The sequence below is a fragment of the Salinivibrio sp. IB282 genome (genome assembly GCF_001995685.1).
Taxonomy (GTDB): domain Bacteria; phylum Pseudomonadota; class Gammaproteobacteria; order Enterobacterales; family Vibrionaceae; genus Salinivibrio; species Salinivibrio kushneri.
This window is the reverse complement of record NZ_MUET01000034.1, coordinates 1-51,920: the sequence shown is the minus strand read 5'-3', so window position 1 is coordinate 51,920 and position 51,920 is coordinate 1. Positions and strand designations below refer to the sequence as shown.

The 51,920-nt window shown below is 48.4% G+C and carries 45 protein-coding genes and 1 pseudogene; 27 read left to right on the top strand and 19 right to left on the bottom strand.

Translation table 11 applies throughout. The annotated features are described in order from the left end of the window. Positions 1 to 273: alpha amylase C-terminal domain-containing protein (locus BZG14_RS08800; RefSeq protein WP_198532040.1), on the top strand; the 273-nt coding region annotated here is incomplete at its 5' end. A 129-nt stretch (positions 274 to 402) separates the two neighbouring features. Here the strand turns inward: BZG14_RS08800 and malK are convergent. Further along, complete coding sequence (gene malK, locus BZG14_RS08795) at positions 403 to 1,542, bottom strand: maltose/maltodextrin ABC transporter ATP-binding protein MalK (protein ID WP_077608545.1); 1,140 nt, start codon at positions 1,540 to 1,542, stop codon at positions 403 to 405. Between the two features lie 500 nt (positions 1,543 to 2,042). Between malK and malE the strand changes: the two genes are divergently transcribed. The 3 genes from malE to malG all read left to right on the top strand — a co-directional run bounded on the left by malE (position 2,043) and on the right by malG (position 5,765). Next, entirely contained in the window at positions 2,043 to 3,224 is a 1,182-nt protein-coding gene (malE, locus tag BZG14_RS08790) for a maltose/maltodextrin ABC transporter substrate-binding protein MalE (RefSeq protein WP_077608544.1), read from the top strand. 64 nt (positions 3,225 to 3,288) lie between these two features. Further along, on the top strand, positions 3,289 to 4,863 hold the full coding sequence (malF, locus tag BZG14_RS08785; protein WP_077608543.1) for a maltose ABC transporter permease MalF: 1,575 nt from the start codon (positions 3,289 to 3,291) through the stop codon (positions 4,861 to 4,863). Positions 4,864 to 4,874: 11 nt separating this feature from the next. Beyond that, positions 4,875 to 5,765 (top strand): maltose ABC transporter permease MalG, encoded by an 891-nt coding sequence (gene malG, locus BZG14_RS08780; RefSeq protein ID WP_077608542.1) that lies wholly within the window; start codon positions 4,875 to 4,877, stop codon positions 5,763 to 5,765. Between the two features lie 83 nt (positions 5,766 to 5,848). On the opposite strand, the gene BZG14_RS08775 is transcribed toward malG, so the two are convergent. Further along, positions 5,849 to 7,813, bottom strand: a complete 1,965-nt coding sequence (locus BZG14_RS08775; RefSeq protein ID WP_198532039.1) for a glycogen debranching protein — start codon at positions 7,811 to 7,813, stop codon at positions 5,849 to 5,851. Positions 7,814 to 8,225: 412 nt separating this feature from the next. Here BZG14_RS08775 and BZG14_RS08770 point away from each other — a divergent pair, with 412 nt between their 5' ends. Both BZG14_RS08770 and BZG14_RS08765 read left to right on the top strand, forming a co-directional pair. Further along, the gene (locus BZG14_RS08770) at positions 8,226 to 9,653 is read left to right on the top strand and encodes a carbohydrate porin (protein WP_077608540.1); all 1,428 of its coding nucleotides are present in this window, start codon (positions 8,226 to 8,228) and stop codon (positions 9,651 to 9,653) included. 63 nt (positions 9,654 to 9,716) lie between these two features. Continuing rightward, positions 9,717 to 10,544 (top strand): MalM family protein, encoded by an 828-nt coding sequence (locus BZG14_RS08765; RefSeq protein WP_077608539.1) that lies wholly within the window; start codon positions 9,717 to 9,719, stop codon positions 10,542 to 10,544. Positions 10,545 to 10,647: 103 nt separating this feature from the next. Here BZG14_RS08765 and BZG14_RS08760 read toward each other — a convergent pair whose 3' ends face one another. From BZG14_RS08760 to BZG14_RS08750, 3 genes are all read right to left on the bottom strand, one after another. Beyond that, positions 10,648 to 12,735, bottom strand: coding sequence for a methyl-accepting chemotaxis protein (locus BZG14_RS08760; RefSeq protein WP_077608538.1), 2,088 nt, complete (start codon positions 12,733 to 12,735; stop codon positions 10,648 to 10,650). Positions 12,736 to 13,204: 469 nt separating this feature from the next. Continuing rightward, entirely contained in the window at positions 13,205 to 13,768 is a 564-nt protein-coding gene (locus BZG14_RS08755; RefSeq protein ID WP_069362937.1) for a PhnA domain-containing protein, read from the bottom strand. 186 nt (positions 13,769 to 13,954) lie between these two features. Continuing rightward, positions 13,955 to 15,346, bottom strand: a complete 1,392-nt coding sequence (locus BZG14_RS08750) for an L-cystine transporter (protein WP_077608537.1) — start codon at positions 15,344 to 15,346, stop codon at positions 13,955 to 13,957. Between the two features lie 406 nt (positions 15,347 to 15,752). Between BZG14_RS08750 and BZG14_RS08745 the strand changes: the two genes are divergently transcribed. Further along, positions 15,753 to 16,385, top strand: coding sequence for a TetR/AcrR family transcriptional regulator (locus tag BZG14_RS08745; RefSeq protein WP_077608536.1), 633 nt, complete (start codon positions 15,753 to 15,755; stop codon positions 16,383 to 16,385). A gap of 84 nt (positions 16,386 to 16,469) precedes the next feature. Beyond that, positions 16,470 to 17,375, top strand: a complete 906-nt coding sequence (locus BZG14_RS08740) for an alpha/beta hydrolase (protein ID WP_077608548.1) — start codon at positions 16,470 to 16,472, stop codon at positions 17,373 to 17,375. Between the two features lie 25 nt (positions 17,376 to 17,400). On the opposite strand, the gene BZG14_RS08735 is transcribed toward BZG14_RS08740, so the two are convergent. Together BZG14_RS08735 and BZG14_RS08730 are read right to left on the bottom strand one after the other, a co-directional pair. Beyond that, positions 17,401 to 18,753: a TldD/PmbA family protein gene (locus BZG14_RS08735; RefSeq protein ID WP_077608535.1), complete on the bottom strand. Its 1,353-nt coding sequence runs from the start codon at positions 18,751 to 18,753 to the stop codon at positions 17,401 to 17,403. After that, on the bottom strand, positions 18,750 to 20,138 hold the full coding sequence (locus BZG14_RS08730) for a TldD/PmbA family protein (protein ID WP_069362941.1): 1,389 nt from the start codon (positions 20,136 to 20,138) through the stop codon (positions 18,750 to 18,752). Before BZG14_RS08730 ends, BZG14_RS08735 begins: the two co-directional genes overlap by 4 nt. A gap of 212 nt (positions 20,139 to 20,350) precedes the next feature. On the opposite strand from BZG14_RS08730, the gene BZG14_RS08725 reads away from it, so the two are divergent. Then, positions 20,351 to 21,325, top strand: a complete 975-nt coding sequence (locus BZG14_RS08725; RefSeq protein ID WP_077608534.1) for a CobW family GTP-binding protein — start codon at positions 20,351 to 20,353, stop codon at positions 21,323 to 21,325. 95 nt (positions 21,326 to 21,420) lie between these two features. On the opposite strand, the gene BZG14_RS08720 is transcribed toward BZG14_RS08725, so the two are convergent. Then, on the bottom strand, positions 21,421 to 22,569 hold the full coding sequence (locus tag BZG14_RS08720) for a fatty acid desaturase (protein ID WP_077486557.1): 1,149 nt from the start codon (positions 22,567 to 22,569) through the stop codon (positions 21,421 to 21,423). A 292-nt stretch (positions 22,570 to 22,861) separates the two neighbouring features. On the opposite strand from BZG14_RS08720, the gene BZG14_RS08715 reads away from it, so the two are divergent. The 3 genes from BZG14_RS08715 to BZG14_RS08705 all read left to right on the top strand — a co-directional run bounded on the left by BZG14_RS08715 (position 22,862) and on the right by BZG14_RS08705 (position 26,025). Beyond that, complete coding sequence (locus BZG14_RS08715) at positions 22,862 to 24,421, top strand: hypothetical protein (RefSeq protein ID WP_077458875.1); 1,560 nt, start codon at positions 22,862 to 22,864, stop codon at positions 24,419 to 24,421. Positions 24,422 to 24,551: 130 nt separating this feature from the next. Beyond that, entirely contained in the window at positions 24,552 to 25,553 is a 1,002-nt protein-coding gene (locus tag BZG14_RS08710; protein ID WP_077608533.1) for a response regulator, read from the top strand. A 4-nt stretch (positions 25,554 to 25,557) separates the two neighbouring features. After that, the gene (locus BZG14_RS08705; protein WP_077608532.1) at positions 25,558 to 26,025 is read left to right on the top strand and encodes a PAS domain-containing protein; all 468 of its coding nucleotides are present in this window, start codon (positions 25,558 to 25,560) and stop codon (positions 26,023 to 26,025) included. Between the two features lie 28 nt (positions 26,026 to 26,053). Here the strand turns inward: BZG14_RS08705 and BZG14_RS08700 are convergent, their stop codons facing one another. Both BZG14_RS08700 and BZG14_RS08695 read right to left on the bottom strand, forming a co-directional pair. Continuing rightward, the gene (locus BZG14_RS08700) at positions 26,054 to 27,604 is read right to left on the bottom strand and encodes a sensor domain-containing diguanylate cyclase (protein WP_241824645.1); all 1,551 of its coding nucleotides are present in this window, start codon (positions 27,602 to 27,604) and stop codon (positions 26,054 to 26,056) included. 158 nt (positions 27,605 to 27,762) lie between these two features. Further along, positions 27,763 to 28,566: a M48 family metallopeptidase gene (locus BZG14_RS08695; RefSeq protein WP_241824644.1), complete on the bottom strand. Its 804-nt coding sequence runs from the start codon at positions 28,564 to 28,566 to the stop codon at positions 27,763 to 27,765. 391 nt (positions 28,567 to 28,957) lie between these two features. On the opposite strand from BZG14_RS08695, the gene BZG14_RS08690 reads away from it, so the two are divergent. Both BZG14_RS08690 and BZG14_RS08685 read left to right on the top strand, forming a co-directional pair. Next, positions 28,958 to 29,410, top strand: a complete 453-nt coding sequence (locus BZG14_RS08690; RefSeq protein ID WP_077486580.1) for a hotdog fold thioesterase — start codon at positions 28,958 to 28,960, stop codon at positions 29,408 to 29,410. Continuing rightward, positions 29,410 to 29,634 carry a DUF3389 family protein gene (locus BZG14_RS08685; protein ID WP_077608529.1) on the top strand — a complete coding sequence of 75 codons (225 nt, stop codon included), beginning with the start codon at positions 29,410 to 29,412 and terminating at the stop codon, positions 29,632 to 29,634. The genes BZG14_RS08690 and BZG14_RS08685 overlap by 1 nt, the downstream gene beginning before the upstream one ends. Before the next feature lie 70 nt (positions 29,635 to 29,704). Here BZG14_RS08685 and BZG14_RS08680 read toward each other — a convergent pair whose 3' ends face one another. The 4 genes from BZG14_RS08680 to BZG14_RS08670 all read right to left on the bottom strand — a co-directional run bounded on the left by BZG14_RS08680 (position 29,705) and on the right by BZG14_RS08670 (position 32,152). Next, entirely contained in the window at positions 29,705 to 30,532 is an 828-nt protein-coding gene (locus BZG14_RS08680) for a DUF2797 domain-containing protein (RefSeq protein ID WP_077608528.1), read from the bottom strand. 100 nt (positions 30,533 to 30,632) lie between these two features. Further along, complete coding sequence (locus tag BZG14_RS08675; RefSeq protein WP_069362950.1) at positions 30,633 to 30,950, bottom strand: hypothetical protein; 318 nt, start codon at positions 30,948 to 30,950, stop codon at positions 30,633 to 30,635. Positions 30,951 to 31,042: 92 nt separating this feature from the next. After that, complete coding sequence (locus BZG14_RS15570) at positions 31,043 to 31,186, bottom strand: hypothetical protein (protein WP_155522534.1); 144 nt, start codon at positions 31,184 to 31,186, stop codon at positions 31,043 to 31,045. Between the two features lie 114 nt (positions 31,187 to 31,300). After that, the gene (locus BZG14_RS08670; protein WP_158011738.1) at positions 31,301 to 32,152 is read right to left on the bottom strand and encodes an endonuclease/exonuclease/phosphatase family protein; all 852 of its coding nucleotides are present in this window, start codon (positions 32,150 to 32,152) and stop codon (positions 31,301 to 31,303) included. 351 nt (positions 32,153 to 32,503) lie between these two features. Here BZG14_RS08670 and nrdD point away from each other — a divergent pair, with 351 nt between their 5' ends. From nrdD to BZG14_RS15680, 5 genes are all read left to right on the top strand, one after another. Continuing rightward, positions 32,504 to 34,645 carry an anaerobic ribonucleoside-triphosphate reductase gene (gene nrdD / locus BZG14_RS08665; RefSeq protein WP_077608526.1) on the top strand — a complete coding sequence of 714 codons (2,142 nt, stop codon included), beginning with the start codon at positions 32,504 to 32,506 and terminating at the stop codon, positions 34,643 to 34,645. 9 nt (positions 34,646 to 34,654) lie between these two features. Beyond that, positions 34,655 to 35,137 (top strand): anaerobic ribonucleoside-triphosphate reductase-activating protein, encoded by a 483-nt coding sequence (gene nrdG / locus BZG14_RS08660; RefSeq protein ID WP_077486566.1) that lies wholly within the window; start codon positions 34,655 to 34,657, stop codon positions 35,135 to 35,137. A gap of 89 nt (positions 35,138 to 35,226) precedes the next feature. Next, positions 35,227 to 36,411, top strand: a complete 1,185-nt coding sequence (locus tag BZG14_RS08655; protein WP_077608525.1) for an amino acid aminotransferase — start codon at positions 35,227 to 35,229, stop codon at positions 36,409 to 36,411. Between the two features lie 169 nt (positions 36,412 to 36,580). Further along, a complete protein-coding gene (locus BZG14_RS08650) occupies positions 36,581 to 38,260 on the top strand; it encodes a methyl-accepting chemotaxis protein (RefSeq protein WP_198532037.1) in 1,680 nt (559 codons plus the stop codon). Continuing rightward, positions 38,257 to 38,466 (top strand): hypothetical protein, encoded by a 210-nt coding sequence (locus BZG14_RS15680; protein WP_198532036.1) that lies wholly within the window; start codon positions 38,257 to 38,259, stop codon positions 38,464 to 38,466. Before BZG14_RS08650 ends, BZG14_RS15680 begins: the two co-directional genes overlap by 4 nt. A gap of 110 nt (positions 38,467 to 38,576) precedes the next feature. Here the strand turns inward: BZG14_RS15680 and BZG14_RS08645 are convergent, their stop codons facing one another. The 3 genes from BZG14_RS08645 to ylqF all read right to left on the bottom strand — a co-directional run bounded on the left by BZG14_RS08645 (position 38,577) and on the right by ylqF (position 40,141). Beyond that, positions 38,577 to 38,852 (bottom strand): type II toxin-antitoxin system RelE/ParE family toxin, encoded by a 276-nt coding sequence (locus BZG14_RS08645; RefSeq protein ID WP_077486569.1) that lies wholly within the window; start codon positions 38,850 to 38,852, stop codon positions 38,577 to 38,579. Beyond that, positions 38,852 to 39,112, bottom strand: a complete 261-nt coding sequence (locus tag BZG14_RS08640) for a CopG family ribbon-helix-helix protein (RefSeq protein WP_077486570.1) — start codon at positions 39,110 to 39,112, stop codon at positions 38,852 to 38,854. Before BZG14_RS08640 ends, BZG14_RS08645 begins: the two co-directional genes overlap by 1 nt. An 84-nt stretch (positions 39,113 to 39,196) precedes the next feature. After that, positions 39,197 to 40,141 (bottom strand): ribosome biogenesis GTPase YlqF, encoded by a 945-nt coding sequence (gene ylqF / locus BZG14_RS08635; protein WP_077608547.1) that lies wholly within the window; start codon positions 40,139 to 40,141, stop codon positions 39,197 to 39,199. Positions 40,142 to 40,458: 317 nt separating this feature from the next. On the opposite strand from ylqF, the gene BZG14_RS08630 reads away from it, so the two are divergent. The 4 genes from BZG14_RS08630 to BZG14_RS08615 are packed head-to-tail and all read left to right on the top strand — an operon-like array spanning position 40,459 to position 45,965. Continuing rightward, a complete protein-coding gene (locus BZG14_RS08630) occupies positions 40,459 to 41,736 on the top strand; it encodes a hypothetical protein (RefSeq protein WP_077608524.1) in 1,278 nt (425 codons plus the stop codon). Beyond that, complete coding sequence (locus tag BZG14_RS08625) at positions 41,726 to 42,301, top strand: condensin complex protein MksE (RefSeq protein ID WP_077608523.1); 576 nt, start codon at positions 41,726 to 41,728, stop codon at positions 42,299 to 42,301. The genes BZG14_RS08630 and BZG14_RS08625 overlap by 11 nt, the downstream gene beginning before the upstream one ends. After that, on the top strand, positions 42,295 to 45,087 hold the full coding sequence (locus BZG14_RS08620; RefSeq protein WP_077608522.1) for a hypothetical protein: 2,793 nt from the start codon (positions 42,295 to 42,297) through the stop codon (positions 45,085 to 45,087). The genes BZG14_RS08625 and BZG14_RS08620 overlap by 7 nt, the downstream gene beginning before the upstream one ends. Then, the gene (locus BZG14_RS08615) at positions 45,084 to 45,965 is read left to right on the top strand and encodes a DUF7281 domain-containing protein (RefSeq protein ID WP_077608521.1); all 882 of its coding nucleotides are present in this window, start codon (positions 45,084 to 45,086) and stop codon (positions 45,963 to 45,965) included. Before BZG14_RS08620 ends, BZG14_RS08615 begins: the two co-directional genes overlap by 4 nt. 99 nt (positions 45,966 to 46,064) lie before the next feature. Here BZG14_RS08615 and BZG14_RS15900 read toward each other — a convergent pair. Continuing rightward, a pseudogene (locus BZG14_RS15900) lies at positions 46,065 to 46,262 on the bottom strand (DDE-type integrase/transposase/recombinase); the annotation flags it as partial. A 369-nt stretch (positions 46,263 to 46,631) separates the two neighbouring features. Between BZG14_RS15900 and BZG14_RS08605 the strand changes: the two are divergent. From BZG14_RS08605 to BZG14_RS08585, 4 genes are all read left to right on the top strand, one after another. Then, the gene (locus tag BZG14_RS08605; protein ID WP_158011737.1) at positions 46,632 to 47,639 is read left to right on the top strand and encodes an OmpA family protein; all 1,008 of its coding nucleotides are present in this window, start codon (positions 46,632 to 46,634) and stop codon (positions 47,637 to 47,639) included. Between the two features lie 13 nt (positions 47,640 to 47,652). Next, positions 47,653 to 48,975 (top strand): hypothetical protein, encoded by a 1,323-nt coding sequence (locus tag BZG14_RS08600; protein WP_077486577.1) that lies wholly within the window; start codon positions 47,653 to 47,655, stop codon positions 48,973 to 48,975. Further along, positions 48,972 to 50,138, top strand: a complete 1,167-nt coding sequence (locus BZG14_RS08595) for a hypothetical protein (protein ID WP_131825175.1) — start codon at positions 48,972 to 48,974, stop codon at positions 50,136 to 50,138. Before BZG14_RS08600 ends, BZG14_RS08595 begins: the two co-directional genes overlap by 4 nt. 341 nt (positions 50,139 to 50,479) lie before the next feature. After that, on the top strand, positions 50,480 to 50,794 hold the full coding sequence (locus tag BZG14_RS08585; protein WP_077608517.1) for a hypothetical protein: 315 nt from the start codon (positions 50,480 to 50,482) through the stop codon (positions 50,792 to 50,794). 908 nt (positions 50,795 to 51,702) lie between these two features. Here the strand turns inward: BZG14_RS08585 and BZG14_RS15770 are convergent. Next, positions 51,703 to 51,920: hypothetical protein (locus BZG14_RS15770; RefSeq protein WP_206744419.1), on the bottom strand; the 218-nt coding region annotated here is incomplete at its 5' end.

The window sequence follows — 51,920 nt, the reverse complement described above, 5'->3', positions numbered from 1 at the left end:
GTCATGGCACACGAACGGCTTGGCGATGACGGCTCGCGGATGCTGGTGGTGAGTAATTTCACCCCGGTACCCCGGGACGGTTTTCAGCTGGGTGTGCCGATGAGTGGTGATTACCAATTGGTATTAAATTCGGATGATGAGGCGTTTTGGGGCAGCGGGTACCCCGTTTACGTAGCGCTTAGCACTGATAAAAGCGCGGCGCACGACCAGCCCCAATCGCTGACACTGAATCTCCCCCCATTAGCCACTGTGTTTTATCGCTGGCAAGGGTGAAAGCAATGACGCCCTTTGGGCGACAAAGTGAAGATTGCGCCAAGTTAATCCTTGGCGTTTTTTCTGTCTGAGCCGATACAGTAAAAAGGCCGCGAATGCGGCCTAGTCGTTGTCTCTTACAAGGTGATATTAGGCGGCATCTTCTTCATCAACGAAGGTGACGCCATTTTCACGATGCAGGCGCTTGCACGCTCGACCGTCACTGTGGAACAGATGGCAGCGGTGAGCGGGAATACCAATGGCGTATTTGTCGCCGGGTTCAATCTCAACGGTATCGAGCTGGCGATAGATCACGTCTGCGTCTGCGCTTTCAAGGTTGAGATAAATTTGCGTCTCGTTGCCCAGCTTCTCAACAATGGTCGCTTCCCCTTCAATTTGCGCATCACCGTCTTTGGCGGCCACCAAATGCTCAGGACGAATGCCGAGAGACATACGATCGCCGCGCGTGACGGTTTTACCATCGACTGGCATCCAGAAACTGGCCCCCTCACTTAGCTGCACTTTGACCCGAGTCGGCTCAACATCTGCGATGAATACGCTCATGAAATTCATTTTTGGTGAGCCAATAAACGAGGCCACAAAGCGGTTTTGTGGGTAGTGGTATAGCTCAAGCGGTTTGCCCACTTGCGCGACACGGCCCTCATCTAGCACCACAATTTTATCGGCCATGGTCATGGCTTCAATCTGATCGTGGGTGACATAAATCATGGTACAGCCAAGCTGACGTTGTAACTTGGTGATTTGCGCGCGCATCTGCACCCGTAATCCAGCATCGAGGTTGGAAAGTGGCTCATCGAGCAAGAAGACACGAGGCTGAGACACCAGGGTGCGTCCAATCGCAACACGTTGACGTTGTCCGCCAGACAACGACTTAGGTTGTCTGTCGAGTAAGTGACCGAGTTGTAAGATCTCCGCCGCTTGCTGCACGCGCTTATCGACTTCCGCTTTGTTCGTTTTTGCTAGTTTCAAGCCAAACGACATGTTGTCGTAGAGGTTTAGGTGGGGATACAACGCGTAAGATTGGAATACCATCCCGACGCCACGCTTGGATGGCTCAATATCATTTACTCGCTGATCATCAATGTAAAGGTCGCCCGACGTAATATCTTCCAACCCGGCAACGCAGCGTAATAGGGTGGATTTGCCGCAGCCAGATGGACCGACAAAGACAACAAATTCGCCATCTTTTATCTCTAGGTCAACGTTTTTTGAAATCATTACATCGTCGTCATACGCTTTACAAACGTTTTTAAACGTGACACTTGCCATGTCGCTCGCCCTCAATCGCTTTTCATTAATTCGGCTCAATACGCATTATAGGTGGCTGTGCTATTCAATATCGGCCATTTTCGAGCGTTATCGTTTTTGTTGAACGCTGTTTGGTCACTGACTAAGCACATTGGATAGATTCCACCCGATGCTTTTTTGATGTCAGGCAGTGTCGCGTATCTTTGCAAATGGCGCATCCTCCCGTGGACAATTATTACAGGGGGAGTAGGCGGGGAGGAGGATAATCTCCTCCCCAAATTGATTTGAGGGTGTACATCACAAAATTATGAGCAAATTAGTTGAAGTTGATCACGTACCGTTTATTTTTGTGAACCGCATCATTAGCGACGAGCGATATGGATCACGAATTCGCTCGCATAGAGGCAGGGCGTAGAGGCCAGGATGATGAGGAATGCGCGGGAATTACCCATGATAGACCGTGAAATACAGCTCATCCTCCATGGAATCGTGCTACACCTCAGTAGAAGAAGGATAGAAAGATGAAAAAATCACTTAGCGCTGTTGCTCTCGGTACCCTGATTGCACTGGGTTCATTTGGCGCCAATGCCAATATCGAAGAAGGCCAACTGACGATTTGGATTAACGGAGACAAAGGTTATAACGGCCTTGCCGAAGTGGGTGACCGTTTTGAACAAGACACGGGCATTCCTGTCACCGTCGTTCACCCTGATGGTCTGCAAGACAAGTTCGCTCAGACTGCTTCAACGGGCGATGGTCCAGACATTGTATTTTGGGCGCACGATCGCTTTGGTGGCTATGCAGAATCAGGCTTGCTGGCAGAGATTCGTCCATCTGAGCGTCTTAAAGACGGCATGGTCGACTTTGCTTGGGATGCGGTGAAATACAAAGGCAAATACGTCGGTTATCCGGTGGCCGTAGAATCGCTTTCTCTCATCTACAACAAGGATTTGGTGCCTAACCCACCAGAAACGTGGCAAGACGTGGTTGAGATGGATGCCAAGCTCAAAGAGCAGGGCAAGTCAGCCATCATGTGGAACCTGAAAGAACCGTACTTCACATGGCCACTGATGGCAGCTGATGGCGGTTATGCATTTAAGCAAACGGCAAACGGCTATGATGTGAAAGACGCGGGTATCAATAACCAAGGTGTACATGACGCACTGCATTTCATGAAGCAGATGGTGAAAGATGGCGTGATTTCATCTGATATGGACTACTCGGTTTCTGAGTCTTCTTTCAACCAAGGTGATACAGCGATGACCATCAACGGCCCATGGTCGTGGGGCAACATCGAAAAGTCAGGTATCAATTATGGTGTCACCACCTTACCTACCTTCCAAGGTGAAGCCTCTAAACCCTTTGTTGGCGTGTTAAGTGCCGGTATTAGCACCGCGTCGCCAAACAAAGCGCTGGCGGTCGAGTTTTTGGAAAACTATCTGTTGACTAATGACGGCCTCTCGATGGTGAATGCTGATAAACCTCTGGGTGCGGTGGCGTTGAATAGTTATCAGGCGGAACTTGCCAAAGATCCGCGTATTGCGGCAACCATGGAAAACGCCAAACATGGCGAAGTGATGCCGAATATTCCACAAATGAATGGGTTCTGGGCAGCTGCCAAAAACGCCATCATTAATGTGGTCGATGGCCGTCAAAGCGTCGAGGAAGCACTCGACGATGCGGAAACGCAAATGGTCAAATAAGCTCTATCTGCAGGGGGGGCTTGCCTCCCTGCATTTTTTAAAAACTATGTGAGTAGCGTTCCTTATGCAGTCAGTCCAAGGTTCCCAAGCTATGACAACGTCAGGCTCTTCTTTGCCCAGCAGCACAAAAGCGTTCATAAAATGGGCGTTACTGGCTACTGTGGCCATTATCAATGGCTATGCCACCGTCTTGATGTATTCGCGTGGTGAAACCGCCTTTGCCCTGTTAACTGTGGTATTAACCGCATTAGCGCTGTACATTTTTGGCAGTAAAAAAACATACGCCCATCGCTATATCTATCCAGGTATCGCGGGGATGATCCTTTTCATTATTTTTCCGTTGGTTTATACCGTTGGGCTGTCATTCACCAACTACAGCGCCAAAAATCAACTCTCTTTCGAGCGTGCCCAGTCCGTATTATTAGAACGAACCTTTCAAAGTGGCGACAGTTATCCTTTCTCGTTATATCGAACGGATCAAGGCGTTCGCATTGTGGTGGAGGGCGAGAATACACGCTATGCCACCAAGCCATTTGAATTTGCAACCTTGGCTGATGACAACTTGTCACTTAGCCCGATTGACAGTGTTGAGGGACAAAAAGCGTCACTACGCAATGTGATTCAAAACCGCGACGCGCTTGGGGAGTTAGACCTGGCATTGTCTGGTGACAAAACCATTCGTATGAGTGGTTTGCGCAAGTTCGCCGCCATTCAATCGCTTTATAGCTTGCAGGACGATGGCCGCACGCTGATCAACAATAAAACGGGTGAGACGCTCAAACCTAACGATGAGGTAGGTTACTATCAACCGGTTAATGCCTCCGGTGAATTTGTGGGCGATACTGTTTCACCCGGTTATGTGGTGCAAATTGGCACGGATAACTTTGAGCGCGTATGGACGGACGAGGGCATCAAAGAGCCGTTTATTGGCATCTTTATCTGGACGATTGTCTTTTCCGTACTCACCGTGGTATTCACCCTGTTTATTGGCTTGATATTGGCGAGTTTGGTGCAGTGGGAAGAGCTGAAAGGTAAGTCGATCTACCGTTTGTTATTGATCCTTCCTTATGCGGTACCCGCCTTTATTTCAATTTTGATTTTCCGCGGCTTGTTTAACCAGAGTTTTGGCGAAATCAATATGGTCTTGGAAGCGCTGTTTGGCATTAGCCCTAATTGGTTCTCTGATCCGTTCTTGGCGCGGAGCATGGTGCTCACCGTTAATACCTGGCTGGGTTTCCCTTATATGATGATCCTCTGTATGGGCTTGCTTAAAGCGATTCCTGATGATCTCTACGAGGCATCCGCGATTGACGGCGCGAATTTCATTCAGAACTTCACCCGTATTACGCTGCCGATGATGATTAAACCACTGACTCCTCTGCTGATTGCGGCCTTTGCCTTTAACTTCAATAACTTTGTGATGATTATGTTGTTAACAGAAGGTGGGCCAAACCGTATCGGCACCACGGAGCCGGCCGGTTATACCGATTTGCTGGTTAGCTATACCTATCGCATCGCCTTTGAAGGCAGTGGTGGTCAAGACTTCGGCTTGGCAAGTGCCATCGCCACATTGATCTTCTTGATRGTCGGCGCACTGGCGTTAATCAACCTTCGTATGACGCAGAAAAACGAGCACTGAGGAACCTAAATATGGCAATGGTACAAGGTAAATCCTTAAAATATCGCGTCTGGGCAACCCATATTGGCTTGTGCTTGTTCTTGGCGTTGATCCTATTCCCGCTGTTAATGATTATTGCGATTTCATTCCGCGAAGGGAACTTCGCCACTGGGAGCTTGATCCCGGACAACCCATCACTGGAACACTGGAAATTAGCACTGGGCTTCCCGGTGACTAACTCGGATGGCACGGTCACGCCACCGCCATTTCCCGTTCTATTATGGCTGTGGAATTCGGTAAAAGTGGCCGGGATCACCTCGCTGTTTATCGTGGTGCTCTCAACCACTTCGGCGTATGCCTTTGCGCGTATGCGATTTAAAGGCAAGCAGACCATCTTGAACGCGATGATGATCTTCCAGATGTTCCCAGCGGTGTTGGCATTGGTGGCTATCTACGCCTTGTTTGACAAGTTGGGGCAGTACATCCCATTTTTAGGGCTCAACACCCACGGAGGCTTGATCTTTGCGTACTYAGGCGGGATTGCATTACACGTTTGGACCATTAAAGGTTACTTCGAGAGCATTGATGGTTCATTGGAAGAAGCCGCAGCATTGGATGGCGCCACCCCGTGGCAGGCGTTTAGGCTGGTGCTGCTTCCGCTCTCCGTGCCTATCTTGGCTGTGGTCTTTATTCTGTCGTTTATCATGGCGGTAGGTGAAGTGCCAGTTGCTTCGATTCTGTTGTCGGATGTTGATTCGTATACCTTGGCGGTCGGCATGCAGCAGTACTTGTATCCGCAAAACTATCTGTGGGGCGACTTTGCGGCGGCAGCCGTACTGTCAGCGGTACCGATTACCGGGGTTTTCTTACTCGCCCAACGTTGGTTAGTGGGTGGTTTGACCGCAGGGGGCGTGAAAGGTTAAGGCGTTACGCCCTTAGGCGAAGCAAGAGCGCGAACGTAAAGGCAGCTAACATTAGCTGCCTTTTTGATGCGGGTAATATTGGGCTACAGCCAGTCACCGTCGATGCAGACCAAAAAGCTCTTTGCTGCCAAGCGTTGGCATGACGCTGGTGGAGCGACGGTTGTCTCACCGGTCGCGGTGTCACAGACAATGCGCCACTGATGATTTGGTGGAAGCCGTAGGTCGTGCGCGGTGTCGCTGCTGTTGATGGCTATAAGCATTGATTGACCCGCGTCAGGGTGATGCGCGCCGAGCGTGATCTGACAGCTGAGCGCTTGCAGCTTTGACCATTGATGATCGTGAATCGGATCGCCATTCGGGTGCCGCCACGTAATCTGATTGCAATGGCGCTGTGTGCCACTTAACGCATCGATAAAGCGTGGTACGATGGCATTGCGGCGTGCAATCATAGTGGCTAGCCAGTTTGACCAATCGTGATCCTGCGTTTGCCAGTTTAACCAACTGATAGGGTTATCTTGGCAATAGGCATTGTTATTCCCTTGTTGCGAGTGGCCTAACACATCGGCCATTAGAATGTGTGGCGTCCCCAGCGAGAAGAGGATGCTTGCCATCATATTCCGTTTTTGCCGCCTCCTTACCTCAATAATGTCAGGATTGTTTGTCGGCCCCTCGACACCATAATTGGCGGAGCGATTGTCACCATGACCATCCCGGTTATTCTCGCCATTGGCATGGTTATGCCGCTTGGCATAACTGACCACATCCTGCAGGGTAAAACCATCATGGTAGGTTACATAGTTAATCGGCAAATGATCGGGCCAATGCGCTGCGCTGAAAACGTCGCGCGAACCCATCAATCGCGTGGCGAAATCTTGCAGTATGCCTGGATCGCCTCGCCATAAACTGCGGATGGTATCGCGGATTTTATCGTTACATTCAGCCCAGTTAATCGGAAATTGTCCTAGCTGATACCCATCGGGGCCTATATCCCAGGGTTCCGCAATCAACTTGACCTTAGAAAGGATCGGATCCTGGGCAATGGCGAGGAAAAACGCATTTTGGGGGTTAAAGGTATCGCCATTTCGCCCCTGGGTCGCGGCGAGATCGAACCTAAACCCATCCACGTGATAGTCGGTGACCCACATACGCAATGTGTCCAGTACCAGTTTTAGCGCGGCAGGGTGGCGTATATCAATGGTATTGCCACAGCCGGTATAATTGCGCAGTTGTTGGCCATCATGTAAGTACATGGCATGATCAAGCGCTTTATAATGAAGAATCGGCCCACCGTCGCCACCTTCCGCGGTATGATTAAACACCACGTCTAAAATCACCTCAATGTCGTGACGGTGCAGCTCGCGTATTGCTGTTTTCAACTCATTAACCGCATTTTTTTCCGCGTAGCGCGGATCCGGAGCCATCCAAACGTATGGGTTGTAGCCCCAGTAGTTGGTTTTTTGCTGGCTGAGTAAATGCGGCTCCGGTAAGCAAGACGTAATCGGAAGCAGTTGCAGGCAATTAATCTGATGTTGTTGATAAAACGCCAACATCGCTGGTGAGACTAAACCCAAATAACGTCCTTGCTGCGCTGGGGCGACATCTGGATGCTGCTGAGTCAGCCCTTTAACATGGGTTTCGAAAATCACAGTGTCTCGTATGGCGCGCTGAGGCGATGACACGCCTTGCCAATCAAAAGACGCATGATCGACGACTTGGCAACGTGCCAGCAATATGCTTTGCGGTGGTGAATAAGGAGGCTGATAGCGTAAGGGACCAGTCACCGCTTGCGCATACGGATCGGCCAAGTACCATGTTTGACCATCCTGTAAGACCTCAAAACTGTATTCTTGCCCCGCAACCACATCAGCGACATCTCGTGTCCAGTAGCCACGCTTGTATTCGCGCATGGCGAGCCGCTGAGGCTGGTGCCCTTGATGCCACAACAGTAAATGCACGCCGTCCTGATCGGGTGCATACAGCGTAAACCGACAACCTGATGGGTGTAGTTGCGCTCCTAATACATAAGGGATTGGGAAGCAAACCGACATAAATAACACCATTAAATGAGATGAATCGCTATTAGAGCGTTTACCTATAAATAATTCAATCTGACGTCACATTTATGATCATTGTCCCTCATGTAATAAAGTTTCATGTTGCTATGAATAAATCTATTAATAGTGATCGTGTTGACATTTTGTAGGCCTGTTTAGCGAAAAATAATTACCAATTACGCCCTCGTTCAGTGACCCAGCTCGACAAGTTTAGATAATCAGCTCTCACTCCTCCTTTCTCCTCCTCCCCCTGAAATCACACGGTTGGATGACGCGAAAATGACCGCTCAGGGATAGGATAACTCCAGGATAACGAAGAAAGCTAAGCCTTGGACACATTGTCTTTTTCCACTACCCACTGCCGGTGTGAAGAGACACGTAAAAAAGGCGCATTATGGAGTAAGGTATGAGAAAAGTAAGTTTAATTGCGGCGGCTGTCGCGACTGCTGTCACTGCCACCTCAGCATTCGCTGTCGATTTTAACGGTTATATGCGAGCAGGGACCGGTATTAGTGCCTCTAATTATGATGGTTCTGACACTGGTGATTTGGCTATTAATAAACATGGTATTGGTCGCCTCGGTAACGAAAATGACAACTACTCTGAGTTTGGGTTTTCGGAAGAGCTAAAAACCGGTGAACAAACTTGGCGAGTTGAATCAATGATTGCGTCGGGCGCGCCTGGTGAAAGTGGCTGGGAAGATGGTGACTTCAATGTCGCTCAGTTTGCCGTAAAAGCAAAAGGCGTGTTGGCCGACGAAGATGCAACACTTTGGGCGGGTAAAACTTACTATCAACGTAAAGATATCCACATCACTGATTTCTACTTCTTGAATACATCAGGTACCGGTGGTGGTATTGAGAATCTATCTGTTGGTGATCAGAAATTGTCTTTAGCACTGATTCAAGATAACGGCTCCCAGAAAGTTGCTGATGGTGATAAAGCCGTACTTGATCAGGAGAATACCTTTGAGTTTGATGGTGGTCCAGCTCAGTCGCTAGAAGATCATTTAGCTGATTGTGATGACGACGACATAGCATGTAAAACCAATGTAACGGAAGCTGCTAAAGTTGCACCAGGTGCTTATAAAAACGTACCTAAAGAAAAATCAGAAGATGTTAATGGCTATATTGCCGATATTCGCCTAGCCGATATCGATTTATGGTCAGATGCTAAGTTAGAACTGGCAGCAGCTTATAACTTTGGCGTTGAAAAAGCCGATCAAGATCTCAAAGCAGATGATGGTCTATTAGTCACGGGCATTGTCCACCAGGGCATGGATAATGGTTTCAACCAAACTATCCTCCAGTACGGTACCAATGGCTATGGGGTTCAAGCGGCTAACTTCTGGGGGGCTGGGACTTACTACGATCGTTCTGGCGCGCAAAACGAGGCGACAGGTTACCGTTTGATTAACTGGGGGGTCATGAACCTAGGTGAGTCTTGGGAAATGGGCCATCAATTCGCACTTCTCAAAGGCAATGATATCGGCGGTAAAGATAAAGATGGTAATTATACCGGTGAGAACCTCGATATTGACCAATTCTCTGTCGTCGTCCGTCCAATGTACAAATGGAATAATACCATGCGTAGTGTGTTCGAAGCTGGCTATAATGCGGGTGAGAAAATCAATGATGACGGTAACGCGGTCGAAGACTTTGGTAATTCTAAATTGACCGTTGCGCAAGCATGGGCAATGGGTGACAGCTTCTGGGCACGTCCTGAAATCCGTGTATATGGCTCGTACATCTCTGACCTTGAAAACGATGACGCTTTTGGTTCAGGTGAAGATAGTGAGCTCGTAGCTGGCGTACAGGTTGAAGCTTGGTGGTAAGCCTTTTTTAAACTTTATTTTTTCATAGCCGACAATTGTCGGCTATTTTTTTAGGTGTTTTATATGAACAAAAARGTGTTATTTATCTCTGGGTTATTACTGCTTAATGGGTGCTCGACGATCGTTGATAACCAATATCAGATTGCACCTAAGGGAGAGGCAGTGACGCAGATTGAGAAAGCGAAACAACTACCGCTAGAGATGGATAAAGAGATCAAAGTAGCGGTCACCACACAAACACAAGTCCTCGATATCCATAGCATTGATAGCCCTGGCGTTATTTTTGAATTACCGATGGTAAAGAATGGATTAGATATCAATATAGAGGCAGAAATAAACGATAGTGTTTTTGTTCCAAGTGCCAAAGTGATTAATCAATCTGGCGATATTCGCGCTAAACTCGACGACGATGAGCTGGTCTACCTAAAACCTCGCTTAGCCGATGGCAACCGCTTGCAAGGTAATATTAAAGTCCACCCACAAGTAGGTGACAGTGCGCTCTATTTGGTTATTTTTACTGATAAAGATAAACTTGATGAAACGGTGGCGGTCAGCCACCCAGCGAAATTGGACGCAGAGGGAAGAGGGAATTACTTTCCAGAGGTAGGCGATATTCAAGTGCCGCGCGCGTTGACTGGCACGTTTTCCATCGAAGCGGCAGCATTGGGCGCACGCACCAGCGATCAGTCTATCGTCCTGCCAGCACTCTCCGCCACTGAACGTCCGCAACAAGAAAGCGTGAATTTTTACCACCAGGCTATTCGGGCCTCTATTGCAGATAACGATGTCGACAAAGCAATGGGATTACTGCGTGATGCTGAGCAATTGGGTATTGCCGACGCTGACCAAGTCTTTCGTGACGCGATGAAAGCACAGTTAGACAAGCAGTAATCTCATCATTTAATCTACATTTTACATCGCGTCTTTAACAAGACGTAACCTCAAAAGGGCAACGTTGGTTGCCCTTTTTTAATATGAGAGAAAAGGCTGGGGACTAAACGGTAAACGTATCGACCAGTTGGCGAATCGTTTTGGCCTCGTGGTTGAGTGTTTGGTTTGCGCCTTGTGCTTGCTCACTGAGTGACAAGGTTTGTTCTATGCGTTGTGACAGTGCCTGGATGTTTTCAGCCACCTGCTGAGAGACGGCACTTTGCTCTTCCGCCGCGCCTGCGGTTTGGTAATTGATATCGCCTAGCTGCTGCACCAAATCAACAATCTCGGTTAAGGTCTCCTGCACGGAAACACTTGCTTGATAACCCTCCGCCGCACCACGTTCACCTTGTTGGATGACGGCTTCAATATCGGTCAGTAGTTGGTTGAAGGTCTCAAGCGTCGAGACGATTTGGTCGACAGATTTTTGTGAATGCTGGGCCAAGGCGCGCACCTCGTCAGCGACCACCGCAAATCCTCTACCAGCTTCACCGGCGCGTGCCGACTCAATCGCGGCATTGAGCGCTAATAAATTGGTTTGATCTGAAATGCCGCGAATGTCGTCGAGCAATGTGGCAATGTCGGTACCGCTGGTTTTGACTTCGCTAACAAAACTGTTGGCTTTTTGCAGATCCGTGTTGGCGGTTTGGTTGCGTGCCACATTATTAGCAACATTCTCCATGCACTGATTCAGCGATGAGACGACTGCGGCGTTTTTCTCTTTGGAGGCTTCAGAGTTGGTTGCCACATCTTTTGAGGTCGCGGTCAGTTGCTCCATTGCCGTCGCGGCTTGGTGTAATGTCTCGGTATTATCAGACAGGGCTTGGTGGGCATCGGTGATGGCGTTATTGGCGGTCGTTGATGTGTCGGACAAACGTCCACCCGCTTGTTGAATTTGTCCCACCATTGATTGCAGCGCATCCAGCATCTGATTGACTGAGTGTTTAATCCGATCAATCTCGGTTTGACCGTTAACCGACAAGCGTTGAGTTAAGTCACCACCACCTTGGGCTATCGCTTGGATAGAGTGTTCTACGCTGGTCAATGGTGCTAATTGGCGTTTGATAACGACTTGAATGATCCCAAAAGCGAGAATAAGGACGAGGCCACTCACCCAATAAATGGTGTTTTGAATRTCGCTTTCGGCGTTAGTCATCATCTGATTCAGTTGTGTGACGGGTACCATCGCGGCTTGTTTGGGGGTCACAATCATCACTGACCACGTCTGAGACATATTGCCAAACTCGATCGGTTGCGACACATAAAAGTGCGAATCGGTTTGTTTGAATTGGTTTGTTGCGTTCTGGCTTAGAAGGTTAGAAAGTGGTTGGTAAGCAGGAGAGGAAAGTCCCGAGACCGCAGCGCCATGTTGAACGTGCTGATCGGTGCTAGCAACGACTCGTCCATCTTGACTGATAACAAATAGTTCCCCGTTATTATCGGCACGTTTGGCTAAGAGTGATTGGATTTGCGAGGTTTTGAGCGTACTTCCCACCATAGCAACCGTTTTATCAAAGCGAAAAACGGGAGTTGTCACGTCGAACACCGTTTGCGTCTTACCATTAATCTGAGTCGTTCTTGGATCAGTAATACAATCTTTTTGGGTGCTCACTGGGCATTGATACCAAGGATTGGTTTCAGAGAAATTTTGTGCAGCGGTAAGGCGCATTTCCCCGTTTTCATCCACTGACACCGACGGCACATAGCGGCCATCCGCTGCACTGGTTGGATCGCCGTAGTAAAAAGCATCGGCGCCTAAGACGTTTTTTTGCCACTCGGTATAGATGTTGTGCCATTCAGGTTGGCGTTTCAAAATCGAATACATGATCCGAGGAATATCATCTCGGTCGAGGATCCGGGCTGACTTATTCTTTTCCGCTTCAGAGGTATAAATCTGGGCGATAGTTCGCACYGTATCGAGCGGAGAAGCAATGTAAGCATGGATCTCCTCGCTAATCGCAGTCGCGCGATTTTGCATCTTGATCACTTGATCACGCTTTACGTTTTCAGTGACCTGGGATGACATGGCCGACTGGCTGCTATTCAGCGTTGATAAAGAAACCGCACTCACTGCCCCAAGACCGATCAGAACGATGGACGAGGCAGCCAAACTTATCCGTTGACTTATAGAAAGGTTACGCAACTTTTTCATAATCACTATCCGCACAAAGAAAACCGCACAAAGAAATATTCTGAGTCGTCGAGTGGCGAGACAATGGCGTCGTGCGAAATGTGATGGCACAACGGGTAGCGCGCCGACGGAGACGATAATTGACACTAGTGTTACTTAAATAAGAAAAGGGCACATCCTCCTTATTTGACGGCATGAGGGAGGAATGCAATCTCTCGCTGACTTGCGAATGTCCTATGATCTGTCTCATATTTTTATGGGAACAGCGGAGAGCAAATAGGGCTGAGATCTCAATTCTTATTACTGAAGCGGGGACTATAAAGCCGTAGTTCACATTTCTTCTATGTGTTGTTTGGGGCGTAGGTAAAAGGCGTAGGTTTAAAAATAGCGATGAGGAAGGCGTGACGTTTTACAGTGTAAACTGTGCGGAGGCGTGATTAACGCGGCGCCGCTAGGACGCCGCGTTGGAGTATCAAGACAGTCCACCCTTTTATTTACGGCGGCAGAACTCCGCAATCACAAACAGGGTTTGGCCGTTGACTTTGCCCTGCACATGGGTCGGATCGTCGGTCAAGTTAATGCCGCGGATCACCGTGCCTTGTTTGATCACTTGGCTTGAGCCTTTAACGGGCAAATCTTTAATCACGGTCACGTCGTCGCCTTTTTGCAGTGCGACACCGTTAGCGTCCAGCACTTTGACTTCTTCGATATCTTGCCCCGTTTCTGCCCACTTACGGACATCGTCTTCCATGTACATCATGTCGAGATTATCTTGCGCCCAGCTTTCACTAGAAAGACGAGAAAGTTGACGATAGGCAACGACTTGAACCGCCGGCTCTTGGCTCCACATGCTCTCGCTTAGACAACGCCAGTGGTTCACATCGATATTGTCTGGATGTTGAAGCTGATCGTGACACGTGCCACAAACCAATACGCAACTGTTTGCTGTGGTGTCGGGCGAGTAAGGGACGTCATACACAGATAAGTTGTCTTGGCTGGCGCATAGTTCACATTGGCCGCCACTGCGCGCCTGAAGCGTTTGTTCAATACTCATGTTTTATCTCACAACGGGCAGGAATGTCCCTGCATTAACAATGAGGCAGAGTGTAATCGCTGACATAAATTCTTACAAGTTGTAAGGGATTAGGTCATCGCATGACGTTGCTTTATGTAGGCTCAGTACGAACACAAAAATGCCACGCATGGGCGTGGCATGGGTAACGTTTATTGTTTTCAATAATTAGGCATTTGCCGTGTCTTGCTTTACCACTTCATGGTGATCGAAGATGGTCTTATCTTGGCCACCGGTCAATCGAGAGGTGAGGGTACCGGCCGTCATTGAGCCGCTCACGTTCACAGCGGTACGACCCATATCGATTAATGGTTCGATAGAAATCAACAGACCCGCTAGCGCGACTGGCATATCTAGTGCCGAGAGTACAATCAGTGCCGCAAAGGTCGCGCCGCCGCCCACACCGGCAATCCCGAATGAACTGACAGTGACAATCGCAACCAAGGTGGCGATAAAGCCCGGATCGAGTGGGTTGATACCAATGGTGGGCGCAATCATCACCGCCAGCATGGCAGGATACAGACCGGCACAGCCATTTTGACCCATGGTGGCACCAAATGAGGCAGAGAAATTGGCGCTGGCCGGATCGTTACCCAAGTTCTTCATTTGTGAATCGATATTGAGCGGAATCGTGGCCGCGCTTGAGCGAGACGTAAAGGCGAATGTCAGCACCGGGAGCACTTTTTTCAGATATTGAATTGGGCTCATACCAACAAGGCCAATCAATACCAGATGCATCACTAGAATGGCACCTAAGCCCACATAGGAGGCGGCGACAAAATTGGCCAGCTCAAGAATTTCACTGACGTTTGAGCCAGCCACCACTTTGCTCATCAAAGCCAAAATACCGTAGGGTGTGAGGCCGATGATCATACGTACGAGCGTGCGCACTAACTCCTGAGCCACATCCATAAAGCGTTCAAAACGCTCGCCAAGTTCAGGCTGAGTGCGTGAAAGCGCCACTCCGGCTATACCCACTAGCGCAGAGAAAATCACTACAGCGATGGTTGAAGTCGGACGGCTGCCKGCCAAATCTGCAAATGGGTTTTGCGGGAAGAAAGAGATAACCATATCAGCCAGTGACAGGTTTTCAACGGTACCCAGGCGTTCTTCAAGTGCAGCCCCGCGTGCCATTTCTTGCGCACCTTGCACGATATCTTGCGCAGACAATCCAAATAGACTGCTGACGAACACGCCAATGAGCGCGGAAGCAGCGGTGGTAGCAAGTAAAATGCCGATGTTTAAGCTAGAGATTTTGCCTAAAGAGCCTGAGTCTTTCACTTTCAAAATCGCGCCAATAATCGACACGGTAATCAACGGCATGATGATCATTTTGAGTAGGCTGACATAACCGGAGCCGACGATATTGATGTAGTTGATGGTTTCGCGCGTGATAGCGCCGTCAGCACCGTATAACGCTTGCAGCGCAGCACCGAACGCAACCCCCATGCCGAGGCCGGTAAACACGCGTGTGGATAAGGATTTTTGTTGCTTGTGCAATTTGACAAGCACCGCCAGCAGCAGCGCAAAAGCAATCAGGTTTAAAAGGATAACTGTCATAATCGGCGTTCCAACCTAGAGAATTATAATGATTTGAATGCCTAACCCCGTTTAAACGTATTAAAGAGTTAGTGATTGGTTGGCATCATATGCCGGAAGGTGCATGCAATGAAGACCTATGTCACATTATTACTAGATAAAAAAAGCACTTGTTAAAACTAAAAAGAATATGGAATGTGGTTTCAGCAATTTTTGTCGATAAATTGCGCAACCTCATGAAAATGCGCTTTCTTACACACCTTACGGTGGTGGAGAAGGCAAACAGATCCACATATCGACTGGATAAAAACGAACGTTCGTACTATTAATGGATAGACGGTTGCGGTAAGGTAATAAACGTTGACTGCCAAGGTGCCCTGGCGTAGTCATTTGGTTTTTAGCAATCCGTTTTTGAAGGTTTAATGAGATGGGCGTATCTAGTGAACCGACGTACTCGCTCTCGAAACGTGAGCAAACCAGGTTGCGTATTCTCGAAGCCGCGTTTGAGTCAGCCAGCGTGTATGGATTGGAAAGCTTGACGATTGGTAGCTTGGCGCGCGACGTAAAAATGTCAAAAAGCGGGCTATTTGCCCATTTCAACTCGCGTGAAAACTTACAAATCGCGGTGGCGCATTTTGCTGGTGATCGCTTTGTCGAGCGGGTGATTAGCCCGAGTCGCGAAGCTGACCATGCGAGTATTGAGGCCAAATTGCAACATTTGCTGCGTAATTGGATGGGTTGGCATCAGCACTTTCAGGGTCAGTGCTTATTTTTAGATGCGTGGCATGAGCAGCGTGCGAGCAATGATCCCATCCATCAGGCGTTGCAGCGCGTCACTCGTCAATGGCTTGACTACCTAGCCGCACAGTTTGAAAAGGGCAAGCAAGCCGGCGAATTTCGCGCCGATCTTGATACCTGGCAAGCTGTCTATCAGTTGTATGGGCACTATTTGAGTAGCCAGTTATTTCTGCGTTTGTCACTCGAATCGCCGGAAGGGACACGCTTTTGGCATGGTGTCGAGCAGTTGCTCGCGCAAAGCCGCCGCGAATGTTCCCGATAAGAATGAACATTGTGTCGGTATCGAACCAACGATATTTTTCAGTATAAAAACGAACACTCGTTCGATTTTAAGGATTCAATGACCATGAGTAAAAAAGTGTATTTTTCAACGCCGGGCCGCTTTAGCGCCAAACGTTCTCTCGTGGGGGCGGTGAGCCGGTGTCATCACCGCTTGGCACCTCGCCATGCTAAAAAAGTCGCACGAAAACTCTTTCTCACCCCAACACGCAGTCCTATGGTGAACGCAGAGCCTGAAGGCGTGGTGCGCTCTCGAGTGCAAAGCCAAGAAGGAGAGCTACAAATGTATAGCCTTGGCGCTGGGCCAACCTGGTTGCTGACGCACGGTTGGTCGGGATCCGCCAGTCAGTTCTTTCCACTCATGGCACATATCGCGTCACTAGGCTTTCGTACGGTCGCATTTGATCATCCAGCACACGGTCAAAGTGGCGGGGAAGAAAGCCACATTCCCGGCTTTGTGCAGGCGATCAATGATGTATTAGATCAAGTCGATAATGTGTCTGGGGTGATTGCGCATAGTATGGGCGCAGCCGCGGTGTTGGAAAGCGAGCACCCTCAGGTGGATGATTTACCGCTCTTTTTGGTCGCCCCCGTGCTGAATTATCGTGAAAATTTATATGCCTCGGTCCGTAAATCGGGGTATTCACTGAAGCTGTTTGCTGAAATTGTCCAAGAAGTGGGTGAGCAGCACGGTTATCCAATCGAGACCATTGAGCCGCTAGAAAAATTGTCGCGCCGCCGCCATCCGGTGGTGATTGCCCACGACAAAAATGATCGTTTTGCCTCCTTTGCCGTCACCGAAAAAGCCACTGACTACCCGCATGTGACTGTGCTAGCCACCGAAGGGTTAGGGCATGGGCGTATTCTGACCAGTGACGTCGCCATGCAGGCATTTACCGACTTAGCGGCGAAGATGAACCCCGCGGTACAAAGTGTTGAAGCACAAACTGAGAATAAAAAGGCATCGGCCTAAGCCTATGCCTTTAGAGGATGCGCCGTTATTCACCCGCGATGGATAAGCGGGCAAAGCGGATACGTGGTGCGAAGAAGGCGCCATCATAGTTGGGTAACACGGTATTGCCGATAGCATCTATCTCATTGAGCATGGTATAGAAGTTACCGGCCACTGTGATCCCGCGAACCGGACGAACGCGTTTTCCCTCTCGGCAAACAAACCCACTTGCACCGAAAGAGAAATCGCCACTGATGGCATTGGCGCCTGAATGCACACCTTGCAGTGACACCAACTCAAGGTATTCACCGGCATGCACGTCCGCATTACTGTGTTGACCTGCGGCAATCACATCATGACGAGACGTGACATCCAAACCGCCTTTGGGGCTGCGGCCTGCGTTAGCCGTATGGGGGACACCAAAATGCTGCGCCGTGGCGCTATTGTGTAAAAAGCCGACTAAGACGCCGTTTTCAATCAAAGGCGTATCGGCGGTGGCAAAGCCTTCGCTATCAAACGCTTTAATACGCATCCCGCCATCAAGTCTTGCCACATCGGTGATGGTGAGCGCCGTATCCGCAACGGGCTTGCCGACTTTTTCACGCCACGGGTTGGTTCCGCGCTTGGCGGCATCGCCGGAGAAACAGCTGCCAAAGGCGCCCAGCAACTCGCTGAGACAATCATGCTCAAAAATCACCGGATACGAACCCGTTTTCACTGGGCCACCCTCGAGCAAGGCGTCAGCGGTTTGATAGGCCAGTTGGGTCGCATGGGCGAGATCTAGGTCAGCAAAGCGGCGTGATACTGACGCGCCCAGATGCATCGCTTGCTTACCGTCGTGATTGAGCAGTGCTGCGGTGTAGCAACTAAAGCTACGCTCACTGTGATAGCAGCGCGTGCCTAGAGTATTGGCAAGCAACTGATATTGGGTTTGCTCACTGTACCCATTGTAGGGCGCACCCGTTGCGCGGGGTTGACTGACCACCTCTTGCTCAAGGGCAAGCGCTAACGCGATCTTGTCTTCAATCGGGGTGTTATCTGCTTGCAGTAAGCTAGGATCTTGCTGATCAATGTGCTGCCCCTCAGCGCGAATTTGCTGATCGGGATCGGCTTTGGTAAAGCTTGCGTTGGTGAGTGCGGCGTTCACCATGCTGGCAAGGCTGTCGCTATCGAGCGATTCTGAATAGCTGGTGGCAACTTGATCCCCTTTGATCACCCGCACGCCGATCACTTGACCGGCGGTGACTTTGTGCTCGGAGAGATCGCCTTGGTCGGCTTTGAGTGACAAGCTTTCGCTGGCGTTGGCAATCACGTCTGCTTGCGCCCCTTGCTGTTTCACTAAGCTGAGTACCTGATCGACGGCATCGCTTAGGGTTGCTTTAATGGTTGGCTCACTCATGCGTTACCGCCTCCTACTAGGATGTTATCGACTTTCAATGCAGGTTGGCCCACGGTGGTGGGGACGGCGCCGCTTACCGAACCACACATGCCGGCGGCAAGAGCAAGATCTTTGCCGACCATGCTGATTTCTTTAAGCACCTTAGGCCCCGTACTGATTAAGGTGGCAGATTTGAGTGGCGCGGTGATTTGGCCATCTTCTACCAAATAGGCTTCTTGCACCGCAAAGTTAAACTCGCCGGTGCCGGGCTGTACTGARCCACCCCCCATTTTCTTGGCATAGATGCCACGCTCCATCGAGCCAATCATGGCGTCTAAGCTGTCGTTACCGGGCTCAATAAAGGTGTTTCGCATCCGCGAGGTCGGTGCGAATTTATAAGACTCACGTCGGCCAGAGCCGGTGCGCGCATAACCGGTTTTCAGGCTACCCATATGATCGACCATAAACGAGGTGAGCTTACCGTCTTTGATCAACTGGGTATGCTGGGTTTCCATGCCTTCATCATCGATGTTGATTGAGCCCCACGCATTCGCCAAGGTGCCATCGTCCACCGCACTCACCACGGGGCTGGCAATCATTTCGCCCATTTGGTCATGGAAGACGGAAGCCTGTTTCGCCACCGAGGTGGTTTCTAACAAGTGGCCACAGGCTTCGTGGAAAATCACGCCACCAAAACCGTTGCCAATCACCACCGGCATTTCGCCTGATGGACAGGCTTGGGCACCAAGCTTAACCAGCGCCTGTCGTGCGACACGCTCGCCCATCTCAACCGGATCGATATCTTGGTGGAATTCCCAGCCTGTGAGCGCACCGGGAGCATCAAAGCCCGTTGACTGCTCTTCACCGTTCGTGGCGACCGCTGTAGCGGCAATACGCGTGTAGTGGCGGGTATCTGTGACATGGAGGCCATGAGAGTTAAAAATTTCGACCTGTTGCTCACGTTGGCCGACACGACCAATAATTTGGGCAATTTTATCGCTCTCGGCACGAATGCGCGTATCTACTTGGCGTAAGAACGCCACTTTATCGGCCACATGTTGATCAGACGATAACGGCTCAGACACGGGGTGCTTGTCATTTAAATGGGATAAATTGAGCGGCCCAGCGGTGGCAATTTGATCGCGCTTGTCGCGCGCGCACAGCAAGCTGGTGACTTTTTTCAATTGTTCTTCATCGCGGCTGTTGGTATAGCCATAAAGCACTTTATGACCGAAGAACAACCGGATACCAATACCAAAATCAATCCCTGAGCTCACTTTATCCACCTCACCAGACAACAGCTCCACGTTGCCTGAGTGATGGCGTTCGACAAAGAGTTCGGCGAAATCCGCGCCTAAAAACAGAGCATGGTCAATCACCGACTTTGCCGTTGATGGATTCAGCATACTTCCTCCTAAGAAGTGTGTTAGCGAACCTCTTATTCTACCAAGCTTTTATTGGTAATGATCACCACTTGCAGTGAGTGCATGATATTTCATCATTTTTTGTGCCATTCACTGAGCTACACATGGATACGTTCCATGTGCGTGACCAAAAGGCGACGCGTGTGGCGCAATCCGTTACACTACGCCGATACAAGTAACGAGCGGATAGAATCATGAGTCAGATCGCAGCCAACATTATCACTGGGTTTCTTGGCGTGGGGAAAACCACGGCGATTCGTCATTTACTGGCGAATAAACCCGAACATGAACGTTGGGCTATCTTGGTGAACGAATTTGGTGAGGTGGGTGTCGATGGCGCTATCCTCTCTGAACAAGGCGCGCTGGTAAAGGAAGTGCCGGGCGGATGCATGTGTTGTGTGGCTGGCTTACCCATGACGGTGGGGCTCAATACCTTGCTCGCCGAGCAGCCGGATCGGATTTTGATTGAGCCGACGGGACTGGGTCATCCTAAAGACATTATCGGTAAGCTGACTCAGCCGCCTTTCGATACCACCTTGTCGCTGAGCGCGACCATTACTTTGGTGGATCCGCGCTGTATTGATGATGTGCGCTATCGTGAAAATCAAAACTTTCATGATCAAATCGCGCTCGCGGATGTGGTGGTGGCCAACAAGCTTGACCAGTGTAGTGAGGCGCAAATCGCCACCTTTTATGATTATGTCGCCGCGTTTGATGGCGAGAAAAGCTTGGTCACCGGCGTTGAACAGGGCGTGCTCGAGACCGCGTGGCTTGCGTTACCGCGTCACGCTCGTCAAGCGCACTATCATCACCATCACAATGATGCCGAGCCCATGACCACGTTAGCACTGGGTCCGGACGATACCTATACCCGCAAAGAGAACCAAGGGCAGGGCTATGTCAGCTGCGGCTGGTTGTTTGCCGCGCACTGTTGCTTTCCGTTTGATGCTTTATACGGGCTATTGAGCAACATCAACGCCCAACGGATTAAAGCAGTGGTCAATACAGACGAGGGTTTTTACGCGTTTAACGTCGCCAATCAGGTGGTTACTGTAACACCTATGTCGATTAAACACGCCGAGTCGCGCATCGAAGTGATCGATACCGACGCCTTACCGTGGGATGAGCTGGAGTCGATCCTGCTTTCTTTTCTGACCCCGTCCCACTAAAGGGCATAAACAGAGCTTGCCAGAGATGCGTCCGTGCCCGCTAAAAAAAACCGGCCCAAGTGGCCGGTTTGGTGTGTGTCGCGTGCTCGTCGCGTCTAGCTAGCATATTTGGCGGTAAGCACCTGCCAGCTGCGTTTTTGTTGCTGAAAACGCACCTTTAAATCTTGGTATTGCTGGGTTAGCTCGGCGTTTTCGACTTTTTCGCGCAGCTTGTCACGCTCGAGCGCTAACAGCTGTTTTTTCAGTGTGTAGTAGTCCGCCATTTTGGCGACCAAGGCATCGTACTCTTGTTGTAAGATTTGCAAGCGATGCGCGGCATTAGGCTTATTGCTTAGCTTTTGCGTTGCCCGCTGAAGCTGCATTGTCGCACGCGCTTTTTCAATCTTCTCTTCGGGGGTCACGCGCAGCTTTTCCGCGAGACCCAGCCAAGACGCGGTTTTGATCAGCCATTTGGTAGGATCAAACTGCCACCAGCGAATGCCGTTACGGTAGTCATTCTCAAAAATATGGTGAAAATTGTGGTAGCCCTCGCCAAAGGTCATTAAGGCAAGCACGCCATTATCCCGCGCGGTATTTTTATCGGTATAAGGCTGGCTGCCCCACACATGCGCCAGTGAGTTAATGAAAAAGGTGGTGTGGTGGCTTAGCACCAATCGAGTAAAGCCGACCAGTAAAATCGCGCCCCAAACATCGCCATGGAGCAAACCAAACGCGATAGGGAAGCCAAAGTTGGTGGCTAGTGTTAGCGCAAGGTAGTGCTTGTGTTGCCACATCACGATCTTGTCTTTTTGCAGATCGCGGCAGTTGCTGTAATCGCCGTAACGGTTGGGGTGGTATTCACGCAGCATCCAGCCAAGGTGTGAGAACCAAAAGCCGCGTTTAGCGGAATAGGGGTCAACATCGTTGTCGTCGACATGGCGATGGTGAATGCGGTGATCCGACGACCAATGAAGCGCACTGTTTTGCAGTGCAAAGGCCCCACCAATGGCGAAGATAAAGCGCAGCACCGGATGGGCTTGATAGGTTTTGTGGGCCCACAATCGGTGATAGCCGGCGGTGATCGACAGGCCACAAAAGCTAAACGCAACAATCAGCGCGGTAATTTGCACCCAATCAAAGCCGTGATGCCACGCCCACAATGGTGTTCCTATCACTGCAATCAAAAACGTGAGGGTAAACACGCTAATGTTTAACCAGATTAAGCGTGGTTTCTGAGGGGGAGAGGTTGAAGCCTTGGTATCCATAACTCGTTATATTCATTTAAGCGTACACTTGTACGCTAGAATAGATGCGTGCGATCGCTTGGTCAAGCATCCACCGTCGCCTTTGTGGGCAAAAGTGTTTCAGGGTTTGTCCCGGCTTGCCAAGTCAATGGAAGCGCTCTACTTTTTAACATCACCCAAAGGGGTCATGTCTTTAATGGCCGAAATGGCCGACGCTTCGAACGGTATAGTTTTCCGCGCTGATGTCGATACCATAATAGATGCCTGAGCACGTATTGATATCTGTGAACGATTAACACAAGGTTAGGAAACGATGATGTCCTATCCGGCTATTCCGCATTTTGTCAAAGCGATGGGCCACCGCGTGGTGAGCTACATCCTGAATGTGACAGAAGCGGAAGGCCGCTTAATTTTGATGCAAAAACTGGGCTTGAGCCGGATTCAGCGCGACACACTCAATCAATATATTGAGCTTTGTCGCCACTTACGTGTGTCTGCGGTGGAGCAAGGAGAAAGTGAACAATCCTTCTTCTATCGGTTGCCGCACGTGATGCAAAATGGCCGCCACGTCTTTAATGTCTGGCGCGCGCAGCAAGGTGGTGAGCTGGCGACGCGAATTAATAGTTCGGACCCTTTAACCAGTGCGTTTTGCCAACTGGCGGGCGAACTTTATCCTTTATTTTTGATTAAAGCGGGACAGCGGCCGCACCTTTTTTACCGAGGGGCTGGTTATCTCACCGCGGCGATTGAGCAGTTTCCGGTCAGTAAGCAGGTTCAAAAACGTATGGCCGCTGACCCTGCTCTGTCTCGCTTATTCACAACGTCGGGGAAAGAGCCGCAGCAAACCTGCGGCGACTACAAAGATGCCAGTGGCCACCGCGGCGTGGTTAGTTTGGCCAGTTTACCCGTGTCGATTCTGGTTAATAGCTATGACTTGATGCGCATTCGCGGGGTTGTTAGCCCTGATACGTTCGTGGAAACCGTGCAAGAAATGCTGGAGATGGCACGTAGCTTAGCTGATGGCGAAGTTGCTCATATTCCGATGTTTGTGGGCTTTCGCAATGCGGCACTCACCAATTTGGCTGAATTGGATACGAAATGGGGCAGTGTGCGCCGCTATACCCCTGGGATTGCGGAATATGTTCTACAGGCGGCGCGTCTAATGGCCAAACGTCGCGATAACGGGTTCATGCTCGAGTCGGGTTATGCGTTTGCGATTAACTTTGGTGATTTTTTAGAGGACGATGATTGGCCAGAAGAGGTACTCGATGCCGAGACGGAACAACAAACCACTGAGCTGAATATTGTTTTGTGTATGGCGCTTTGCTATCTCGGGGAGCATAAGGCTTTTGTTGCTCCCGAATGGGTGTGGCGTATCGATCCTTTCTCGCTTGATAATCGGCGCCAAGACTTTGGTTCGGTAGCAGAAACGGACGACCCGGTGGCGATCAGTGAGACAGACTTAGTTGATATTGAGCGCTGGAGTATGCTGGTGGATGACACCGACTCGCGTGGTATTCGCTTGGCCATGTCTCGTCTTTATAATGCGGCGAAAAAGCCAGATACACAGGACGCATTGGTGGATGTGATTATTGCGCTGAGAAATATTTTTGCCGCGAGTGAAGATATCACCCCGATAAAAAAGGCCTTGAGCCATATCCTTGCGCCAGAGAGAGACATTACTATGGTCGATAGGTTTGCCGAGGATTGGCAAGCGTTAATCACGGGTGAATTTGACGACTCGCCTGAGATCATCAGCGAAAAAGTGTACCAATGCGTTCAGCTTTGTTTGACATGTTTGCATTATTTTTACTTGCATGCCCCTAACCTGATCAGTCGCTCAGATCGCCTTACTCATTTATGCCAAAGATAAAAGTAGCCTCCTGATATCAAAAGAATCATCGCATTTTGACTGGTTTGCCCTCATTCCTCGCTATCTTGGTTTATGCTTACAGTGTTAACCCAGCCACACTCTCAGCAAAGAAGTCGGAAAGGAGAGGCTTTTGACCACACAAATACTGATCACTGACGATTCTGCGCTTGCGCGCAAGCAGCTAGCGCGAACACTCCCCGATCACTTGAACGCCGATGTACATTTTGCCGAAAATGGTAACGTGGCGTTGGACGTTTTAAGTAGTCAGCCGATAGACATCATGTTTCTTGATTTGACGATGCCGGAACTTGATGGATTCCAAACGCTCGAAGCAATGCAAGAAGCCGGGATGACGGTGCCTGTCGTGGTGGTCTCAGGCGACATTCAGCCGCTTGCTCAGCAGCAGGTGCTGGAGCGGGGCGCGAAAGACTTTGTTAAAAAGCCCATCAGTCGTGAGCGCGTCGCAGCATTAATCAAAGCGTATTTATCCACTGCCTCTGCGTCAGAGACCAAGCGTTTACATGCGCCAACAGAAAAACTCAGTCGCCGAGATATTTACATGGAAGTGGTGAATATCGCCATGGGGCAGGCAGCAGATAAACTTGCCCGACATTGTGGGTTGTTCGTCCACGTGCCGCTGCCACAGGTGAACGTGTTTGAAGTGACTGAGCTGACCATGACGATCCGGCACTTGGCACAATCAAATACTATGAACGGTGTGTGTCAGGGCTTTAGTGGGGAAGGGATCGCTGGCGAAGCCCTGATGCTGATCAGTGATTCCAGTATTACCGAGATGGTGAAATTGCTGGACTATCCCGAGGATGGGTCGGTCGACAACGAGCTCGAATTGCTGGTAGATATTAGCAATATTCTGATTAGTGCCTTTTTAAAGGGCTTAGGCGATCAAGGCGCACTCGAATTTTCGCAAAGCTATCCGGCGCTCTTGGGTCAGCACGCTGAAGTGGATCAGTTGATAGCGGCGATGAAAGGGTCTTGGAAACGCACAGTAACCATTGAGGTGAGCTATCAGATAGACGGAACAGATATAAAATGCGATTTGTTACTATTGCTACTGGATGAGTCTTTGCCGCTGCTCGATGCGAAGTTGGCCTACCTAATGGATGAGGAGTAATGCGATGAGCACAGATGATTTTGACCAATTCCATTGGATGCTCGACATGGTACAGCACATCGACATGGGATTGATTGTGTTAGACAGAGACTTCCACATCCAAATGTGGAACGGCTTTATGGTCCACCATAGCGGTAAACACGCCAAAGACGTGCAAAATCGCTCGTTATTCGAGGTGTTTCCGGAAATTAATGAGCCTTGGTTTCGAGCCAAGTCGCAACCCGTGTTCGATCTCCGTTGTCGCAGTTTTATTGTCTGGCAGCAACGCCCGTATTTGTTCCGTTGTCGTCATGTTCGCCCGATCACCGGTCAGCTCCCCTTTATGTATCAAAACGTCACCATGCACCCAATGGCGAATACACGGGGTGAGGTCAATCACATGTTTATCTCCATCCAGGATGTGACCAATGAGGCGTTGGCGAGCCAAACGCCGCGTGCCACAGCACCATCACAACAAGCCGCGCAAAAATAAGCATCTCAAAATAGCCAACCGTGAGTGTCTAGAGTGATTGTTTCCCGCGGTTGTTGCTCGTGGTTGCATGATTATCAGGGTCACAGACGGAATAAGTGCCGCCTTTTAGCGATTTCTTCGCATAATACATGGCGGCGTCGGAGCAGTTAAGAAGTTGCTCAACCGACTCGCCGTGTTCCGGGTAGCACGCTATACCAATACTGGCTGATAGATGCGCCTGTTGCTGCTCATCCACCTTGAACGGCTGATTGAGGCAGGCGATGATTTTCTTGGCGACGCGAGCGGCATCTTTTGAATGGCTGGTGTACTCTAAAATCACCGCGAACTCGTCGCCGCCCAGGCGAGCGAGGGTGTCCGAATGACGGATACTTTGTCCCATCCGTTCGGTGGTTTCAATGAGCACACTGTCACCGGCATCATGGCCATGGGTATCGTTTATTTTCTTAAAGCCATCGAGATCGATAAACAGTAGGGCAAAATGTGCGCCCTGTTGGCGTGCTTGCGCCAGCACAATATCCGCGCGCTGCTTAAACGCAACGCGGTTGAGGGCACCTGTCAGGGTGTCGGTATGCGCCATATGCTCAAATTGCAGATAAAGACGCTTGGTTTCGTTGATATCTTGGTGCGTGCCCGCCATGCGAATCGGGTTGTGGTCGCGATCCCACTCCATGATTTTGCCTTTTGCCAAAATCCAGACCCAAAAACCCTCTTTATGTAGCATACGAAATTCGCACTCATAAAAAGGGTTAGTGTCGCTGAAGGCGGCATCAAGCTCGTTAGACGCGCGCGCGAAGTCGTCGCTATGACAAAGCTTTTCCCAGGTTTCAAAGGATGCGGGCATTAGCTCGTGCTGTTGATAACCCAAAATTTTTGCCCAGCGCTCGTTGATGACCAGTTCTCCGCTAGGGATATGCCACTCCCACGTGCCCACATGGGTGCCGCGGATTATTTCATCTAAGCGTTTACGCTCCAATTGCCGCTCATACTCGGTGCGTCGTGATTTAGTGAGCACAAACCACATTGTCGCAAGCCCTGCGCCGAGTACAACGATAATCAAGGATGTAAAAATCAGTTGGTCATTTTTTTGCTTGGCAATTTGCTCGGTCTGTTGTGCCACCATTTGCTCGAGTCGATTTTGATAGTGCCACAATGACTCTTGGGTGGCACGATAATCGCTGATATCGGTGATAATTGAAAAAAGGGTAGGCTCATCGTGGTAGACAATAGGTATCGACGACACCCTCACTGTTTTGGTTGTGCCGTCCGATAGCGTATGACTAAAAATGAAATAGTTTCGATCCTCTAATGCCGCCAGCTTACGTTCTTCAGCGACCGCTTCGGGGGACAGCGCATTAATGCTGGCGATATTCATTTGGCTCAGCGTCTGCTGTGAATACCCGTAAAACTCGCTGGCGGCTGGATTAGCCGCTTTTATCTTACCCGTATCAGGATCAAGGAGCAGCATGACTAATGCATGCTTCTCAAACAGCTGCTCAAAAAGATCGTTTGTCTCTTGTGCCGTTGCGAAGGCAAACGGCACCTGCAACATCAAAAAAAACAAGATGAAAAGCGGCTTCATCACGCGTATCGTCACTCGTCCTCTAATAAAACTTAATCGTAACATATAGGTTAATTTTTTGTGTGACGACGACGGGCTGTTCTCACGCTATGACGCGCAGCCCGCGTTTGTATGCAGGCTTTGTGATGATGTTCACTTTGTTAAGGAAATGTTTGTTTTTATTGCGTTGATGGCGGTCGCTGACAGTTTGCAGTTAAGCGATGAGGGATATTGGGCAATTGGCTGACGCCCGTTTGTAACGCGTTAATACGGGTATCAGGTGATGGGTGAGTTGAGAGCAACTCCGGAGTTGCGCCCTTGGATGCTTTTGCCATATTTTGCCACAGGGCAACGCTCGCACTTGGATCGAACCCTGCTTGGTGCATTAATTGCAGGCCAATTTTATCTGACTCTGATTCTTGAGCGCGGTTATAGGGCAGCAAAATACCGACTTGCACGCCAAGCCCTAAACCTGCCATTGCCATGGCGGCGTGAGGGCTATCTGATAGAGACATACCAGTAACCGTTAGCCCCAGTGCGGCAAGTTGAGAGCGAGAAAGACGTTCATTACTGTGGTCGGCTAAAACATGACCAATTTCATGACCGATCACCGCGGCTAATTGATCCGAGGTTTGTGCCACATCGAGCAGTCCGGTGTAAACGCCGATTTTGCCGCCGGGAAGGGCAAAGGCGTTAACTTGATCGCTGTCGAATACCACCACTTCCCATTCCGAGAAGTTGGTTTGCGGTGGTACGACTTTTAAGATGGCGTTGGTGACGCATTGCACGTAGGCGTTGATGGCTTGGTCGTCACTGATAGGTTGCGACTTTTTCATCTCCTCAAACGAGCGTTGTCCGAGGTTCGCCATGTCATCACCGGAAAAGAGCAACAGCTGGTTTCGTCCTGTTGGTGAGTGAGAGCAAGATGAAAGCACGACCATCAGGCATAGCGATAACATGACGGTTTTGGCAGTGCGTAGCATGGTCATTTCCTGTATCGTTTTGCGCCACAGTCGCAGTGATTATTAGCAAAGCTATCAGAGTGCTAATGTACTGGCTTCTTGGCTTAACGTCTACTGATGCGCGCAGGCTGCGTTGGGCGCAGCTAGGTAGTCCGCGTTTCGCGCAGCGTTTTCGTTTCCATCGGGATAAACAGCAATGGGTGAAAGTATTGTGAGTATTTGGAAAAAAGACATGTCGTTAGCGGGGTTAAATGCCTCTTCAGCCAATACATTGGTCGCGCATTTNAATGTACTGGCTTCTTGGCTTAACGTCTACTGATGCGCGCAGGCTGCGTTGGGCGCAGCTTGGTAGTCCGCGTTTCGCGCAGCGTTTTCGTTTCCATCGGGATAAACAGCAATGGGTGAAAGTATTGTGAGTATTTGGAAAAAAGACATGTCGTTAGCGGGGTTAAATGCCTCTTCAGCCAATACATTGGTCGCGCATTTGGGTATTGAATACACTGCATTTGACGATAACAGCTTAACGGGCACCATGCCGGTGGCCCCGCACACGCATCAGCCGCTGGGTATGCTCCATGGCGGGGCGTCTGTCGTGCTCGCGGAAACATTGGGCTCCTTGGCGGCGAACATGTGTGTGCCGGAAGGAAAGTACTGCGTCGGGTTGGATATCAATGCGAATCATCTGCGTGCGATGCGAGAAGGCACGGTGACTGGCGTAGCAACCCCTGTGCATCTCGGCGCAACCACGCAGGTGTGGAATATCACCATCCAGGATGAACGAGGCCGAGATGTGTGCGTGAGCCGGCTTACGATGGCGGTGCTTAGCGATAAACGCGCCGATAAGCCTTTGGAGGAACGCGCCTAATGGTGGTTGATATCGAGCAAGGTAAGTTGATCGTGACCGCCCATGAGGTGGTGATCAAATTGCCCGCAATGAAATTGAGCATGCAGGTGCAAACCGACTCGCTACAGATTATCGCCGACGCCAATGTGCTGGTGGCCGATGCCGGTGATGTCCGTTGGTCACTGCCGTTAAGTGCACAACATATTGCGTTAATTTCAGATATGACGGGCATCCAACCTCAGTAGTCGTCTCACCAACACCGTGCCAGTGGTCACGACCACTGGCACGGTTTGTTTGATGCTGATTGATGCGCCGTTAGCTGTGCGAGGCGGTCACTTCGTAGCTGGTAAACTTGCGCACGTTGATCACGCCCGTATCAAATATCAGATACTGACCTTTAATGCCTTTCAATACTCCACCCACTTCCGGATTTTTATCAAAATTGTGTGAGTTTATCTTGGAAGGGTGTTCAGTGACAGGGTAACTAAAGCTCAGGGCATCCAGCTCGGCGGGCAGCACGGCATCGCTACCATATTGCAGGCGAATATCAGCGAGATCTGACTCAATGGCTTGGGTCAGACGCGTTGCTTCGGCATGGAGATCAAGCTGAGCATTATCGCCTTTTAAAAGAGCACGCCAATTGGTTTTATCCGCCACATGTTGCGCAAGCGCGACTTCAACTAGCCCGGAAATCTGGCGCGTTTTCACCCGAAACAGAGGGAGCGCTTGCGTGGCACCTTGATCATGCCAACGTGTGGGCATTTGGTTGGCGCGGGTAATACCCACCTTCAATCCCGAGGTGTTGGCAAGATAGACAATATGATCGGTCATACAAAATTGCTCGCCCCACTCGGGCTCGCGACAGGTACCTTGTGCATAGTGACAGGTTTCCGGTTTCATAATACACATGTCGCAGCGGGCGAGTTTTTTCATGCAGGGGTAGCAGTGGCCTTGCGAATAGCTTTTCTTGGTTTTTCGCCCACAGGCATCGCAAAAGATATTGCCAGTGTGGGTCAGGGTTAGTGTTTGTCCAAGGAGAGGGTTGAGATGCAGCTCTTCGTCACCGACACGCAGAAAGTACTGTACCTCTGCGCCGGCTTCTGTGCGCATCTTATCTAAGGTTCCAATCACGACATTGCTCATTCTAGTTTTATTAAGAGCGGCAAGTGTAGCAAATGGCAGAGAGCGGAGTAAGGCAGAGAGGAAAACAGGCAAGCGACAACCTGCCTGTCTCGAAAACGGATTAGCCGAGGCGAGCTTCTAGGCTTTTTTGCGTGTCTGTGGTGTGCTCACGATAAAGCGTCACCGAGACCACTAAGAGATCTTTCTTGGTATCTTCGCTAACCTGATCGATCACGAAATAATCCGCTTCTTCTTTTTCCACCCCGCGTTCGGCCAGGCGTAAGACATCTTCTTGAATATTGCCTTGTATCTCTACGTTGGCCGTTTCCTCAAAGTCGCCAAAATCGAGTGTGGATTTGGCGATAAGTTCAGGTGCGGCAGAGGCGTGGAATGATAAAAAAGAAAGAAAAAAGAGCGCGATAGAAAGACGTTTTTTCATAGTGCATCAGGTATGTGGGTGAATGTACTAACAACCTACTACGGCGCGAGAGTGTGGTTGTCAGCGTGATGTTAGAAACGCAACATCGATGCCTATCGTGTGGCGTCCTCGATGTCGTCGCTAAATACGTCGTTGTCACTGCGCGCATCTTGGCCGTGAAGCACGCCAATATCACCGAGATAATCGGCTAATAAATCGTCATCGGTCGGGATGACTTGATGTTGTAAGCTATCCATTTTTTCTCCTTGGGTGACTTCAACAGTCCATATGAAGGGAGGCTAACGACCCTTTATGTCATCACCATGACAATGCGCTAGCCTCTCGCAATCTTTTCGGGAGGTCAATCGCTTTTAGCGCTCATTGGCTTTAAACGTTGCCACCACCGGGCAGTGATCGCTAAGTCGATAGTTCATCACCTTGTGATAGGCAAAATGATGCTGAAAGCTGTATTGCCACCGAGAAGCCAGTGATTCAGACACCAAAATATGATCGACCAAACGGCTATACATCACTTGATTCCACGTTTGGGTGCGCCAGTTGTAGCGTCTCGCTTTGCACCGTGCACGCACGCTTTGGGTGACATTAACAATATCGGGTGGGGCGGAGGTATTTTCAAGGAGGGCTTGGCGAAATTGTTGCCAATAGGGATCCTGTTTATCACTGATATAGCGATTGAAGTCGCCAGCAATGAGAATGTTTTTATCTCTATGTTCAAGCACCCAATCGGCTAACACACTGAATTGCTTGCGCAGTTTCTCGCAGCTCCGTGAGGCTTGGGTTTGTTTGAAACACCCAGATTTCAGGTGTATTGAGAGGATATGTATTGGCTCTTGATTAGGCGGCGTAACCACTAAATAGGTGCCATACCGCAGCGATGGAACGCCAAAAAAACCCGGCAGCGCGATTTGACGCAGATCGTTAGGATCCTCCACCTTCCAACCTTTGCGCACGGCAATTCCGGTGAGCTGCTGGCTTTGGGAGCGTGCTTTAAGTTCTGCATAGCGGTCGGAAAAATAGACAGTATAATCCTCCGCGGGAACGACACGTGCCAGCGCCTCAGGACTATCAACCTCCTGAAAAGCCAACACATCGGGAGCGAGTTGAACAAAGATCGACGACAGCTGTTGATAATCATCTTGATGACGGATGCCTGCCCGCTGATCGTCCTTTAAGGTCAGCCACTCAAAATTCCATGTTGCCACTGTCAGCCCATAGCTAGGGGCTGAAAATATTCCGACAAGGACGAGCAGGCCTAAAACTCGAAGTACGATGGTGGATACCTCATTATTACGCGTTTCTCTGTGATCCTACTGGAAATGTTGGGCATGCACTGGCGCATTGTAGCACTTTGCGGAGAACCTTTGATTTTAACTGATAACTATCATAACGAAGATCAGTGAGATTGCGGCACAGATAGGCATTTAGTTCGCCTGACGAAGGTTATTCGAGACTTCGATGATCTGTGTCAACACAATGAATCCCCTAATTGCTATCTAATGCCACATCTTGTGTTTTTATTTTATTGTATATCCTATATATGGTGTGGAGGGCATATGCCAGCGGTAATTAAACGCGATGGAACGCGCGTCCCATTTGATGCAGTTCGAATCGTCCAGGCGGTGACTTGTGCACGCGAGTCAGCGCAGTCGATGCGTGATGCTGAGCAATGTCAACTGAGCGACGATGAGATCCGACGGTTAGCCGATACGATTGCGACACAGTTTGCTGGCGATGCCGAAGTGGATATCGATCATATTCAATATGCCGTTGAAGATGTGCTGATGGCTGGGCCGCACAAAGCGGTGGCGCGCGCCTATATTGAGTACCGTCATGATAGAGATATCGCCCGTGAGCGCCGTGGCCGTTTGAATCATGAAGTACAAGGGCTGGTAGGCCAAACTAACACTGAATTGCTGCACGAAAACGCCAACAAAGACAGTAAAGTGATCCCGACGCAACGCGACTTGCTTGCGGGAATTGTGGCCAAACACTACGCCAAACAACATATGCTGCCCAGTGCCGTAGTAAGAGCCCATGAGTCAGGTGAAATTCACTATCATGATTTGGACTATTCGCCTTTCTTCCCGATGTTCAACTGCATGCTCATTGACTTGGCTGGCATGCTGCAAAAAGGCTTTAAGATGGGCAATGCGGAAATTGCGCCGCCCAAATCCATCGCCACCGCCACCGCGGTGACCGCCCAAATCATCGCGCAAGTCGCCAGCCATATATACGGTGGCACCACCATTAACCGCATTGATGAAGTGCTGGCACCCTATGTGGAAGCCAGTTATCAAAAGCACTTACTGGTCGCGCGTGAGTGGGCAATTAAGGAGCCTGAAGCGTATGCACGTGCGCGCGCCGACAAAGAGTGTTTTGATGCCTTTCAATCGTTGGAGTATGAGGTTAACACCTTACATACCGCCAACGGACAGACTCCCTTTGTGACCTTTGGCTTGGGGCTCGGTGAATCCTGGGCGGCGCGTGCGGTGCAACGTGCGATTTTAGCCAATCGCATTGCGGGTCTGGGGGAAAATCGCAAAACAGCGGTATTCCCGAAACTCGTGTTCTGTATCCGAGAGGGCTTAAACCGTCGGGCCGATGATCCCAATTACGATATCAAGCAATTGGCGCTCGAGTGTGCGTCTAAGCGCATGTATCCCGATATTCTTAACTATGACCAAGTGGTATCCGTCACCGGATCCTTTAAAACCCCAATGGGGTGTCGCAGCTTTTTAAGTGCTTATGAACAAGACGGTGCACTGGTGCATGAAGGCCGAAACAATTTAGGGGTTGTGAGTGTAAACCTGCCGCGTTTGGCCATTGAAGCGGAAGGAGATGAGGAAGAGTTCTATGCCCGCCTTGATGCGACACTAAACCTTGCGCGCCAAGCACTCGATACCCGGATTGCTCGCTTTAAAGGCGTGAAAGCGCGGGTGGCACCGATTTTATATATGGAAGGTGCATGTGGTATCCGTTTGAACCCAGACGATGATGTCAGCGAGATTTTTAAACACGGACGTGCGTCCATTTCGCTCGGTTACATTGGCCTGCACGAGACCATCAATGCGCTGTACGGTAGCGCGCCGCACATCTACGACAGCGTGGTGAAACAAAAGAAAGCCAAGGCGATTGTGGCTTATCTTCACGAWGCCACTGAGCGTTGGAAAGCCGAAACAGGCTATGGGTTTAGTTTGTACAGCACCCCAAGTGAAAACTTGTGCAGTCGTTTTTGTCAGCTCGATACCCAGGCGTTTGGCGTGATTGAGGGCGTGACAGATAAAGGCTATTACACCAACAGTTTCCATTTGGATGTGGAAAAGCAGGTGACGCCTTACGATAAAATCGATTTTGAGATGGATTACCCACGCTTAGCCAATGGCGGCTTTATTTGCTACGGGGAATACCCCAACATTCAACACAACTTAGAAGCGTTAGAGAACGTTTGGGACTACAGCTACGATCGCGTGCCTTATTATGGGACCAACACGCCGATTGATGAGTGCTACGAGTGCGGGTTTACCGGTGAATTTGATTGTACGAGCAAAGGCTTTACCTGTCCTGCGTGTGGCAATCACGATCCGGCACGTGTGTCAGTGACACGACGTGTGTGCGGCTATTTAGGCAGCCCTGATACGCGACCTTTTAATCCGGGCAAACAACAAGAAGTGATTCGCCGTGTGAAACACATGTAGGGGGAAGACGTGAATTATCACCAATACCTTCCGGTTGATGTGGTTAACGGGCCTGGCACACGTTGTACCTTGTTTGTGTCGGGGTGCGAACATCAATGTCGTGGTTGTTACAACAAAGCCACCTGGCCGCTGAACAGCGGCCATCCTTTCACTGACCTGATGCAAGAGCAGATTGTTCAAGACTTACTCGATTCACGGATCCCGCGCCGAGGATTATCATTAAGTGGCGGTGATCCGCTTCATCCTGCCAATATCGACAGTGTAAAAGAATTGTTACAAGAGGTGGTCAGCCGCGCACCGAGCAAAGACATTTGGCTGTGGACAGGCTATACATTGGCAGAATTGTCATCAAAACAGCGAGATGTTGTGGATCTGGTTGATGTATTAGTTGACGGCAAGTTTATCCAAGATGAGGCGGATCCTCATTTGGTGTGGCGGGGAAGTGCCAATCAATGCGTACACTTTCTGTCCGAGCGAGCCCGAAAAGGGTAAGAGAATCATGGTTAAGAGGTTGCCAATTTCCCCGCATGGGGTAGGGTATAGCGTATCTTGAGCATCCAAGCTTAAAAGGACGTAATACTATGTTAGATCTGCTCTCGCCTGCTCAGCAGGATCCGATTCTCTCCTTATCATTGGCGTATCGTGACGATCCGCGCGAGCATAAAATGGACTTGGGCATTGGCGTTTATCGTGACAGTCACGGTCAAACGCCGATCATGCAAGCGGTTAAAGCGGCGCAACAATCACTGGCACAAAGCCAACAAACCAAAGCCTATGTTGGGCTGGCAGGTAATGAAAATTTCAACCAAGCCATGGTTGATCTTCTGCTCAAAGGGACAGATGCCTATGATCGCTGCGCTGCGGTACAAACACCAGGCGCAAGTGGTGCGCTGCGTATGCTGGCCGATTTGATGAACTTGGCTAAGCCGGTGACCACGGTATGGCTGACTGATCCTAGCTATGTGAATCACAAACCTGTCATGGAAGCGGCGGGCCTGACGGTAAAATTCTATCCCTACTTTAATCGCGACACCAAAATGGTGGATACCGATGCCATGCTTAACGCCTTGTCACAGGCCGGTGCGGACGATGTGGTCTTGCTACACGGTTGCTGCCATAACCCCACGGGGGCTGATATCAGCCTGAAAGAATGGGAAGCGATTACCGAGCTTGCAAACCGTAATGGCTTTACACCGTTTGTGGATATTGCCTACCAGGGCTTTGGCGATGGAGTAGAGGAAGATGCGCGTGGTTTGCGTACTCTCGCCGATAACGTTGAGGAAATGTTGATTGCCACCTCGTGCTCTAAGAGCTTTGGCTTGTATCGTGAGCGCACCGGCGCGGCGATTGTAGTGGGTAAGTCCGCCAAAGAAGCCCAAAACGCCAAAGGGCGTATTTTGCAGCTGGCGCGAAGCACCTACACCATGCCACCCGATCACGGCGCTGCGATTGTGGAAACCATCCTCACCGACGATGCTCTCACCAAACAGTGGCGTGATGAAATTGAGGCAATGAATACTAGGATTAACGCATTGCGTGAAGGGTTAACAGCAGCACTTCGCGACCGCACGGGCGATGGTTATTTTGATTTTATTCAGCACCACCGTGGCATGTTCTCCGTCTTGGGATTAACAGGAGAGCAAGTCGCTACGTTGCGCGACAAACACGGCGTGTATGCAGTCGGTGATAGCCGGATTAATGTTGCCGGCCTAGCAGAACGTCACATTGATAGGCTGGCCGATGCGCTGGTGGATGTTACTCGTTAGGTCATTGGTCAGGTAGAAGTATTCTCATAGGCTCGTCATACTTTGGTAAGACGGGCTTTTTTTATAACTGTGCACACATAATGTGATGTTCCCCCACGCTTTTTTTACAACATTAGAGTTTGGTGTCTTATACTCGTGTCCCGAAGCTGGAGACAAATAGGGAATGTTCATGCAGACTACTCGATCACCGTTTGCCACCATACAAGGCCGATACAGTATCGGATTGATCGTATTTATACTGATTGCGACGATCCTGACGATATTTAGCATTCAGACATGGATTGCTCCAACGCTAAAAAAAGAGGGAGAAGAAAGGCTTAAGCTGAGCCTGAATGAAGTTGGGCGTGATATTACCTTTGCACTGCGTGAGGTCAAAGCGCAGCAACGGGCTATTACGCAACTAATCCCAACGTTAACCAGCGCCCAAATCGATACCCAGTTACCGCACCTGATTGATCAGTACGGCAACCCTTTGGTATTCGGGGGCGGTATATGGCCGCTGCCTAACAAACGTCTCGCAGGCGTTGAGCGCGCCTCCACCTTTTATCATCGTGATGATAGTGGGCAACTGGTTGAGAATACCTACTGGAATAGTGACGAGGCCCCGAATTATTACACCCAACCTTGGCACCGTGCGGGCCAAAATGCCCCTCAGGGAGAATGTGTTTGGGCCAATGCGTACAAAGATGGAGCGAGTGCGCAGCCTCGTACTAACTGCGCCATGGGAATTTATCAACAAGGTGACTTATACGGTGTGGCCACCATTGATGTCACGCTTGGCTTTTTTAATCAATTGGTCGCCGAGAAGCAAAAGGCATTAGATGCCAAGATTGCTATTGTGGAATCTGATGGAAAGATCCTTAGCCAAAGCCGCGGGGGCTTCACGCGTGATGATGTACTTAAATCGGTGTCAGGTTTTAACACGCCTTTTGCCAAAGCCATTGAGACAGCCTTGAATCAACAAACGCAACGTGTGACTTTTCAAGGTAAAAGCCAAGAGCAAACCTTATTGTTGTCGCCAGTCCCTGGTACGCCCTGGACGCTCGTCGTTGCTAAACCAACCTCGGCACTCACGGCGCTGAGCGATAAAATGCTCACTACCCTTGCTTGGATCCAGTTACCCTTGATTGGCCTATTGCTCGTGATCATGCTCATTGCCTTTAAGCGACTTCATAGCCGCTTTGAGACGTTTAAGCATAACGTGGATAGTTTATCTTCAGGCGATGCGGATCTCACACTACGCTTGCCAATTAAAGGTAATGATGAGCTTGATAATATTTCTCACTCAGTGAATGATTTCATCGCGTACTTGCAAGATTTAGTACAGAAAGTGATGAGCGCAAATCAAACCTGCTCCAACTATGTTGAGCAAATTGCTCATGACGCCAGCCAAACACTATCGACGTTAGAGGCTCATGTGCGAGAAACCGAAGGCGTGGCTACCGCGATTAATCAGCTGAGTGCCTCTGCCTCTGATGTGGCGGAAAACGTGAATCAAAGCCATGATGTCACGCGTCAGATGCAATCAGAAGCGCAGCAAGCACGTGAAGAGACACAGGCATCGACACGCAGTGTCTTAGCCCTCGTCGATAACGTGGAAACCAGTGAGCAAAAAGTCGCGCAAATGCGAGAGCATACTAAAGCAATTGAATCCATTCTCGGCGTGATTGGTGATATTGCAGAACAGACTAACTTACTGGCCTTGAATGCGGCGATTGAAGCGGCTCGGGCGGGTGAGCAAGGGCGTGGTTTTGCGGTCGTTGCGGATGAGGTAAGAAACCTCGCCTCGCGGACACAACAGAGCACGGGTGAAGTTGATAAGATGTTGGCACAGGTCAGTGATCGGTGACGCAGGTTGACGAACTCAGTACGCAAATCGCCACGGCGGCCACCGAGCAAAGCCAAGTCACCGAGGATATCAGCCAAACCATGACGTCTATCCGTGATATCGTTGCCAAACTGCATCAACACGGACAAACCACCGAGCAACGAGCACATGATTTACAGGCCGCAAATACGGCGCTGCAACAATTAGTGGGGCAATTTAAAGTCTAGCTGCATCCTTGCCAAAGGGGCCGAATACCCCTTTGGCATGAGACTGGTTGTCATGTCACTGGCTGTATTAACGCTTGTTTTTGAGGTAACGCTTACGACGGGCCTCTTTTTTAGCGTTTCTCTCGAGTATGCCAGATACGAAGCACATACATAGTATATTCTTGTATTTCATATCGCATCTCATAGCTGCCAACCAAGAGCCTGCGAACTTCCCTGGGCTCAAAAGCATCAAGTCGCTCCCCCAGTCTTGGCTGATCTGACAATATGTTAGGCGCACTGGTCAATGAACGAATTATCTTTGCCGCAGCAGTGGCATCTGCGGGCGCAAGGAAGTCATAAAGTCGGTTTAAATCGGAAAGGGCTTTACTGGTCCACTTTATTTCCATTACCCTGGTAGGTCCTTAGGAGACTCACTCCCTAAGCTTTCCGCCCAGGCCTGAACAGACTGATGATCAGTAACCCGATCATTGTCAACATCAGCCAACGCATCCAGTGTCAGTTTGTGACGCTCTTCTTCCATGACGACCCAATCCGTCAGAGCCTGTTTCACAACCCAAGCTTTAGAGCGCTCTAGACGTTGCGCTAATTCGTCAACTTTATCAGCTAGCTGTAAAGGTACATGTGCAGTGACAACCTTAGTATTCATGATGTACTCCTAATCACTGTGATTCAAAGTTAATCATAGTCAATCTTGTTGTACTTCACAATACGCGCCCCGTGTTGTTCGAAGTTAACGCTTATTTTTGAGGTAACGCTTACGACGAGCCTCTTTTTTAGCGGCTTTTTCTTCCTCTCGACGGGCGTTGTCTTCTTCAACCTGCACCAGCTCGGTTTCAATCATATCCGGTTTCTCTAACGTGAGGCCACCTAGCGCACCGGCGCGTAAATCATGCAACAGCACTTCCGAGGCTTTGTGCAAGTCAACCCGCCCTCCCGCGCGCAGACAACCGCGCTTGGCACCAATCGCTTCCATCAACTCAATGTCTGTGTCGGGTAATACATCAAGCTGATAGCGTTCTTGTAGCCGCTCGGGGTAGGCACTCGCCAAGTACTCCACGGTATAAAAAGCCACTTCGTCGTAGTCCATTGCTGTATCTTTCACAGCGCCGGTTGCTGCGAGACGAAAACCGCTATGTGGATTCTCAACCTTTGGCCATAAAATTCCCGGTGTATCAGAGAGCACCACGCCGTTTTGCAAGTTAATCCGTTGCTGCTGGCGCGTCACGGCGGGCTGGTTGCCTGTTTTTGCAATCACTCGGCCGGCAAGGCTGTTAATGATGGTGGACTTGCCTACGTTAGGGATCCCCATGATCATTGAGCGAATATTTTTACCCATGGCTTCGCGATGAGGGGCCAGTGCGCGGCACCGCTCCATGATTCGATTGACTTCACTTTGCTGCTGCGTGGTGATCGCCATTGCTGAAACGCCTTGCTCTTGCTCCAAGTGGGCCATCCAAAAATCTGTCATGGCCGGATCGGCAAGATCGCGTTTGTTCAGTACTTTGATCACTGGCTTGTCGCCACGTAGTGTGCGGATCAGAGGGTTTTCGCTACTAAAGGGGATGCGTGCGTCGAGCACTTCGATGATCACATCGATCTTAGGGACGACTTCTTCGATTTCTTTGCGAGCCTTGTGCATATGGCCCGGAAACCACTGGATCTTGTTGTTAACCATGTTTGTACAACCTTGCTGATGCGAATGCGCCAACGTCATACAAGTCAGTGGCGCGACAATTGCGCGCATCATACCACTTAACGGTATCGATGAGAAAAGCTGGGGTGTTCTGGATTATCGATGACAACGCGCGGTATCGAAATAGCCACTCTCACCTAATAGACTACGTGCGCAATTTAGATCCTAGTCTAGTTATTCGACATGTTTATGCGTTTAGTGTTTACCTACTGCTATTAAGCAGACATCATAAAAATAGTTAAACCTCCAGATAGTCTCGGCGGAATGAAAGTCGACAAGTCGTTGAATAAGGGAGTGAAATGGTCGCACCTAAAAGTCTCATTTTTCAGTTACATCAACATTGGGAGGTTGTTGAGCAGCTAACGCGGCTTTCGCGAGAGTTTCCAGCGTTTGAGCTGAGAGTACTTGAGCAGGTGATTAATCAATTCAAAAATAAGCAAACAGACAGTAATACTGTACTCACTAGCCTTGTTAATGCAGATATATTGCAACCTATTAACCGAAGTAGTGACTATCAGCTAAATACATTAGTCGTGGATTTTGTGAGAGGCTTGACGCAAGAGCATGAGCTTGGCTTATCAGCGGTACTTAGAGCGCGAGTCGACGCGATTAGAGACGCCACCAGCCAGGTTTTAGAAGGGCTAGATGGGTCGGACAATGATTTGCTGCGTGCCGGCGCGAACAGACTCTCAGAGCTTGTCAGAAAGATCACCCAACAGCTAATTCAAGACAAACAAGCAATTTTTGAAATAGCAGAATTAGCGAAATCAGCGGATACCAGTATGCCAATAGAACGTCGTTACCGTGAAGTCCTAGAAGTGTACGATCAATACGTTGAGCCGATGAACGAAATGATGGACAGCGGCCTTGGTGGTAGCTTCTACCCGTTATTAGAAAAAGCAGAAGAAGCACTGGATGATGCGGTCGATCGACTCTCGATACGTGGCGCTTTGTATCAACAAAGGCTGGCGATGCGCCAGATAGCTTATCAAGTGAAAGAGCTTCGTTATCAAGGACGCGTCATTGCTCAACAATGTGCTGATACTTTGCTGCCATTACGTGAGGAAGCAAGACAGCATAACCAGCTTTCAGCGGTGATTAGTAAGCAGCTCAGTCAAGTTCGTAAAAAGGGATTAGCGCGAGGGCTCAACGCCAAGGGGCTACCTTTGTGGACAAGTAGCCGTGTCACCAAAATTCAATTGGGCAATGAGGTGCGTGAATTAATGGCTGAATTCATGAATTTTGAGCCTATTGCTGTTGTTTTCCCTGATGAAGAAGATGGACCGATGAGTTCAACGGTCAGCTGGGTGGATGAAGCGCGGTTGAGAGAAAAGCTGAGCGATTCGTTGCCGATTGACAATCTTATGATATGGCTGAGGGAACACTATCCGCATTTACCGGACGCAGCGTTATTAAGACTTTACCATGAACTTGTGCAAGAGCCTCAATGGGAAAGCACGTTAGGGCCACACTCGAATACTACAGCGTTAAACACCGTCGCCGTTACTTATTACCCTCATAAAATCAGGACATTAACTGATCCAACTCCTGCAAAGGGTATAGATCATGCAAAATAGTAAAATCGATTTAAATGAACTGGCACATTTGACCGAGTTATTTCACCTTTTTAGCTCTGGACGACACCTTAACCGCTCGGCGGATGCCGCGCTATGGCATGAGCTTGAGCTGCAAGCAGAACAGTATCAGTATCTATTTGCAAACCTAGGTTTTGATTTGCGCATTGATGGACGGGGCTTTGCTTGGTTTCATGATGAAGAAGGTAATCAGAACATCAATAAACAATCGCGTCATTTAGCGTTATTGCTAATGGTGCTATTTGATCATCAAGCGGATAGCGGTCGCTCCCTTGGCCAGTTTTACCAATGGACAATTGATAACACCTTACTCGATGACATTTACGGAAAGCATCAAGGACTTTTGGATGCAGAAGAGCTAGACCGAGATGCACTCGCAAAGATACTCGACAACGCTGTGCGAAAAGGTTTTGCCGTTCAAGAGAACAATCACTGGCGTTTGTTGCCGTCGGTATATCGCTACCTTGATCACTTCCAAGCAATTACAGAGCACGCATCTGAGAGTGATATAGCGGCTACGGCTTATGAGGAAGATGAATCATGTTAATTTATGGCTTTCAACGTGTAGCGTTAATCGGCAGTGCGGGGTACCAGCGCGCTGAACTTCCTCTCGATGATTCTGTGTCATTAATCGCACCCAATAACCATGGCAAAACAAGCCTTATCAATGCGCTTCAATTTCTGCTTATCATCGATCAGAGAAAAATGGATTTTGGCTCGCACACGCGAGATCAAACGCGTCGCTTTTACTTCCCAAATAACAGCGCCTATATCTTACTAGAAGTAATTCTACCGCAAACGGGCACAGTGGTGTTTGGGTGTGTCGGTAAAGGGGTGGGCCATGACTATGAGTACTTTGCCTACAAGGGAGAGTTGAATTTAGACGATTATCGTTTAGATGATGGTAATATCGTCAGCCAACCAAAGCTTGTCAGTCACTTAGCAAAAAAGAAATATAGCGTCCATCGATATAACGAGAGGGACTTCCGTCACTTGATTTATGGCGGTGCAAAAAGCAAGAAGACGAGCGATATTGACTTTACCGTATTCAAGCTTGAGCATATTAGCGATGCCCGTTCCTTCCAGCAGGTACTCACCAAGACGCTGCGACTCGACAAACTAAATTCTAGTGATGTGAAAGAATATTTGTTAACGATATTTAGTCGAGAGCTACCCAACGCCAGTATTGATTTTAAGCAGGAATGGGAAAAAGCGTTTCAAGACATTAACTTAGAGCGCGAGCAGTACCTAGCCGCTTTCAATAATCAAAAGATGATTTACCAACTCGAGCAAAAGTTTGAGCGTACCTTATCTTTACGAGGAAAGATCGCCGTATGTCAACCTAAAGTGGATGCGTTGCTAAAAGACTGGCATGGTCACGTTCAAACGACGCGGGAACAGCTAGTTAAGCAAAAGGCTAAGCTTGAACAAACCTCACGTGAACTTCGAGACCAAGATATCGCTCTAGCTGGAGAACGCCAGGACTTAGCCAATAAACTGGCAGAGCTAGATCGTACGGAGCAGCATTATCAAGAACTTAAAGCGCGATTTGCACTAATTCCGAATCAAGAGTTCCTAGAGAGTCAGTTACGATCCGCTGAGAAAGAGTATGAAGCGCAGGCCACATTATGTGTTCAGTCCCAGCGCTCCTCTTCCGAGATGCTTCGCAAACAATTGCAAGAAAAAGAACAGCAGCGCCAGCGGCTGCAGTATCAACAGCGAACCCTAAATGACAATTTATACCTTCACCTTTCTAAGACGCTCAATACACAAGAGTTAGATAATCTAAACAAGGTGCTCAGCCAACAAGTTCTGCAACTGCCACCCTCACAGTACTCGCTTAATGCTGAGCAGTTGCGAAGCGTTTTTAATTGCGAGTCCTCACAGCAATGCTTGCTCCCCGGCTTAACATTGTCGCTTCATGAGCTATTGCCTCAGCATGTGCAGAAAACAGAGTCAGAGGTTTTGGAGGAAATTGGTAGCGTTAATGAGCAGATAAACGAGCTCAAAGAATTACTACAAGCAAGTAGAGAGCAAGAGGCGGCTGAGAGGAAAAAGGCCGAATTAAATAGTGCCGTTAGGCAGTGTGAACAAGAGCTAAAAGAATTCCAACAGTTACAAGAGTTAACACACAATCAAGCACAGCGAATCGAGCAAAGACAGGCTGTTGAGAAACAGCGAGTAGCGATTAACGATGCGCTTAACAACTCAGGAGAAAAGCAAGCCGATCTTTCAAGGCAATTAAGTGAGGTAGCGGATAAGCTTAATAAGCTGGCTTCAGACGAGAGCAGTGTTGAAAAACTAAAAAAACAAAGAATAGATGACCAAGCGCTATTTAGCGGACTTTCTGACCAGCCACATTCGCCCTGGATAGCGGGGGATGATTGGTCTTTGGCGTCACTTCCGGATCGTCTTCAGGACTACATTGAAGATTGCAAAGCCCTTGATCAGCTATCAAAAGAATTGCGCCAAATGAAAAATGAATTGGGTCAAAAAGGGCTGACTAAGTTTCAGATGGCGCAAACACAAGATGAAGAATTAGAGGGTATTATTCAATTCAATCATTGTTTGGACGATGAGAAAAAAGCACTGGAAAGGCGGGCCCGATCGGCCGTCGTCAACGTCACTGCCAGTTTAAGAGAGCTGCGCAGTGGTTTATATGCATTGCAAAGTAAGATGAAGGAATTCAACCGCCTGATCAGCCAAAGGCAGCTGTCAGATCTTAAAATTTTCAAAATTGAGCCAGTCGAACAAAGTCTGCTTGTTGATGCGATGAATGTGCTGATCCAACAAGCAGAGCAAACTGAAAGTGGTCAAAGTTTTGAGCTATTTGATCAGGGCAGTATCCTCGATGATGCTGATTTAGAGCGCGCGAAGAGCCTGCTGATTGATGAGGGCAATGCTCGCCAAGGTTTAAGAGTAGCAGACTTATTCCGGCTTGAATTTGTTGTTGCCAAGCACGACCAGCAGCAAGAGTCATTTGAAGAAATTGATAGTGCCGCCTCTAACGGAACCGTATTGATGGCGAAGCTTGTGACGGGTCTGGCGATGTTGTACCTCATGCAAGATAAACGCCACCAAATGAAAGCAGTCTGTTATTTGGATGAAGCGTCAGCTTTGGATACCCAGAACCAAACGAGCTTGATAGAGATTGCGGATCAATTCGGTTTTGCCTTGATATTTGCCTCACCAGCCCCCTTAACCACCGCGCGTTATTGTGTGCCAATTCACCAAGCCAATGGCAAAAATCATATTAGTCGAAATAGCTGGCAGATTTTCGAACCACTAGAGAGTCAAGAGCTGCCCCAATCATATGCAGAGCCATCGCTATGAGCCAGGCGTTGGTGAAAGCACTCTCGCGACTCGTTGAGGTTTACCCTGATTCCGTTGCCGGGAGTAGAATGACACCGTCTCAAAAGAAGCAGCTTGAAGCGTTCAATCACAAAACGCGGTGTGTGCAAATTACGCCTAAAGGCCGTGGTGTTGTTTATCGAATTCAAGACATGGATGTAGCCGCCGTTGAACTTGAACGATTAGCCCCCGAACAACATGTATCTTCCAGTGTACCGCAACGAACGGTAAACATAGCCTCGACACGCAGCAGCAAACAAGGATACACAGCTCTCGATGTTAGTTACGTGCTGGCTAAAACGGTTGCGAACCCTTTGTGGGAGGTTTCCGGAGTACCAACCGAGCACTTAAATGCAGCCACAGAAGCGTTTGGTGTATTCTCGCTTGAGGTGGGCGGAGAGCGAAATAGCCATCTTCACACAGAACATTCCATTTGGCTGGTGGAGAACCAAGCGCTATTTGACAGACTAGATTGGTTGCCTAATAACGAACCTACTACCGTTATTTGGTACCGCGGGCAGCTCCACAACAAACTGATTGATTGGTTATCGGTGCCTGAAAGGGCACCGATAGTCTACTTTTTTGCTGACTATGATGGAGTTGGGCTGAATAACTACCGCCGCCTCAAAGAGAAGCTTACAGAAAGAGCAGAGTTTTGGATGATGCCGAATTGGAAGGCGTTTTTGTTGCGTTATGGACAAAACCAGCTTTGGGTTGACACCGCCCGGGACTTTGTCTCTTTCGAGCGCAACAGCCAAAAGCTTTTAGCACAGTCATCAGAGTTACGAGAGTTGGTGACGGAAATGCAGAAGCATGGCTTAGCTTTGGAGCAAGAGGTGATTTGGTTGAATGAACAGTAGATGTGATATCATAAGCTTGCGAACTACTATAACCCAGTAAATCGTATGTTATTCATTCAAGTGTCAATGGCATAGTTATTTTATTGAATATGCATGCGCTATCTGTTTAGGGCCTCTACGGCTCTCATATACCACTTTCAATGCGTTACTGATTAACGTGCTGGCCGGTCACAACGATATCGCCCAGCCAACGGTTTTTCGTGCAAATAAATCAATGACGACAGCCAGATAAGTCCATCGGTTGCCGGTTCAGATGTATGTGACGTCACCACACCAAACGTGATTTGTTGCTTCAACGTGCTGTTGCCAGTGACGAAAGCTGCAGATGCTTTGATAATCGTGTAATTTTGTTCGAGAGCAAGCACGGCGGCTTCACGTTTAAATTCCGCGCTGAAATTACATTGTGTGCGTTTGGTCATGGTTTCATCTGTCACGCTATGAGGAGTACCTTACCTCCCCCCTAATCAGGCGGCCAAATTCACTACGCTACTACAATCGCGACTTAAAAAGGTACATACTTAGTTCCAGTAAAAGCTTGCTTATTATGGTAACTATTAAGTAGTATATATCGGATTTGGAGCTGCAAAAGCCATCAGTCTTTTTATCTCGATGGTCGTATGGTCCGAAAAGTATGATTGGATAGTGTCGTCAGGTAGGGACGTTGCAATGAAAAGACAGTTTCTTCTCACAGTTTCTTTGGTATTTTTACTCTCCGCTTGCCAATCCGTAAAGCTACTTTCTCGACAATCCCCTATAGATGAGACAAATCAAGGTTCCGCTCAAAGAGAGAGTATCGAGGCTTATGGAACTGCTCAGGAAGAGTTAATGCCCAAGCCGGTAAAGTTTGAACTTCAATCGACCATTACAGACAGTCAACTGAGTTCTATAAGTGAAAAGTATGACACTATAGATATCCAGGAATTCAAGCTCAAAGAGCACCTGCTACATAGAGTTGAGTTTCAAAGTTCCGTTTTATTTGGACTTGACAAAAGCAACCTTGAAATGGTCGACATCAGTGAGATATCTCAATTTGCAACCACCTACTCATCTGGGGAACCCAGTTATTACCTGCTTATTGTGGGCCATACAGACAGCACTGGGAGTCGTACATATAACCAAGCATTGAGTACTAAGAGAGCTTTAAAAATTGCAGCGTTATTACATACAAGCGGCGTTTCAGAAAGCCAAATAAAGCTTATACCCGCAGGCGAAATTTATCCCGCTCATACCAACACCAGTCAACATGGTAGACAATTGAACCGAAGAGTAGAGCTATTGGTTGCTAAGTCTAGAGAACTTGTGAAGTCTTTTATCAGGCAGAGAGACTGTACTGACATTGATCCAGCCTGCACCAGAGCATTGCTCCCGATAATGGACGTTTATGACTCGGACAAAGGTTTAGTTCTGGATACTAAGAACTCAGACAGTGTCGTGACGCAAACTCCTGAGATAAATGAGCTTGCGGTACTCGCTAAGTCTCTGAGCAATGATATATTAAAAACTGATAAACGTTATGAAACCAAGAGCGAGCGTGAAAGGATTGAAGTGTCAGCGCCGTCAGTCAGAGAGCCTCTTGAGGTTCCAACTTTAGTCCGTCCCGTCCTTGATTTTGTGACTGAAACCAGAAAACCCCTCAAGCTACCTAAGAAATACCATCTAAAAGCAAATCAATAGAGAACTTGTTATTATGGAAGATATCCGAAAAGACTTTGACAACCTCATTAGTGATACCCCCATTGATGACGCAAACCGCTCTTTCTCTAGCGAGCACATCACAAATGTAGTGTTGGAAGAAGTGGAAGAAGGAAAATCGGGACACCTGAATACAACCAAAGACTTTTTAACAATCCGTATCAAGGATTTGACAGTGCGCTCTATAAAAGAACGAATGGGTCGATGGGTTTCTCGTAGAAATGACGTAATCATCCGAGCAAAAAAAGAGATCAATAAATCCAACGCATCTGACGTTTCCCAGAAGGAACGTGATTTGGTCGAACAAGCAGAAGAAGCCAAAAGCAAAGCCCAGGAAGAGTACATGGCAAATAACCATTACTCTGACCTTAAATATAATTACGATCAGTGTAAGACATTGTATGAGGGTATGAGAGCAGAGATGGGTGGCAAACCTCCCGTCAAACCTCGCTTGTGGCTTTACCTCATATCAATTGCGCTCGTTGGCTGTGTTGAATGGTTTATTAACTTCTCAACATTCAACATTAAGTACCCTCCAGGTGTCGCAGCGGGTGCAACCATATTAATAGCTCTTGCAATTGCTGTTGCAAGTCACTTCCATGGTGCATTAATCAAACAGCGATTAGCGCTATTTGCTCCTCACCGAAAGAAAAGTGACAAAAACCAAGTTGTATACACTCAGTTGATTTTTTCATTACTACTAGTCATTGCGCTTTGTGTCGTTACATACAACCGTTACGACGTACTTGAAGAATCATTAGTGCGAAATGGCGCAGGCAGTTTACCCGGCCTCGCAGGGATGGAGGAAACTACTACCAGTGTTTGGTCCGAACTGACACCTTTTATATTGATGAACATCCTTGTTTGGTTGGTAGGGGTTGCAATTAGTTACTTCATTCACGATTCGAGACCCGACTATCAAGAAGCACTTGGAAATTATAACAAAGCTAAAGTAAAGTTCTTTGCAGTTGATAAAGGGTTAAAAGAAGAGCTCAACCGCATTGACTCTGAGTTCGATGATAGGATTCAGAAGCTAAAGAATGCTCACAGCTCGGATACAAACAATAGTAAGGATATACACGCTTATATCGAACGTCTCCTTGCTAAAGARGAGTCACTAATACAACAGGCCACCGTAACTATTAATGAAATTATTGAGCACCATCAATCGGCTTTGGTCAGTTCCTTTAGAAACCAAGGCATGCCAAACGTTCAAATCGGCCCTAGACAATTATCCTTGGAAGAGTATTTAAATACCGATCTATCATTACAAGCTGCTGATGTCCGTAAAATGTTGTCATTGGAGAATTATTCATGAAGAAACTCATTGCTATAGGATTAGCTACAGTATCATTGACAAGTAATGCTAGTGGCTTGCTAAGAACGACTGACCTGAAGAGCTACTGTGATCAGGAAGGAGTGGACAGACAAACCATTCTCTATTTAGACCAGTCCATCATCGCGAAGGAAGATCCTAACTGGTATAAAGATATACTTAACAAGACTAAATTTCTTCCTGGTGAACGAGTTAAAGTTGTCACCATCAAAGATGGAGGCTCCAATGTAGAACTTTCATGGGATACCTGCTATCCGGCTTATACAAAAGCGGTTTATAAAAAAAAGAAGAGTGATGATGGTCTAGGTAGCATGTTTGTCGGAGGTATTGATGACAAGCTAGAGAATGATCAAAAAGAATTTTCGAAACTTCTTCCTCAAGCTCTTGCCCATCCGCTCCAGGGGACCAAAAATAAGACTCCACCTCAGTATCAAGATGATTTTCCCGTCAAAAAGCTCGTTGAAGCTCTTTATTATGATTCCAATAGGTTAGATATTAAAAGTGGCATCCCTAGAGTAATCGTTTTTTCTGACATGGTCGAAAAATCAGATTTAATAAAGCCTGGTGATGCAGATCCCGAAGCCCTTGCAGAAAAGGCCGCTGAACGTTTTCCTGTGTTCTTTAATCACGCTGAATTCTATATTTATGGAGTGAACTATACCAACTCAGATACCAGTCTGAACGAGAGTATGGAGTCTTTTTGGACGACATACCTGCTTCATTCCGGTGCTAATGTCGCACACTATGGTACTCAGTTGGTGCTACCAAAAGATGACAACATAGTTTTTGAAGCGTCGAGCTATGACGGAAAGTTAACCCAGTCAGATGGCAAAAAACTGGCAACGTCTATGCGACTGGCTTACCTCCCAAATGGAGAGCTCAAATACAGCTGGCTCGTTATTGGTGATYAGTATATGACACTAAAAGGCAATGTAAGCTGCAGTGGCCAGAACTGTGAGTTAAACGCAAAAGTTGTTGACTCAACATTCAATGGATTCCAGAAAAGTGATGTCTTAAAGCTAAAAGGCAATTTGAAGATGATGTCAGGGCAGATTGGCGCTCCAGATGACTCAGTGATAGATCAAAAGGGCGATGCCTATCGCTATGATATAGAGTTTGATAGAGAGCCAAATCTAACCATGTAATATAATGTTAGCAGGGCAATAGTCCGTTCGGTCAGGAGCAATCCTGGCCGCTTACGGAAATCTGGTCAACTTCCTTGAAAATTACTTTAGTGCAAAATGCAAGATCTGAGCTCGAGAGAGGTATAATAAAGTTATTTGTGATCTTATCCTTGTTATTGGGTTGACTTCGATAATATCAGTGATATGATAAAAAATGTTTGACATTTAATGTGGCGATCAAGTAGTAAAAAATGTCGGCCAAAAGTCCCTGCTTTAATTTAAGGAAAACCTGATTCTGCATCTAGTATCTTATAGGTTTATAGATGTTGAAAAAATTAGTTCAATGTAAGGAGAAGAGGAAAATGAAAGGTACTATTTTAAAAGCATCTTCAGCGTTGTGTGTTTTAGCACTATCGGGATGTATGGCTACCGGTGGCGAAAGCTCATTATTAAGTAATGACTGGGAGTCAATGTCTTGTGATGAAATAAATTCAGCAATAACCTCATATAATGACGCGAATAGCACTGTAGATTCAATGACAAGCCTGGCCTCTGCAGTCGGTGTCGATACATCTGCAGTTGACTCTGCACAAGCCCAAGGAGATAACATCCTTGTTCGAGCTAAAAGAGTTGCTCGGCCTATTGCTGAACAAAAAGATTGTCAAATAGACTGGTAAACAAAAATATATAAATAAGCATCTAAGTAGCTCTCATACGCTGTCATATTATTAGATATAAGTTTTTTTCGATCAAACAATGCTCGACAACAGCCAAACTATTAATTTGATTTAATCGCTAGAGAGAATAAGATACTGAATTAGCACATCTTGTCGTTTGATCTTTGCTTTTTGGCGAAATCTTTTGATTAGGTAACAAGGTGTGCATTCCCCCCCTAGGTGTCAGAGTATTCGTCCGAATATAAATCGCCCTAAAATACAACAATGTAGGGCTAATAAGGACATGACGCCGAAATATTTCGAAGAAAGAAAAGCCGCCATTTTCAAGAAACAGTTGCCGCCGAATAATAAAAATGTTTCGGAAATTGCAGCCGAAGAATACATCAGCAAGGCAGCGTTGTACAACCAAGATTCCGCAGCTATTTTATTTCGCCGAAGATGCCGATGCGTTCGTGACAATTGCGCAATCATGCTGACTTTGAGGCACTAGCAGAGAAGTATTTGATTTTTGATGACGAGTCACATTTAGCCTCCTGATAGTAGTGATAGATAGGTTATTCAGTGATTGACATCAGAAACCAGTTTGTATAGCCAGCATTGAATGATCTAGTTGCTCGATACGTGAAGGGTCTCACGTAATTTATTAGATAATTAGGTGCAGAAACTCGGATAACGTATATTTTTATATATAAAATTAACTAGAGCGAGCACATGAGTTAGCGGGCTTTTAATTTAAAGGTTCTGACAATCCCATGTACTTGCTAATAAATAAGAAATCGCACAACGATGAAAAATCTACCAGCAGTGATTGACTAAATCAGGTCGTTATTCATATGGCAGTAATACTTATTTATAAATTAAAAAAGAAACTCATGCGTTCGCCCTATTTAATTAACTCCAGTAAAAATCTACTGCGAGGTAGCGTGATCTTTGATCCTATAGGAGAAAAGCGCTTTAGCTGTGCGTGTTTTATCGTTTTTTTCCTTGTAAGAAACGGTAACGATGTAATCGCCAGAGCCTTTAATGGCATCAYCGCTTTTCATACCAACGCGCATTTCTCCGTTTTCGGGTAAATAATATACAACAAGACCTGTTTTCTTATCATTAGATACCGTAATGATTGGTT

What these genes read in the sequence shown, in the direction of transcription:
- malK (WP_077608545.1), bottom strand. Translation starts at nt 1,542, where the DNA reads ATGGCAAGTGTCACGTTTAAAAACGTTTGTAAAGCGTATGACGACGAT.
- malE (WP_077608544.1), top strand. Translation starts at nt 2,043, where the DNA reads ATGAAAAAATCACTTAGCGCTGTTGCTCTCGGTACCCTGATTGCACTG.
- BZG14_RS08775 (WP_198532039.1), bottom strand. Translation starts at nt 7,813, where the DNA reads ATGTCGGTTTGCTTCCCAATCCCTTATGTATTAGGAGCGCAACTACAC.
- BZG14_RS08770 (WP_077608540.1), top strand. Translation starts at nt 8,226, where the DNA reads ATGAGAAAAGTAAGTTTAATTGCGGCGGCTGTCGCGACTGCTGTCACT.
- BZG14_RS08755 (WP_069362937.1), bottom strand. Translation starts at nt 13,768, where the DNA reads ATGAGTATTGAACAAACGCTTCAGGCGCGCAGTGGCGGCCAATGTGAA.
- BZG14_RS08745 (WP_077608536.1), top strand. Translation starts at nt 15,753, where the DNA reads ATGGGCGTATCTAGTGAACCGACGTACTCGCTCTCGAAACGTGAGCAA.
- BZG14_RS08740 (WP_077608548.1), top strand. Translation starts at nt 16,470, where the DNA reads ATGAGTAAAAAAGTGTATTTTTCAACGCCGGGCCGCTTTAGCGCCAAA.
- BZG14_RS08735 (WP_077608535.1), bottom strand. Translation starts at nt 18,753, where the DNA reads ATGAGTGAGCCAACCATTAAAGCAACCCTAAGCGATGCCGTCGATCAG.
- BZG14_RS08725 (WP_077608534.1), top strand. Translation starts at nt 20,351, where the DNA reads ATGAGTCAGATCGCAGCCAACATTATCACTGGGTTTCTTGGCGTGGGG.
- BZG14_RS08720 (WP_077486557.1), bottom strand. Translation starts at nt 22,569, where the DNA reads ATGGATACCAAGGCTTCAACCTCTCCCCCTCAGAAACCACGCTTAATC.
- BZG14_RS08715 (WP_077458875.1), top strand. Translation starts at nt 22,862, where the DNA reads ATGATGTCCTATCCGGCTATTCCGCATTTTGTCAAAGCGATGGGCCAC.
- BZG14_RS08705 (WP_077608532.1), top strand. Translation starts at nt 25,558, where the DNA reads ATGAGCACAGATGATTTTGACCAATTCCATTGGATGCTCGACATGGTA.
- BZG14_RS08700 (WP_241824645.1), bottom strand. Translation starts at nt 27,604, where the DNA reads ATGAAGCCGCTTTTCATCTTGTTTTTTTTGATGTTGCAGGTGCCGTTT.
- BZG14_RS08695 (WP_241824644.1), bottom strand. Translation starts at nt 28,566, where the DNA reads ATGCTACGCACTGCCAAAACCGTCATGTTATCGCTATGCCTGATGGTC.
- BZG14_RS08685 (WP_077608529.1), top strand. Translation starts at nt 29,410, where the DNA reads ATGGTGGTTGATATCGAGCAAGGTAAGTTGATCGTGACCGCCCATGAG.
- BZG14_RS08680 (WP_077608528.1), bottom strand. Translation starts at nt 30,532, where the DNA reads ATGAGCAATGTCGTGATTGGAACCTTAGATAAGATGCGCACAGAAGCC.
- BZG14_RS08675 (WP_069362950.1), bottom strand. Translation starts at nt 30,950, where the DNA reads ATGAAAAAACGTCTTTCTATCGCGCTCTTTTTTCTTTCTTTTTTATCA.
- BZG14_RS15570 (WP_155522534.1), bottom strand. Translation starts at nt 31,186, where the DNA reads ATGGATAGCTTACAACATCAAGTCATCCCGACCGATGACGATTTATTA.
- BZG14_RS08655 (WP_077608525.1), top strand. Translation starts at nt 35,227, where the DNA reads ATGTTAGATCTGCTCTCGCCTGCTCAGCAGGATCCGATTCTCTCCTTA.
- BZG14_RS08650 (WP_198532037.1), top strand. Translation starts at nt 36,581, where the DNA reads ATGCAGACTACTCGATCACCGTTTGCCACCATACAAGGCCGATACAGT.
- BZG14_RS08645 (WP_077486569.1), bottom strand. Translation starts at nt 38,852, where the DNA reads ATGGAAATAAAGTGGACCAGTAAAGCCCTTTCCGATTTAAACCGACTT.
- BZG14_RS08640 (WP_077486570.1), bottom strand. Translation starts at nt 39,112, where the DNA reads ATGAATACTAAGGTTGTCACTGCACATGTACCTTTACAGCTAGCTGAT.
- ylqF (WP_077608547.1), bottom strand. Translation starts at nt 40,141, where the DNA reads ATGGTTAACAACAAGATCCAGTGGTTTCCGGGCCATATGCACAAGGCT.
- BZG14_RS08630 (WP_077608524.1), top strand. Translation starts at nt 40,459, where the DNA reads ATGGTCGCACCTAAAAGTCTCATTTTTCAGTTACATCAACATTGGGAG.
- BZG14_RS08625 (WP_077608523.1), top strand. Translation starts at nt 41,726, where the DNA reads ATGCAAAATAGTAAAATCGATTTAAATGAACTGGCACATTTGACCGAG.
- BZG14_RS08620 (WP_077608522.1), top strand. Translation starts at nt 42,295, where the DNA reads ATGTTAATTTATGGCTTTCAACGTGTAGCGTTAATCGGCAGTGCGGGG.
- BZG14_RS08615 (WP_077608521.1), top strand. Translation starts at nt 45,084, where the DNA reads ATGAGCCAGGCGTTGGTGAAAGCACTCTCGCGACTCGTTGAGGTTTAC.
- BZG14_RS08605 (WP_158011737.1), top strand. Translation starts at nt 46,632, where the DNA reads ATGAAAAGACAGTTTCTTCTCACAGTTTCTTTGGTATTTTTACTCTCC.
- BZG14_RS08585 (WP_077608517.1), top strand. Translation starts at nt 50,480, where the DNA reads ATGAAAGGTACTATTTTAAAAGCATCTTCAGCGTTGTGTGTTTTAGCA.